Genomic DNA, 57,671 nt, shown 5'->3' with positions numbered 1-57,671 from the left:
CCCGCCGATGCGCTGCAGCGCGTCGCGGATGACCTGCGTCTTCAGCGTGCGCTGGTGATCGAGGTCGATGTGCCCGAAGTCGGCTCCCCCGGGGCGGTTCTCGGGTGCCACGTCGACGTCGGCCTGCGCCCATACGTGCGGGCGACGATGCGGGGATGCCGAGAGCACCTCGAGCACCTCACCGCGCCAGTACGACGCCTTCCCGGTCTCGGTCAGACGCACCCGGACGCGCTCGCCCGGGATCGCGTCCGGGACGAACACGACCCGTCCGCCGCGGTCAGCGCTTTCCTCATCCTGGTGGCGTCCCACGAAGACGCCGCCGTGCGCGACGTCGGTGACGTCCAGTTCGATCTCGTTCGCGGGCATCCTCCGACTCTCCCACATGCGAGATCGACGGCGCCCGGGCTCGATAGCGTGAAGACATGCGCGTCTGCCTCGCCTCCACGTCCCCGGCCCGTCTCATGCTGCTGCGGCAGGCCGGGATCGAGCCGCTCGCCCGCGCGCCGCGCGTCGACGAGGAGGCCGTGATCGCGGAGGTCGAGACGCGCGAGGGCCGCGTCCTCCCGCCGGACGAGCACGTCCTCCTGCTGGCGCGCCGCAAGGCCGCCGACGTCGTGGCGAGCTTGACGCAGGAGGAGGAGGGCTTCGAGGGGATCGTCATCGGCGGCGACTCCATGTTCGAGCTCGACGGTCAGGTGCTCGGAAAGCCGTACACAGCCGATGCGGCCACGGCCCGCTGGCAGGCGATGCGCGGGCGCACCGGCATCCTCCACTCCGGGCACAGCGTGTATCGCGTGCGACCGGGCCGCGCACCTAAGGAGGCGCACGCCGTCGCCGCCGCCTCGGTCACGTTCGCCGACGACGTCACCGACCGCGAGATCGCGGACTACGTCGCCTCGGGTGAACCGCTGCTGGTGGCCGGCGCGTTTACGGTCGACAGCCTCGGCGGAGCGTTCATCACGCGCGTCGACGGCGATCCCTCCACCGTCGTGGGCATGTCACTCTCGACGGTGCGGCGATTGACAGGCGAACTCGGGGTCCCGTGGACGTCGCTGTGGAACCGCCCGACCGCCGGGTGACCGAGCCGTCGTAGACTCCCGCACACGTTTCCGCGGCGATCTTGTGCGAGTGATCCAAAGGCGTCCGTCGGGACCTGGGTAGGCTGGCACCCATGCCTCATATCGCCAAGGTGCTCATCGCGAACCGCGGCGAGATCGCCGTCCGCGTCATCCGCGCCGCCAAGGACTCCGGCAAGGCCTCGGTCGCCGTCTACGCCGACCAGGATCGTGACGCCATGCACGCCCGCCTCGCCGACGAGGCGTACGCCCTCGAGGGGGCGACCAGCGCGGAGACGTATCTCTCGATCGACAAGATCCTCTCGGTCGCGCGGCGCTCCGGTGCCGACGCGGTGCACCCCGGCTACGGATTCCTCGCCGAGAACGCCGACTTCGCCCGCGCGGTGATCGCGGCCGGACTCACGTGGATCGGCCCGTCGCCCGAGGCGATCGAAGCACTCGGCGACAAGGTCACGGCCCGACACGTCGCCGAGAAGGTCGGCGCGCCGCTCGCGCCCGGCACGCCCGGACCGGTCGCGGGGGCCGACGAGGTCATCGCCTTCGCCCAGGAGTACGGTCTCCCCATCGCGATCAAGGCCGCGTACGGCGGCGGCGGTCGCGGCCTGAAGGTCGCTCGCGAGCTCGACGAGGTCGCCGAGCTCTTCGAATCGGCGACGCGCGAGGCGATCACCGCCTTCGGCCGCGGCGAGTGCTTCGTCGAGAAGTACCTCGACAAGCCGCGCCACGTCGAGACCCAGTGCCTCGCGGATGCCGAGGGCAACGTCGTCGTCGTGTCCACGCGCGACTGCTCGTTGCAGCGCCGCCACCAGAAGCTCGTCGAGGAGGCCCCCGCGCCGTTCCTGAGCGACGAGCAGAACCGCATCCTCTACGACGCGTCGAAGGCCATCCTCAAGGAGGTCGGGTACGTCGGCGCGGGCACGTGCGAGTTCCTCATCGGCGCCGACGGGACGATCTCCTTCCTCGAGGTCAACACGCGCCTGCAGGTGGAGCACCCGGTGTCCGAGGAGGTCACCGGCATCGATCTCGTGCGCGAGCAGTTCCGCCTCGCCGAGGGCGGCGTGCTCGACTACGACGATCCCGAGCCGGTCGGACACTCGTTCGAGTTCCGCATCAACGGCGAGGACCCGGGCCGCGGGTTCCTGCCGCAGCCCGGACGCATCCACCAGTTCAAGACGTTCGGCGGCCCCGGCATCCGTCTGGACTCCGGCGTCACGGCGGGCGACAGCGTCTCGGGGGCCTTCGACTCCCTGCTCGGGAAGATCATCGTGTCGGGCCGCGACCGCGCCGAGGCGCTTGAACGCTCCCGCCGCGCTCTCGACGAGTTCGAGGTGGCCGGCATGCCCACCGTGCTGCCCTTCCACCGCAAGGTCGTGCGCGACCCCGCCTTCACCGGCGAGGACGGCACCTTCGGCGTGTTCACCCGCTGGATCGAGACCGAGTTCGACAACGACATCGCCCCCTGGGACGGCGAGCTGGAATCGCCGGAGGCCGGCGAGGCGCGTCACACGGTGGTCGTCGAGGTCGCCGGCAAGCGCCTCGAGGTGAGCCTCCCCGATCGCATCGCCCAGGCGCCCACGAAGGTCGGTCGTCCGGCCGCCGTGCCGCCGTCGCGACGCTCGCACGCGCCGACGGTCAACGCCGGCGCGTCCGGTGATGCCGTCAAGTCGCCCATGCAGGCCACGATCGTCAAGGTCGCCGTCGAGGAGGGGCAGCAGGTCGTCAAGGGCGACCTGGTCGTCGTCCTCGAGGCGATGAAGATGGAGCAGCCGCTGCAGGCGCACAAGGACGGCGTCATCGGGGCGATCAACGCGCAGCCCGGCACGACGGTGCCGGCGGGGCATCAGCTGCTCACAATCTCCTGACGCCGCGTCCTCCTGACACAACGCCCGCCGCGGGTTACCGTGGGGGCATGAGACGCCTCCTCCCCCGCACGACCTCCGTCGTCGTCGCCGTCGGCGCGGGGCTGCTCCTGGCCGCCTGCGCGCCGGCCGCTCCCAGCGTCGACCTCGACGCGGCCCGCGAATGGGTCGAGGGCGTCCAGGCCGACGAGTCCGACGGCCCGGGGGCGGCGGGCACCGCGACCCTCCTCGTGGAGCCCGGCACTCCGGACGAGACGGACGACGACGGCGACCCCGCCGGCAGCATCCGACTCGACTTCGCCTCGGAGGCGAACCTCACCCGCGCCGACGCGGCGTGCTTCGGCGGAGGCAGCATCGACGCCGCCGTCACCGTGTTCACGGTCGACGGCGACGCACAGCAGTCCGACTCGTACAGCGGCGAGATCCCGTGCGACGAGAAGATGCACGAGATCGACCTCGGCGGGAAACCGGGCTCGTCGGTGCTCATCGAAGCGCGCGGCGACACCGCCACCTACGCGTACGTGCGGGTGATGCAGGGGCTCACGATCAGCAACGACTGACGCGCGCGCCCGAGTGGGCGTACCGGCTCAGCCGAAGAAGTCGTCGTCGCGGTTGACGAGGTGCATCGCGCGCGTCGCATCGGTGATCGAGCCCGACAGCGACGGGAACACCGCGAACACGCGCGAGACCTGGTCGACGGTCATGCGCCGCTCGACCGCGATCGCGATCGGATAGATGAGCTCCGACGCGCGCGGGCCGACGATGACGCCGCCGATGACGGTGCCCGAACCCTCCCGCGCGATGATCTTCACGAAGCCGTCCTTGATGCCCATCATCTTCGCGCGCGCGTTGGCGGCGAGCGGCAGCTTGTAGACGTAGCCGTTGATCGCGCCGGACTCGACGTCCTTCTCCTGGCGGCCGACCGTGGCGATCTCGGGTGCCGTGAAGATGTTGGCCGTGATGCGCCGACGCTCCAACGGAATCACGGTGTCGCCCAGCGCATGGAAGATCGCGGTGCGTCCCTGCATCGAGGCGACGGATGCCAGGGGCACGAACGTCGTGCAGTCACCGGCCGCATAGATGTTCGGCACCGAGGTGCGCGCCACCCGGTTCACCCGGATGTGGCCCGAGTCGGTGAGCTGCACACCGGCATCCTCCAGACCGATGCCCGCCGTGTTGGGGATCGACCCGACCGCCATCAGACAGTGGCTCCCCTCGACGGTGCGCCCGTCGGAGAGCGTCACGACGACGCCGTCGCCGACGCGCTCCACCCGATCGGCGCGCGACTTCGAAAGCACCGTCATGCCGCCGCGCTTGAACACCTTCTCCAGCACCGTGGCGGCGTCGCGGTCTTCACCGGGGAGCACCTGGTCGCGACTGGAGATGAGCGTCACCTTCGCGCCGAGGTTCATGTAGGCCGAGGCGAACTCGGCGCCCGTGACGCCCGACCCGACGACGATGAGGTGCTCGGGAAGTGACTTCATGTCGTACAGCTGCGTCCACGTGAGGATGCGCTCACCGTCGGGCTTGGCGCTGTCGAGCTCGCGCGGGGAGGCTCCGACGGACACGACGAGCGTGTCGGCCTCGATGCGGTCGAAGTCGGTGCCGCCCGGACCCGTCGACACGACCACGGCATGCGTGCCGTCGAGGCGCCCGTGCCCCGACACGATCCGGACACCGGCCTCCACGAGGTGGGCGCGCATGTCGTCGGACTGCTGGCGAGCGAGGGAGAGGAGACGCTTGTTGACCGCGGCGAGGTTGATCGCGACCTCGGGCTTGAGCGGCTTGCCCGTGTCGGTCTTCGCGAACAGCTGCACACCCAGGTCGGATGCCTCGGAGATCGCGACGGCGGCATCGGCCGTGGCGATGAGGCTCTTGGACGGCACGACGTCGGTGATGACGGCGGCTCCGCCGACGCCGGCCCGTTCGACGAGAGTCACTTCTGCGCCGAGCTGCGCGGCGGCGAGCGCCGCCTCGTAGCCTCCGGGGCCACCGCCGAGGACGGCGACGGACTGGGTGCGCTCGAAGCTCACGGACGGGAGGCTCAGGGACGACATGGCATCCATTCTCTCAAAGGCGGAGCCGCGTTCCGTCCCTCCCGGCTGTCGCGCCTGGCACCGGGGCGTCGGGGTTCCTAGAGTGGGCTTCATGTCCGACACGATCCACCACCCGCTCGACGACCCCGCCACCGATCCGTTCGAGGTGGCCGCGCAGGCCGCCGCCGACATCGCCCGGCTGACCGGCGTCGAGCGCCACGGCATCGCCCTCACGCTCGGAAGCGGCTGGGGCAAGGCCGCCGACCTCATCGGCGAGACGACCGCGACGCTCCCCGCCACCGAGGTGACGGGGTTCAGCAAACCCGCCCTCGCCGGGCACGTGGGGTCGCTGCGGAGCATCCTCACGCCCTCGGGCAAGCGGGTGCTCGTCATCGGCGCCCGCACGCACTACTACGAGAACCACGGCGTCCGCCGCGTCGTGCACAGTGTGCGCACCGCTGCCGCGACGGGCGCGAAGACGATGGTGCTCACCAACGGCGCCGGCGGCATCAAGGGCTCGTGGAAGCCGGGCACCCCGGTGCTCATCAGCGATCACATCAACCTCACGGGCGACTCCCCGCTCGAGGGCGCGACCTTCATCGACCTCACCGACCTGTACTCGACGCGCCTGCGCGACCTCGCCCGCCGCGTCGATCCGACCCTCGACGAGGGTGTCTACTGCCAGTTCCGCGGCCCGCAGTACGAGACGCCGGCGGAGGTGCAGATGGCGAAGATCATCGGCGGCCACATCGTCGGCATGTCCACGGCGTTGGAGGCCATCGCCGCCCGTCAAGCCGGCATGGAGATCCTCGGGTTCTCGCTCATCACCAACATGGCGGCCGGCATCCAGACCACTCCGCTGAGCCACCAGGAGGTCATCGAGGCCGGCCAGCAGGCCGAGCCGGTGATCTCGGCGCTGCTGGCCCGCGTGATCGGCGAGCTGTGATGACCGCGTCGGCGACGCTGGAGGCGGCGCGGCGCTGGCTCGCGCAAGACCCCGACGAGGTCACCCGCGCCGAGCTCACCGGTGTCATCGATGCGGCGGAGTCCGGTGATGCCGACGCGCTGGCCGACCTCGACGATCGCTTCTCGACGCGCCTCGCCTTCGGCACGGCCGGGCTGCGCGGTCGCCTCGGAGCCGGTTCCAACCGGATGAACCGGGTGCTGGTGACGCAGGCCGCGGCGGGGCTCGCCGCCTACGTCGCCGAGACCTCCGCCGACCCGACGCCCCTGATCGTCGTCGGCTACGACGGTCGCCGCAACAGCGACGTCTTCGCGCGCGACAGCGCGGAGATCTTCGCCGGCGCGGGCCTGCGCGCCGTGCTCCTGCCGCGGCTGCTCCCGACGCCCGTCCTCGCGTTCGCCGTCCGGCACCTCGGTGCCGCGGCGGGCGTCATGGTCACCGCCTCGCACAACCCGCCCGACGACAACGGCTACAAGGTGTACCTGGGCGGCTCCGACGACGGCTCCCAGATCGTCTCCCCCGCCGACGCCCGCATCGCCGCCCACATCCTCGAAGTGGCGGCCCAGGGCGACATCTCCACGCTCCCCCGAGGGGAGTACGAGATCGCGGACGAGTCCGTCGTCGACGCGTACGTCTCGGCGACCGCGACGGTGGCCCCCGCGCCCGCGGGAGCGGCAGGGATGACGTGGGTCTACACGGCGATGCACGGCGTCGGTCACGAGACGCTGGAGAAGATCCTGCTCGCGGCCGGGTATCCGCTGCCGACCGTCGTGACCGAGCAGATCCGACCCGACGGCGCATTCCCGACCGTAGCGTTCCCCAACCCGGAGGAACCCGGGGCGATGGACCTGTCGTACGCGACCGCACGCGAGGTCGGCGCCGAGTTCATCATCGCGAGCGATCCGGATGCCGATCGGCTCGCCGTCGCGCTCCCCGACCCGTCGTCGCCGGACGGCTGGCGCCGCCTCACCGGCAACGAGGTCGGCCTGCTCCTCGGCTGGCGTGCGGCGCGCACGGCATCCGGCGGGTCGCTCGCCTGCTCGCTCGTGTCGTCACCGGGCCTGCAGGTCGTGGCCGAGCACTACGGCCTCGACTTCCACGCTACCCTCACGGGCTTCAAGTGGATCTCGCGCGCACCCGGCATCGTCTACGGCTTCGAGGAGGCGCTGGGCTACCTCGTCAACCCGCAGACCGTGCGCGACAAGGACGGCATCTCGGCGGCCGTCGCCATCCTCGGCATGATCGCCGAGGCGCGCGAGCAGGGGCGGACGCTCGCCGATGTCATGACGCAGTTCGACGAGACCTTCGGCTACTTCGCGTCGGGGCAGGTATCGGTGCGGGTCGACGACCTCGCGCTCATCGGTCGCATCATGGGCGCCCTGCGCGCAGCTCCGCCGACGCGGATCGGCGACATCGCGGTGGATCGCATCGACGACCTGCTGTCGGGAGCCGAGGGACTCCCGCCGGGCGACGTCCTTCGCGTGTGGCTCGCCGATGGATCGCGCGTCATCGTCCGTCCGAGCGGAACGGAGCCGAAGCTGAAGGCCTACCTCGACGTGCGCGGCACCTCGAGGGATGACGCGACCTCACGACTGGCATCGGTGGAGGCGGGCACCCGCGCGCTGATCGCCGCCGCGCAGGCTTGACGATCAGGTTTGACGAGCAGAGCTGACGAGCCACACCGTCGCCGGGCGCGGCGGTGTGGCTAGGCTCGGGTCGTGCTGCTGAGCGAACCCGTGACCCTCGAGAACGACCACGTGCGGCTGGAGCCCCTCGCCCCCGCGCACGTGGACGACCTCACGGCGGCCCGCGAGGGCCTCGCGTACGCCTGGTACACCTCGGTGCCCGCGTCGGTCGGCGGCGAGATCGATCGCCGCCTAGCCGAGAGGGATGCCGGTCGCATGAACCCGTGGGCGGTCGTCGCGGGCGGACGCGCCGTGGGCATGACCACCTTCTGCGAGATCGACCAGGCGAACCGCCACGTGGAGATCGGCTACACGTGGCTCTCGGCGTCCGTGCAGCGCACCGCGGTCAACACCGCCGCCAAACTGCTGCTGCTGACGCACGCGTTCGAGGCGTGCGACGCGATCGCCGTCGAGTTCCGCACCCACTGGCACAACCGGCAGTCTCGCGCCGCGATCGAACGACTCGGGGCTCGTCAAGACGGCGTGCTGCGCAATCATCGTCTCGGCCCCGACGGGAGCCTGCGCGACACCGTCGTCTACTCGATCCTCCCTCACGAGTGGCCGGCGGTGCGGCTCGGCCTGGAGGCGCGGCTGGGGGCGGGCGACGCGGACGCGGCGGCGCGCGACTGACCGTCAGCCGTCGACGACTGCGACCAGCTCGTCGAGGAACGCGCCGAACGTCGTGCCCCGGCGGACGATCCGCTGCACGCTCTCCCGCTCGCTGAACACCTCGACGAGCTGCTCGAACACGGTCTGGAAGGCCGCGCGGTCGGACTCGCTGAAGGCGACCATCGCGACGACCTGCACGCGTCCGTCGCCCCACGGGATCGACGGGTCGGCGATGCCGACGGCGATCGCGGTGCGGGTGGCCGTCATGCCCAGCGCGTGCGGCACCGCGAGCGCGTCGGTGAACGCCGTCGACGACAGGCGCTCCCGCTCGAGCGTGCGCTTTACGTAGCCGTCGTCGATGACGCCCTGCTGCACGAGAAGCCCGCCCAGGCGGGTGATGACCGCTTCCTCGCTCTCGGCGGCGGTGAGGCCGTGCACGAAGGCGTCGGCGTCGAAGTAGCGCTCCAATTCGGCGCGCAGCCGCGCGAGCCGCCGCCCCCGCCGCACGCGCCCCGCCGCGGTCTGCACGCGCTCCACGTCCGCCTCCGTGAGGAACGGCTGGATGCGGACGAAGCGGTCGCCGGTGATCGGCGGATCGATCGTGGTGAGGACGAGATCGGTGTCGATCGATGCCCAGTCGGGATCGACGCGCGTCTCGACCCCGACGACGGTGACCGCCTGCCCGAGCGAGCGGGCGATGCTCGACTGCAGCAGCTCGTGGAGCTCGTAGTATCCGGGGCACACGATGGTCGCCGACAGGAGCACGCCGGCGCGGCGGCTGCGTTCCAGACGACCGCCGACGTGCATCGCGATGTAGGCGATCTCGTCGTCCATGAGCGCGATGCCCAGAAGCCCGCGCAGCCCGTCCGAGATGAACACGGCCACCTCGAAGATCATGGGGTAGGTCGTCTTCAGGGAGCGCGTGAGCGGATTGCGCGACCACGCCTGCTCCCGGGCCCGCTGGCGCAGGTTCTGCACGTGCAGCGCCAGACGCAGGACGAAGTCCTCGTGGTCGATGTCGACCTGGAACTCCGCCGCGGCGCGCGTGACGACATCTCTCACGGCTCGCTCGACCTCGGCATCCAATCGCTCCCGGATGACGTCGGCCGGCTCGGCAGCACCCGGGGCGACCACGCGGCTCTGCACGAGCGCAGCGAGGTGGCGGAGGTCGCCCGTGCCGAACGACACGCCCAGGTGGGCGATGCTCAGGCGGTCGATAAGCGCCTCGATGCGGGCGGCGGGCTCCCCGCCCTCCGTGATGCTCGCCTCGTCGAGCCCGTGGTCGCGGGCGACGCGATCGGCGGCGATGGCGACGTGCATCATCACGTCGCCGATGCCGAACTCGTTGACGAAGTACCCGAGCGCCGTCAGCTCCGCGACGAGCTCCGCCTTGAACGGCCCGAACGCAGCCGCACCGAGCGAGTCCTCCCCGAGCGCCCGACGCAGCGCCTCCAGATCGAACGCGCCGTCTTCGGTCTCTTCATGTGCCAGCCGGCTGATGAGCCGGCGCTGAGCCATCTCGGTGCCGCGCAGCCGCGCACGCGAGGCCGTGCGCTCCAGTACGAGGTCGGTGCCGCCGAGGAGCCCCCGCACGCGGGCGAGGTCGGCGTCGAGCGTCGCAGGGCTGACGTGGAAGTGGTCGGCCGTCTCGAAGACGTCGATGCCGTCGGGGGCGGCGAGCACGGCGCGGATGAGCTGATGCAGCCGGTCGCGGGGCGTGCCCGCCTCGATGCCTCCGGCCCGCTGCGCGGCCGCGGCGTCGACCCCGGCACGGTAGCCCTGCGGGCCGGACTCGATCGCGAGGCCGTCGGGAACCCGCGCGTTGATCGCCGTGACGTAGGAGCGGATGCTGCGCGGAGTCACCCCGACGGCATCCGCCAGTTCCGCCGCCGTCGTCCACTCGGGCGAGCGCACGAGCAGTCCGAGGACGCGATCCTGCCGGGCTCTGCTCACCCGTCCAGTCAACCATGCGCACACCGGACCGGACCGTGCGCTTTCCGCCCCCGCGGAAACAGGCGTGGTTGTCCGCTCTCAGCGCTTTCACAAGAATGGGGCCGAAGGAGGCGGATCGATGAGGATCCTCGTGGTGTGCGGCGCTGGAGCGTCGAGCACGTTCGTGGCACAGCGCGTCCGACATGCGGCACATGACCGCGGTCGAGACATCAGCGCGGTGGCCGGTACCGAGCAATCGCTGCCGATCGACCTGGATGCCGCAGACATCGTGCTCGTCGGTCCCCACCTGCAGCACGCCCTCGAGCGCATCCAGCGCGACGCCGCTCCGCGCGGCACCCGAGTCGTGCTGCTGCCGCCGGACATCTTCACGGACCTCGACGGCTCACGCACCCTCGCGCTGATCGACGAAGCCCTGTCCGCATCGACGGACGCCCCCCGCACGCCCCGAGAGGAACTCGCATGACCGCTGTGTCCCGCACCGTCCGCATCGGCTCGTCCCACGGCCTTCACGCGCGGCCCGCGAAGCTCTTCGCCCAGGCCGTGAAGGACGCCGGCATCCCGGTGACGGTGTCGAAGGGCTCGGGTGCGCCGATCAATGCCGCGAGCATCCTCGGCATCATCGCGCTCGGCGCCGAGAAGGGCGACTACCTGACGCTCACCGCAGAAGGCGAGCGCGCCGAGATCGTGCTCGACACCCTGGCCGAGCTGTTGACGACCGACCACGACGAGTAAAGAACCACTGAGGAGATCCACACCATGAGCGAACTGCGCGGAGTCGGCATCGGACTGGGCGTTGCCCAGGGACCCGTCGCCCGGATGGCAGAACCGCTTCCGGCGCCCGCCGATGAGCCCAGCACCCTCACGCCCGGCGAGGAGATCGCCCGCGTACGCGAAGCGGTCGCCGCCGTCGCCCGCGAGCTGGAGCAGCGCGGCACGCAGGCGGGCGGCCTGGCCCGAGAGGTGCTGGAAGCGCAAGCCATGATGGCCGAGGACCCGACGCTCGACCAGGAGGTCTCGACGCGGGTGGATGCCGGCAAGACCGGCGAGTTCGCCGTGCACGACGCCTTCGCCACCTTCCGCGACATGCTCTCGGCTATGGGCGGCTACCTCGGCGAGCGCGCCGCCGACCTCGACGACGTCGCCCAGCGCGTCATCGCCCGTCTGCGCGGGTTGCCGGCCCCCGGCATCCCCGACCCGGGCCACCCCTTCGTGCTCGTCGCGAAGGACCTCGCGCCGGCCGACACCGCCCTCCTCGACCTCGACAAGGTGCTCGCCCTCGTCACCACCGACGGCGGACCCACCTCGCACACGGCGATCCTCGCCCGCGAGAAGTCGATCGTCGCGATCGTCGGGGCGGCCGACGCGAAAGCGCTCACCGACGGCGAGACGGTCATCGTGGATGCCGCCAAGGGCATCGTCACGACGCAGCCGACATCCGAAGAGCTCGCCCAGGCCCAGAACCGCGCCGACGCGCGTGCCGCCGCGGCATCCGCTCCGCTGACGCCCGGCGCCCTATCGGACGGCACGGCCGTGCCGCTGCTGGCCAACCTCGGCAAGCCCGGCGGGGCGGCGGAGGCCGTCGAGCTCGGCGCGGAGGGTGTCGGACTCTTCCGCACCGAGTTCCTTTTCCTCTCCGCGACGCAGGCCCCGACCGTCGACGAGCAGACGAAGGCCTACACGGAGCTACTGCAGGCGTTCCCGGGCAAGAAGGTCGTCGTGCGCGCCCTCGACGCCGGCGCCGACAAGCCGCTCGCGTTCCTCAACGACGCCCACGAGGAGAACCCCGCCCTGGGCCTGCGCGGCCTGCGTGCGCTCCGAGCGAGCGAGGACATCCTCCGCGAGCAGCTGACCGCTCTCGCGCAGGCGGATGCCGCGACCGACGCCGACCTGTGGGTCATGGCGCCGATGGTCGCGACCGTCGAGGAGACCGAGTACTTCGTCGGACTCGCCAAGGAGTACGGCATCAAGACGGCCGGCGTCATGGTCGAGGTCCCCTCGTCCGCCCTCCTGGCCGGGAAGGTGCTCGAGATCGCCGACTTCGCGTCGATCGGCACGAACGACCTGACGCAGTACACCCTCGCCGCCGACCGCCTGCTGGGCTCGGTGGCGGGCTTCCAGGACCCGTGGCACCCGGCGGTGCTGCAGCTGATCAAGGCGACCGGCGACGGCGGGAAGGCCAACGGCAAGCCCGTCGGCATCTGTGGCGAGGCCGCCGCAGACCCGCTGCTGGCCGTGGTCCTGGTCGGCCTCGGGGCCACCACCCTGTCGATGGCGCCGACGGCCCTGGCCGACGTCCGCGCGACGCTCCTGCAGTACAGCCGTGAGGATGCCGAGCGCATCGCCGCGGCCGCCCTCGCCGCATCCGATGCGGCATCCGCCCGAACCGCGGCACAGGCCGCGGCCGGATCCCCCGCCTGAGCGCGGTCACCCGAAGAAGGAGAAACCTGCAATGACAATGGCGTCCACCCCCACCTCCGGGGTCAGTAAGGCACGAGTCGGAGTCCAGCGCTTCGGCACGTTCCTGTCCGGCATGATCATGCCGAACATCGCGGCCTTCATCGCGTGGGGCTTCATCACGATGCTCTTCATCCCCGACGGGTTCTTCGGTGCTCGCAGCCCGTTCGGCTGGCATTGGTTCCCCGTCGCAGAGATCATCGGCGGCGGCGGTGACTCCGCAGCGATCGGTTGGCAGGGTGCCGCGACGGCACTGGCAGAGGGCGACGCCGGCAACTTCGCCGCGTACATCGGTCTCGTCGGTCCGATGGTCACCTACCTGCTGCCGCTCCTGATCGCCAACACCGCGGGCCGCATGGTCTACGGGGAACGTGGCGGGGTCGTCGCGACGATCGCGACGATGGGTGTCATCGTGGGAACGAACATCCCGATGTTCCTCGGCGCGATGATCATGGGCCCGCTCGCGGCTCTCATCACCAAGTGGATGGACAAGATCTGGGACGGCAAGATCAAGCCGGGCTTCGAGATGCTGGTGAACAACTTCTCCGCCGGAATCCTCGGCATGATCCTGGCCATCGTCGGGTTCTTCGCCTTCGGCCCGATCATGCTCGGCATCAGTGCCTTCCTCGGGGGCGTCGTCGACTGGCTCGTCTCGTTGAGCCTGCTGCCGCTCTTGTCGATCATCGTCGAACCGGCCAAGGTGCTGTTTCTGAACAACGCGATCAATCACGGCGTGTTCACCCCGCTGGCGCTCCAGCAGGTGGAAGAGGCCGGAAAGTCGATCCTGTTCCTCATCGAGGCCAACCCCGGTCCCGGTGTCGGCCTGCTGCTCGCGTTCACGTTCTTCGGTGTCGGACAGGCCAAGGCCTCGGCCCCGGGCGCGGCGATCATCCAGTTCCTGGGTGGCATCCACGAGATCTACTTCCCCTACGCGCTGAGCAAGCCCGCCACGATCCTGGCTCTCATCGCCGGTGGCGCGACGGGTGTCACGACCAACATGCTCTTCAACGGCGGGCTCCAGTTCCCTGCCGCTCCGGGGAGCATCATCGCGGTGACGGCCGCGGCGATCGGCGCGGGCGTGCCCAACCTGCTCGTGGTGTATCTCTCGGTGATCCTCTCGGCGACGGTGACGTTCCTCATCACGGCAGTCATCCTGCGGGCATCCCGCAAGCGCGACCTCGCGGCCGAAGGCGACACGTTCGGCGCCGCGATCGCACAGACCGAGGCCAACAAGGGCAAGTCCTCGGCAGCGATGGACTCGCTGCGCGCGAGCGGCGGCACTGCTGCGGCAGCGGAAGGCGGTGTGCTCACCGACAAGACGGTCAAGAACATCGTCTTCGCGTGCGACGCGGGCATGGGTTCGTCGGCCATGGGCGCGAGCGTGCTGCGCAACAAGATCAAGAAGGCGGGCGTCGAAGACGTCGCGGTCACCAACAAGGCGATCGCGAACCTCGACGGCAGCGAAGACCTGATCATCACGCAGCAGCAGCTCACCGACCGCGCTCGCGGCGTGAACCCCGGCGCGCTCCACGTGTCGGTCGACAACTTCATGAACTCGCCGAAGTACGACGAGGTCGTGAAGCTGGTCGTCGACCAGCACGACGCGTAACCTCGGAAGACCGCTGCGGGGCCGGGCTGCGCGATGCGCCCGGCCTCGCAGCCCCGAAGCTGAGAATCATCGAAGAGAGGTATGTCATGGCACGTGAAGTCCTGAACGTCGGACAGGTCCGCATCCGCAACGGGTCGGCGACCCGTGAAGAGGCGATGAAGGAGGCGGCCGACATCCTGCAGGCGGCCGGTGCGGTGACGGGCGCCTACTTCGATGCGATGAAGCAGCGCGAGGAGACGGTGTCCACCTACATGGGAAACGAGCTCGCGATCCCCCACGGCACGAACGAGACGAAGGACGAGATCCTCGACTCCGCGCTGTCGTTCGTCCGCTACGACGGCGGCGTCGATTGGGACGGCAACCCGGTGTCCTTCGTCGTCGGCATCGCCGGCAAGGGCGACGAGCACCTCGAGATCCTGTCGCAGATCGCCCTGATCTTCTCCGACGAGGACGAGGTCGCCCGTCTGAAGGCGGCGCAGACGCCCGAAGAGCTCTTCGGACTGCTGGCCTCGGTCAACGCCTGATGAAGGCCGTCCACTTCGGCGCCGGCAACATCGGCCGCGGGTTCGTGGGGCTCCTCCTCCACGAGGGCGGGTACGACCTGGTCTTCTCCGACGTCGCCGCACCCCTCGTCGACGCGATCAACGCCGTCGACTCCTACACCGTGCACGAGGTCGGCGACGGCGGCGTCGACAAGGTCGTCACCGGTTTCCGGGCGATCAACAGCGCCACCCAGCCCGACGAGCTCGTGGAGGAGATCTCCACCGCGAACGTCGTGACGACGGCGGTCGGACCGACGATCCTGCGCTTCGTCGCCCCGCCGATCGTCGCGGGGCTCGCCCTGCGCGACCCCTCCGCCCCTCCCCTGCAGATCATGGCGTGCGAGAACGCCATCAACGCGACCGACCTCCTGCGCGAAGAGATCAAGGCGCAGGCCGGCGAAGCCTGGGACGCCCTGGAGGGCCGCGCGGTCTTCGCCAACACGGCCGTCGACCGCATCGTCCCGGCCCAGCCGGCGGATGCCGGGGTCGATGTGACCGTCGAGCCGTTCTTCGAGTGGGCGATCGAGTCGCCCCCCTTCGGCGAGAACCCTCCCGGCATCCCTGGCGCCCACTTCGTCGACGACCTCGCGCCCTACATCGAGCGCAAGCTCTTCACCGTCAACACGGGACACGCCACGACCGCGTACTTCGGCGCCGAGGCGGGGGTCGAGAAGATCTCCGACGCTCTCGCCGACGAGACGATCGCCGCGCGCGTCGCCGCCGCCCTGGAGGAGACCTCGGCACTGCTAGTCGCCAAGCACGGCCTGGATGCCGCCGACCTCGCCGCGTATCGGGCCACCATCCTGCGCCGCTTCGCGAACCCCGCCCTCCCCGACACCGTCGGACGCGTCGGGCGGCAGCCGCTGCGGAAACTCTCCCGCCACGAGCGCTTCGTCGGCCCGGCCGCCGAAGCCGCCGAACGCGGCCTCCCCGTCGACGGCCTCGTCGCCGCGATGGCCGCCGCCCTCCGCTTCGACGACGCCGACGACGAGCAGTCGGTCGAGCTGCAGCGCCGCCTCCGCGAGGAGACGGCGAAGGAGTTCACCGCCTCCGTCACGGGCCTCGAACCCGACCATCCGCTGTCGGCGCGGGTGCGAGAGATCGTCGCGACGCGGCAAGCCGAACTCGCGTGAGCCCTCGCCGGCGCGGTCGCCGCATCCTCGCCTGGGTGGCCGGCAGCATCGGCGCGCTCGTGCTCGCCGCCGTCATCGGCGTCGTCGTGTGGAGTCAGGTCGGGGTCTACCAGGCAGAACCGGCTCCGCTGGCCGACGTGCGCGCCGATCCCGGCATCCGCATCTCCGACGCGGGTCCGGGGATCGTGCTGTCGCCGGCGGACTCCCCCGCGACCGCCGACAACGACGGCGACGTGGGGCTCGTCTTCATCCCGGGGGCGAAGGTCGACCCGTGGGCGTACGCCGCGACGCTGGCCGGCATCGTCCGCGAGGACGGGGTCACCGTCGTGATCACCAAGCCCTGGCTGAACCTCGCGTTCTTCGACGTCCGCCCGCTCTCGTCGTTCACCGATCTCGCACCCGAGGTCGACGCGTGGATCGTCGGCGGACACTCGCTCGGCGGCGTGCGCGCCTGCTCCCTGGCCGGCGACGCCGACGGGCTCGCCCTCTTCGCGTCGTACTGCGCCGCCGACCTCAGCGACAGCGGACTGCCCGTGCTGAGCCTCTCGGGAAGCGAAGACGGCCTCTCGACGCCGGAGAAGATCGCCGACGCGCGCCCGCTCCTGCCCGCGGATGCCACCCTCATCGAGATCGCCGGCGCCAGCCACGCGTCGTTCGGAGCGTACGGCCCACAAGACGGCGACGGTACGGCGACCATCTCGCTGGAGGACATGGTGGGCGAGATCGCGACGCCTTTCGCCGTTTTCGCTGAGCGGGTCGGCTGACGTGGGACTGTCCACCGGCTAACATCGGGCCAGATGCCCGCCTCAGTCCCGATGCGCGGCGGATGCCGGCACGAGGGAGTCTGGATGCGGGAGCGTCGCTACGCCGTCATCGGCGCCGGCCCCTCCGGGCTCGCCGCGGCGCGTGCGCTCCAGCGCGAGGGCATCGCGATCGAGGGGTTCGAGGCATCCCACGGTGTCGGGGGGCTCTGGGACATCGACAACCCGCGCTCGACGGTCTACGAATCCGCCCACCTGATCTCCTCGCGCACGACGACGGAATTCGCCGAGTTCCCGATGTCTGCGACCGTCGACTACCCCGGCCACCGAGAGCTCCTCGCCTACTTCCGTGACTACGCCGATCACTTCGGGCTGACGTCGCTCTTCCGTTTCGACACGCGTGTCACCCGGGTCTCGCGCGGCGACGACGGCGACTGGCACGTGACCGCCGTCGGCCCCGACGGTGAGTCGACCCGGCGGTACACGGGGGTCATCCTCGCCAACGGCACGCTCGCCGAGCCGCAGATCCCCGAGTTCCCCGGAACGTTCACCGGTGAGATCCTCCACACCAGCGCCTACCGGAGCGGACGCCAGCTGACCGGTCGCCGCGTGCTCATCGTCGGCGCCGGGAACTCCGGCTGCGACATCGCGGTGGATGCCGTGCACCACGCGGCATCCGTCGATCTGAGCGTGCGGCGTGGGTACTACTTCGTGCCGCGCTACCTGTTCGGACGCCCCTCCGACACCCTCAACCAGGGACGCCCCCTCCCCCGGCGGATCAAGCAGTTCGTCGACACGCGCGTGCTGCGGGCGTTCACGGGCGACCCCGTGCGGTTCGGTTTCCCGCGGCCCCACTACCGGATCTACGAGTCGCACCCCATCGTGAACACGCTCGTCCTCCAGCACCTCGGTCAGGGCGATCTGCGTGTGCGGGCCGACATCGCGCGACTCGACGGCGACACCGTCCACTTCCGCGACGGCACCGCCGACGACTACGACACGGTGCTGCTCGCCACCGGCTACCGACTCGACTACCCCTTCGTCGACCGGGCCGAGCTGCACTGGAGCGGACCGGCGCCGGGACTGTTCCTCCAGATCTTCCCGCCGACCTTTTCCGGACTGTTCGTCATGGGCATGGTCGAAGCATCGGGACTCGGCTGGCAAGGCCGCTACGAACAGGCCGACCTCATCGCCGCGTACCTGCGCGCCGAGATCGACCATCCCGACCGCGCGTCCGCGTTCCGCCGCCGCGTCACCGCGCCCTGGCCCGACCTGACGGGCGGCTATCGCTACCTGGGCCTCGAGCGGATGGCGTACTACGTCAACAAGGACGTCTACCGACGCACCGTCCGCGACGCGACCCGCGCCCTCCGCGGCGAAGAGCCCACCGGTCGCCGCGGCATCCGCAGGCTCGGACGGCGGAGGACGGCGGCATGAACCCCGACGACATCGCGTTGAACTTCGCGCCGGGCACCCTCACGATCCTCAACATCGTGCTGGCCCTCATCATGCTGGGCGTCGCACTCGACGTCACCCTCGACGACTTCCGCGCCGTCGCCCGACGCCCCCGGCCCATGGTGATCGCCATCATCGCCCAGTTGCTGGTGCTGCCCGCCGTCACGTTCGTGCTGACGCTGGTGCTGCCGGTCACCCCGTCGATGGCACTCGGCATGATCCTCGTCGCCTGCTGCCCGCCCGGCAACATCTCCCAGATCCTCACCCACCGCTCGGGCGGCAACGTCGCCCTTTCGGTGTCGATGACGGCCGTCTCCAACCTGCTCTACATCGTCGCCCTCCCCTTCTCCGTCTCGTTCTGGGGTTCGCTGCGCTCCGACACACGGGAGTTGTTGAACGTCGTCTCGCTCAACGGCTGGCAGATGCTGCTCGAGATCGTGCTCATCATCGGCGTCCCCTTCGCCGTCGGACTCACGCTGCGCCATCGGATGCCGAGGCTCGCCGCCCGGCTGCGTCCCGCCGTCACGTGGTTCTCGCTGCTCGCGCTGCTCGGTTTCATCGCCGCCGCGCTCGCGGGGAACTGGACGTACTTCGTCGCCTTCCTCGGCATCCTCGTGCTGGCCGTCACGATCCACGACGCGGTGGCGCTCGCGATCGGCTACACCACGGCCGCCATCGGTGGCCTCGGCACGCGCGAGCGGAAGGCGATGACGTTCGAGGTCGGCATCCGCAACGCCGGGCTCGGCCTCGGCCTCGTGTTCACCTTCTTCGGCGGACTCGGCGGAATGGCGATCGTCGCCGGGTGGTGGGGCATCTGGGACATCATCGCGGGGCTCGCCGTCGCCGCCCTCTGGGCGCGGCACACGAAGCGCCGCACCGGTTCGGCGCGGGGCGATGCGACGCGTCACGCCGGCACGGTCGAGGCGGCGCCGCCGCACGACGTCGGGGAGGCATCGCCGTGACGCGCGTGCTCATCACCGGCGGGGCCGGGTTCCTGGGGTCGCACGTCGCGACCGCCCTGGCCGCACGCGACGACGTCGAGCTCGTCGTCGCGGCGGACGTGCGCCACCCCGCCGAACCTCGCAGCGGCGTGCGCTTCGAGCACTACGACGTCACCGACCCGGGCACCCTCGTTCCGCTGCTGCAGCAACACCGCATCGACGTCGTGGTGCACCTCGCCGCGATCGTCAACACCGGCGGCGACCGCGCCCACGAGTTCCTCGTCGACGTCCGCGGCACGCAGAACGTGCTGTCCGCGTGCGTCACCGTCGGAGTCGGCAGAATCGTCGTCTCCTCTTCGGGCGCCGCCTACGGCTACCACCCGGACAACCCGGAGTGGCTGCGAGAGGACGACCCCCTTCGAGGCAACGACGAGTTCCCCTACTCGCGACACAAACGGCTGGTCGAGGAGATGCTGGCCGACTACCGCACCACCTATCCGGAACTCGAACAGGTCGTGTTCCGGATCGGCACGATCCTCGGACCGGGCGTGAGCAATCAGATCACGGCCCTGTGGGACGGTCCGCGCATCCTCGCGATCCGCGGCTCCGACTCCCCCTTCGTGTTCGCCTGGGTCGACGATGTCGCCGCGGCGATGGCCCGTGCCGCCACCGACGGCCCGCCCGGCATCTACAACGTCGCCGGCGACGGACGCATGACCGTGTCGGAGATCGCCGATCGCCTCGGGAAGCCGCTGCTCACCGTGCCCGCCGGCCTCCTGGCATCCGCTCTCTGGCTCGGCCACGTCGCCCGGCTCACCGCACATGGTCCGGAGCACATCCGATTCCTGCGCTACCGCCCGGTGCTCGCCAATGAGGCACTCGTCGAGCGCTTCGGCTTCACGCCGACGAAGACCTCTCGTGAGGCGTTCGAGGCCTACCTGGCGACCCACCCCGGCGTCGCCCGCCGCTGAGCCGCGGGCTCGCTGGGGGCTGGCACGGGCCGTGCCGCCGGGTGCGGGCGGGTGCGGGTGCCGCTGGCGGCGCGACGTAACTCCGGAATGGAAGCCTCGCGCCCGGGCAGCGGTTGGGCGGTGGCGCGGATCGAGGGCGCGGAGGTCCAGGCGGCCTCACCCATTCCGGAGTTGTGACCCGATGACACCTCCTCCCCTCCGCCACGAGTACCGAGATTCTCCACCGTCGCCTGAGATTGGGCACTCTGCTGCGTCGCTGACGTCCACGGTGGGCCGATGCGAACCGTATTTCCTCCGCCCGAATTGCCCGTCGCCGTCATCCGACGGTGGCAACTCCTCAACGCCGGAATGACACCGGCGGGGCTGGCTCGGGCAGTGAGGTCGGGTGAGCTTTTGCGGCCTCGCCGGGGGCACTATCTCGAGGCGGACACACATCCTCAGGTCGTGGAGGCTATCCGGTGCGGCGGCAAGCTCGACTGCGTGGCTCTGCTGGCGAGACTCGGTGTCTTCGTGCTCGACACGCACGGCGCCCATGTACAACTCGATCGGGACGCGAGTCGTGTACCTCCGCCTTCACGTGACACCGTGCGCCATTGGCGACCGACGCACGCACCCGCCGATGCGACAACCGTTCCGCTCGTAGAGGCCCTGGCCCAGTCGGTCCGATGCCAGGGAGCCCGTGCCACTGTGGCCACTCTCGATAGCGCGTGGCATCTCCGCCTCGTGGAAGAGTCTGACATCCGCGCAGTCTTCGACCTGCTTCCGCGCCGGTACAGGGTCTTGCTCGACCTTCTCGATCCCCGCAGCGAATCGGGCCCGGAGACTCTCGTGCGTCTCCTGCTACGTGCGCTGGGTTGCAACGTCGAACTTCAGGTACTCATCGAGGGTGTGGGCCGGGTAGACCTGCTCGTTGACGGCTGGCTCATCGTCGAGTGCGACAGCGCGCAGTACCACGGCGGGTGGGCAGCACACGCGAACGACCGACGTCGCGACCTCGCCGCTGCCGTCCGCGGATACGCCACCATTCGGGTGCTGGCGGAAGACGTCTTTCTTCGGCCGGAGTGGCTGGGAGAACAGTTCCGCCGCGTGTTGCGCCACTCGGTCGGCTTTCACAACTCCGGAAGCGCGACCGAAGACGCCCGCGCAACCGCGCCGGCGTCCGAGTTTTTCGCAGGGTGACACGTCCTCGCGATGGACTCTTCAGGAGTTGTGACGGCGAGAAGGCACCCGCGCCGGCGGTCGCAGAACCCTGCGAGCGACTCAGCGGTCGAAGCCGTCGCCGATCAGCTCGATGAGCTCCTCGCGCTCCTCGACCGACAGGAATGCGCCCGCCGCGGCGTTGAGCTGGAACGCTTCGAGATCCTCGAGCGAGTAGTCGAACGTCCCGGCCAGCAGCGCGAGTTCGCGCGTCAGCGACGTGCGGCTCATCGTGCGGTTGTCGACGTTCACCGTCACGGAGAACCCGAGCTGGTAGAGGAGGTCGAACGGGTGGTCCTCCATCGTGGTCCCCCAGCGCGCGATGGCACCGGTCTGGAGGTTCGACGAGGGCGACAGCTCGAGCGGAATCTCCCGGTCGCGCACCCAGTGGGCCAGGTCGCCGAAGGTCACGAAGGTCTCCTCGCCCTTCTGCGAGACGACGTCGAGGTCCTCGGCGATCCGCACGCCGTGGCCGAGGCGCAACGCGCGGCCGTCGATGAGGGCCGAACGGATCGAGTCGAGACCGGCCGCCTCGCCGGCATGGATCGTCACGGGGAAGAACTGGGATGCCAGGTAGTCGAACGCCGCACGGTGGTTCGACGGCGGGAAGCCGTCCTCGGGTCCGGCGATGTCGAACCCGACCGCGCCGCGACCGCGGAAGGCGACGGCCAGCTCTGCGATCTCGAGTGACCGGTCGGTGTGGCGCATGGCGGTGACCAGCTGCCCGACGCGGATGTCATGCCCGTTCGACTCGGCGGCATCCTCGCCCTCTTCGATACCCTCCTGCACGGCCTCGACGACCTCTTCGAGGCTCAGGCCGCCTGACAGGTGCTGTTCGGGAGCCCACCGCACCTCGCCGTAGATCACGCCGTCGGCGGCGAGGTCTTCGACGAACTCCTTCGCGACACGGCGCAGTCCGTCTCGCGTCTGCATGACCGCGATCGTCAGATCGAACGTCTTCAGGTACTCGACGAGCGAACCGGAGTCGCTCTGCTGCTCGAACCAGTCGGCCAGGTCGTCGGCCGCGTCGGCGGGCACGTCGACTCCGGCCGCGTCGGCGAGTTCGATGATCGTCTGCGGGCGCAGCGCGCCGTCGAGGTGGTCGTGGAGCGACACCTTGGGCAGCGAGCGGATCGAGACGCCCTGCAGCTTCGCGTCGCCGTGCTGGTCGATGGCCATGATTCTCCTGGTATGGGTGCGGTTCAGGCGGTGATGCGTTCGAGGACGAGCGGACCGGATGCCGGCGCCTCGGTCCCGATCGACCACGCGCCGTCGACGGCTTCGAGGGCGCGCGCGAAGCGGTCGGGGTCGTCGGCCGACAGCGTGAAAACGGGCTGGCCGGCGCGCACGGCGTCGCCGGGCTTGACGTGGAGGTCGATGCCGGCGGCGTGGATGACGGGGTCCTGCGCGCGGGCGCGGCCGGCGCCGAGACGCCAGGCGGCGACGCCGAACGGCAGCGCCTCCATCCGGTCGATGACGCCGTCGGCATCCGCGACAACGGTGTGGGTCTCGCGCGGCTCGGGCATCGGGGCGTCGGGGTCGCCGTCCTGCGCGACGATCATGCGCCGCCACGCGTCCATCGCGCGCCCGTCGCGGAGGGCCGCCTCGACGTCGGCGTCGGGCTGTCCGGCGAGGGTCAGCATCTCGCGAGCCAGGGCGACCGTGAGTTCGACGATGTCGGCGGGGCCGCCGCCGGCGAGCACCTCCACCGACTCGCGCACTTCGTTCGCGTTGCCGATCGCGAGGCCGAGGGGCGTGTTCATGTCGGTGAGGAGCGCGGTGGTCGCCACGCCCGAGTCGGTGCCGAGGGCGACCATGGTGCGGGCGAGCTCGCGGGCCTTGTCGACATCGCGCATGAAGGCACCGGAGCCGAACTTGACGTCGAGGACGAGCGAGTCGGTGCCCTCCGCGATCTTCTTGGACATGATGCTCGAGGCGATGAGCGGGATCGCCTCGACCGTGCCCGTCACGTCGCGGAGCGCGTAGAGGCGCTTGTCCGCGGGCGCGAGTCCGGAGCCGGCGGCGCAGATGACAGCGCCGACGTCGCGCAGCTGCGCGAACATCTCGTCGTTGGAGAGGGCCGCGCGCCAGCCCGGGATGGCCTCGAGCTTGTCGAGGGTGCCGCCGGTGTGCCCCAGGCCGCGTCCCGACAGCTGCGGGACGGCCACGCCGAAGGATGCCACGAGCGGCGCGAGCGGGAGGGTGATCTTGTCGCCGACCCCGCCGGTGGAGTGCTTGTCGACGGTCGGCTTCCCGAGACCCGCGAAACTCATCCGCTCGCCGGAGGCGATCATGGCATCCGTCATGACGCGGATCTCGTCGCGCGTCATGCCGTTGAGCAGGACGGCCATCGCGAAGGCGGCCATCTGGGCGTCGGCGACGTACTCGCGCGTGTACGCGTCGATCATCCACCGCAGGGCGTCGTCGGGGACGGCGCCGCCGTCGCGCTTGGTGCGGATGACGTCGACGGCGTCGAACGGCTCGACGGCCGAGGAGGCGCTCATCGTGCGGCCTCCAGGTCGCGCGGTCCGAACGCGTCGGGCAGCACCTCGTCGATCGTGCGGATGCCGGAGACCGTCTCCAGGAGCATCCCCGGGAGCGAGAACTCGTAGAGGAGCTGGCGGCAGCGACCGCACGGCATGATCGTCTCGCCGTCGTTGTTGACGCACACGAACGCGACGAGCTGACCGCCGCCGCTCATGTGGAGGTCACCGACCAGCGCGCACTCGGCGCACAGGCCCACTCCGTAGGAGGCGTTCTCGACGTTGCAGCCGGAGACGATCCGCCCGTCGCTGACGAGCGCGGCGGCGCCGACCCGGTAGCGGGAGTAGGGCGCGTACGCGCGTTCCATGGCGTCGGTGGCGACCGCGCGCAGGTGGTCCCAATCGATGTCGGTCACGATGTCATCCCTTGATGTACGGCTTGCCCGCGGCGGCGGGGCCTCGGATCTGTCCCGCGAAGCCGGCGACCGCGAGGATCGTGACGACGTACGGGAGCATGAGCATGAACTCGCTGGGGATCGGGGTCTTCAGGATCGTCAGCAGGTTCTGCAGGTTGGTCGCGAACCCGAAGAGGAGGGCTGCGAGGGTGGCGCGGATCGGGTCCCAACGGCCGAAGATGACGGCGGCGAGGGCGATGAAGCCGAGACCCGCGGTCATCTCCTGGCCGAACTGCGGCACCGACACGAGCGTGAAGTAGGCTCCGCCGATGCCGGCGATCGCGCCCGCGAGCGAGACGTTCCAGAACCGGGTCATGTTGACCTTGATGCCGACGGTGTCGGCGGCCTGCGGGTGCTCGCCGACGGCCCGGAGCCGCAGGCCCCACCGCGTGCGGTAGAGCCCCCACGCGACGAGGGCGACGGTGACGAACATCAGGTAGACGATGAAGGTCTGGTTGAACAGGACAGGGCCGATGATCGGAATGTCGCTCAGGATCGGGATCTCGATGCGAGCGAACCGTTCGGGGCGGTTGAGCTCGGTCTCGTTCGGCACGAGGAGCGCGCCGTAGAGGAAGCCGGTGAGTCCCGTCACGAGGACGTTCAGAACGACACCCACGATGACCTGGTCGACGAGGTACTTGATCGCGAACGCCGCGAGCACGAAAGATACGAGGACACCGCCGATCATGGCGCCGATGAGGCCGACGAACGGGTTGTTCGTGATGCTCGACAGGAGCGCCGCCGAGAACGCGCCGAGGAGCAGCTGACCCTCGATGGCGACGTTGACGACGCCGACACGCTCGCCGATCACCCCGCCGAGGGCGCCGAACACCAGCGGTACCGACAGCGAGACCGCGCCGACCAGCAGACTCGAGACGGGCACGAGGCCACCCGCGGATGCCCACACGAGGAAGGCGAACACCCCGAGCACGCTGAACACGGCGGCCAGCCACAGGGGCACCCGGCGGAACGACCATGCTTCCCACGCCGCCCATCCGGCCAGGAGCGCCAGGATCGCCAGCAGAATCCAGCTCGTCTCCCCCGTGGGGACGGCGATGTCGGGCAGCGCGATCGCTGACGTCGAGTCACCGAGACGGAAGGTGGAGACTCCGCCGCGCGGAACGAAGATGAACAGCGCGGCGAGGAGCACGACGACGATCCCGAACACGATGGGGACCTTGAAGCGGCGCTGCTTGACGACGGCCAGCTGGATCGTGCCGTCCCCGGCTTCGAGCGTGGGAGTGGTGGCGCTCATGCCGTCACCGCCTTCTTCGCCGCCTTGGCTCGCGCCTTGGCCGCCTTCTCTAAATCGGTCTTGGGGAGGAAGAACACGGCGCGCAGCAGCGGCGGTGCAGCGATGAACAGCACGATGAGCGACTGGACGACCAGCACGATGTCGACCGGGATGCCCTGCGCCTGCATCGTGAACGATCCGGCCTCGAGGGCGCCGAAGAGGAGGCCCGCCGCAAACGTACCCCACGCGCGGCTCCGTCCGAGGAGCGCGACGGTGATGGCGTCGAAGCCGATGCCGGCATCGATCGTCGCGCCGAACCCGGTCGTGACGTTGCCCTGGATCTGGTTCATGGCCGCGAGCCCCGCGAGGCCGCCGGCCAACAGCATCGCGTAGATGTAGAGACGCTCGACGTTGATGCCCGCCGCTCGTGCGGCGTGGGGGTTCTCGCCGACCGCGCGCAGTCGCAGCCCGAGGCTGGAGCGCTCGATGAGCCACCAGACGAAGACGGTGGCGAGCACCACGATGACGAAGCCCCAGTCGAGCGCGGGGAACGACGCTCCGAGGAGGTCGGGGAACTGCGCGGAGGCGGGCGTCGGCTTCGACTGCGGCTGGTTGCTGCCCGTCATCTGCAGAAGTCCGGGACTGCGGAGCATCCACAGCAGGAGGTAGAACGCGACGTAGTTGAGCATGATCGTGAGGATCACCTCGTGGGCGCCCGTCTTCGCCTTCAGCAGACCGACCAGACCGCCCCAGAGCGCCCCGCCGACGATACCCGCCAGCAGCGTGATCGGCAGGTGAAGCCACATCGGCAGGTTGAGGTTGAACGCGAAGAACGCGGCGAACAGCGCGCCGATCAGCATCTGACCGCGCGCGCCGATGTTGAACAGCCCCACGCGGAAGGCGAGCGCGACACCGAGTCCGGCGGCGATGAGTGGCGCGGCAGCCCCGAGCGAGTTCGTGAGGGGCTTGATCTGCGCCTCGAAACTGGGGGCTCGGGGGTTGAACACCGCACCGCGGAAGAGGGCTTCGTAGCCGTTGTAAACGGCGTTCCAGATCGCGGCGAACGTGTCGCCGGGACGCGAGAAGAAGTAGCCGGCGGCAGCCTGAACACCCTCGTTCGTCACCGCGATAAGCACTCCGCCGACGATCATGGCGAGCACGATCGCCAACAGCGTCGTCACGGCGCTGCCACGCAGCAGCTCCTTGAGGAGAACGTTCGAGCGTGGCGGAGGCGGCACCTGCTCGCCCGTGAGAGGTCCGCTGGCGGGCGGCAGTTGTGCGTCTGCGGGGAGCGCCGCGTCGGCGGCGCCGGGCGTCGTGCCGCTCATGCGGCCACCTCCGGGTCGGTTGCGCCGGCCATCATGAGGCCGAGGATTTCACGGGGCGTGTCGCCGGGGACGATCCCGACGATGGTGCCGCGGTACATGACGGCTATGCGGTCGGCGAGGGCGGTGACCTCGTCGAGCTCGGTCGAGACGACCACGACGGGGATGCCGGCGTCGCGCGTCTCGATGATCCGCTTGTGGATGAACTCGATGGAGCCGACGTCGACGCCGCGGGTGGGCTGGGCGGCCACGAGGAGCTGCAGGTCGCGGCTCATCTCGCGGGCGATGACGACCTTCTGCTGGTTGCCGCCGGAGAGAGTGCCGGCCGCGGTCTCGGGACCCTGGGTGCGGATGTCGTATTCGGCGATGCGGGCGCGGGCGAACTCGTCGAGCTCCCCACGGCGGATGGTGCCCGCGCGCGAGAACGCGGGGTCGGTCGAGCGGTCGAGGATGAGGTTCTCGGCGACGGAGAACCCGCCCACGAGGCCGTCTTCCTTGCGATCCTCCGGAACGAAACCGACGCCGGCTTCGAGGATGCCGCGGACGCTCTTGCCGACGAGCTCCTCCCCACCGAGACGGATGGACCCCTCGGTGCGTGCGGCGAGGCCGACGATGGCCTCGACGAGTTCGGTCTGACCGTTGCCCTGGACACCGGCCACGGCGAGCACTTCACCGGGACGCACGTCGAAGCTCACATCGTCCACGACGATCGCTCCCGCGGCCGTCAGGACCCGGAGGTCACGCACCTCCAGGCCACCCTCGCGCACCTGCGGTGCACCCTTGTGGACGGTGAGCTCCACCGAGCGCCCGACCATGAGCGAAGCGAGCTCGGCGTTGGTGGCCGTCGGCGACGCTTCGCCGACGACCTTGCCGAGTCGAATGACCGTGATGCGGTCGGCTACTTCGCGGACCTCACGGAGCTTGTGGGTGATGAAGACGATGGAGGTGCCCTCGTCACGGAGCTGTCGCATGATTCCCATCAGCTCGTCGGTCTCCTGCGGCGTCAGCACGGCCGTCGGCTCGTCGAAGACGAGTACCTTGGCGTCGCGCGAGAGCGCCTTGATGATCTCGACCCGCTGCTGCACACCAACGGGGAGGTCGCCGACGAGGGCGTCAGGGTCGATCTGGAACCCGAAGCGGTCCGCCACATCGCGAACATGTTGCCGGGCCTTCTGCAGGTCCAGCCGACCGAGGCCCTTCGTCTCCTCGTGACCGAGCATGACGTTCTCGGCGACGGTGAAGACGGGGATCAGCATGAAGTGCTGGTGCACCATGCCGATGCCGGCGGCCATGGCATCCCCGGGTCCCCGGAAGTGCTGGACCGCATCGTCCAGCAGGATGTCACCCTCGTCGGCGCGGTACAGGCCGTACAGCACGTTCATGAGCGTGGACTTGCCCGCACCGTTCTCGCCGAGGAGCGCGTGGATCTCCCCGGGCTGGACCACGAGATCGATGTGGTCGTTGGCGACGAGGCTGCCGAATCTCTTCGTGATTCCGCGGAGCTCGAGCTTCATATCAGCACCCTATCCGGCACCAGCTCCCCGGCGGGAGGGCGCCATCGACGTTCGGTGAACGGCACTCGGGGCGGGCCGCTGACGCTGGCCCGCCCCGAGTGGTGATGGTTCAGATCACGGGGAGTTCGGCGACTCCACCGTGATGTCACCGGCGATGATCGACGCCTGGAGAGCGGCGATCTCGTCGAGCAGGCCGTCGGGCAGCTGCGACTCGAAGTCGTGGAAGCTCGAGAGCTTGACGCCCTCGTTCTCCAGCGTGCCGACGTACGGCGCCGGGTCGAAGTCGCCGGCAGCGGCGGCCTTGGTGGCGTCGTAGACGGCGACGTCGATCGCCTTCATGATCGAGACGAGGGTGACGGCGGTGACGCTCGTGTCGGCGACGGCGAGGTCGCTGTCCACACCGAGCATGACGGTGTCGTCACCGGAGTCGGCGATGGCTGCCGCGGCGCTCTGGTAGATCGGTCCGCCGACGGGGAGGATGACGTCCACACCCTGGTCGAGCACCGACTGAGCCGTCTGCTTGGCGGTGTCGTTCGCGTCGAAGCCGCCGGTGAAGGCGCCCTCCTGCGAGGTGGTGTCCCAACCGAAGACTTCGACGTTCGCGTCCTTGTCCTCGTTGTACTTCTCGACACCGAGCTGGTAGCCGTCCATGAACACGGCGACCGACGGGATCTGCAGGCCGCCGAAGGTGCCGACCTTGTTCACGCCGGACTGCGCCGACCACGCGGCCGCGGCGTAACCGCCGAGGTACGCAGCCTCGGCCGTGTTGAAGACGAGCGGCTTGATGTTCGGCGCGTCGGGCTGACCGTCGTAGACGGGGTTGCCCTCGTCGTCGACCGTCGTGCCGTCGGCGTAGTCATCGATGATGGCGAAATCGATGTCGGGGTTGGCGTTGGCGGCTTCGACCGTCGCGGCGGCGAGCTTGAAGCCGACGGCGATGATCAGGCTGCAGCCCTCGGAGACGGCGGTCTCCATGTTGGGGCCGTAGTCGTTGTCGTTCTTCGACTCGAACTCGAGCGGGGTCACGCCCAGCTCGTCGGCCGCCTTGTCCATGCCGTTCTTGGCGGACTCGTTGAAGGACTTGTCGTTCCATCCGCCCGCGTCGGAGATCAGGCAGGGCAGGAACCCGTCGACGACCTCGGGTGCCTCGGCACCGGGGGTGGTCGGAGTGGCCTCGGGCGCGGTGCCGCAACCGGCGAGTGCCGCGACGAGAAGCGCGGCGCCCGCGATGCCCGCGAGCTTCTTGGTGGTCGAGATGGTCAAGTGTGCCTCCACGGAAGAGAACCCGCGGACTTCGCGGGTGTGCACGTTGAAGTTACCTAGTGTGTCGACCGATTTGCACGCTGAGCAGGCCGGTTCAGCCGAATGGTTACAAAGACGCAATGAACCCGTCACGCGGGCGGCATCCTGCTCAAAATCCCGAGCCCGGGCGGTGCCGCGCGTCTCTCAGAGCACGTCGCCGCGACCGGTGAGCTTCAGCGCGTCGACGACGCCCTTGACCCGCTGAGCGTGCTCGCTCGTGGTCACCAGAAGCGCGTCGGGGGTGTCGACGACGACGATGTCCTTCACGCCGATGAGGCTGATGACCCGCGTCGTGTGACTGACGACGATGCCGCTGGCGGCATCCGAGAGGATGCGCGCGTTCTCACCGAGGATTGCCAGGTCGTTCTTGCGCCCGCCCGAGTTGAGCTTGGCGAGGCTGGCGAAATCGCCCACGTCGTCCCAATCGAAGTGACCCGGGATCACTGCCAGCCGTCCCCGCTCGGCGGCGGGCTCGGCGACCGCATAGTCGATCGCGATCTTCGGCAGCGTCGGCCACACGCGGTCGACCACCGGGCCGCGACGTTCGCGGTCGTCCCAGGCCTCGGCGAGCTCGAGGAGGCCTGCGTGAAGCTCGGGCTGATTGGCGGCGAGCTCGGCCAGCAGCACGTCGGCGCGAGAGATGAACATGCCCGCGTTCCACAGGTAGTCGCGCGACTGCACGTACTCCTTGGCGGTATCGAGGTCGGGCTTCTCGACGAATCGCTCGACGAGAGCGGCCTCCGGCGCTCCCCCGACGGTGAGCATGTCGGCCTTCTTGATGTACCCGAACCCGACCGACGGCTCGCTCGGCGTGATGCCGATCGTGCAGATGTAGCCCTCGCGGGCGACGGCCACGGCCTGCTGCACCGCCCAGTGGAACACGGGGAGCACGCGGATCACGTGGTCGGCGGCGAACGATCCGATGATGACGTCGGGGTCGCGACGATGCAGGATCGCGGCGGCCAGCCCGATCGCCGCGGCGGAGTCGCGCGGCTCAGACTCGAGGAACACATTGGCATCCGGGATGCCGGGCAGCTGCGACTCCACGGCCGCACGGTGCGCGCGGCCCGTGACGACGGCGATGCGATCGGCGCCGGCGAGCGGTTCGAGGCGATCCCACGTGTCGCGCAGGAGCGAGTGCCCCGAGCCGGTGAGGTCGTGCAGGAACTTGGGTGCGTCGGCGCGCGACAGCGGCCACAGCCGGCTGCCGACGCCGCCCGCGGGGATGACGGCGTAGAAGTCCTCGATGGGGTCCACCATGTGACGAGCGTACCGGGCACCACGGACGGCCCCGGAGATCCGTGACCCCCTCCGAAAGAATGGGGTTTCGTGCGTATCTCTCGATATCGAGAGAACTTAGGCTCCCCTTCCTCGACCCCTCGCGAAACGGCGATCTAGGATGAGATTTGCACCCGTGTGCGACGTCGGGGTCGGAAGCCCCAGGGATGTAGCCGTCCCCGCCGAAGCGAGGTGCCGTTCACACCAAGGGAGGACGACCGTGTCCGCACCAGCACGCGTCATACCGTCGGTAGCCCAGACGACATCCCGGACGCCGCGCGGCACGCTGTACCGCGGCAACGAGGGAATGTGGTCGTGGGTGCTGCATCGCATCACCGGCGTCGCGATCTTCTTCTTCCTGCTCGTGCACGTGCTCGATACGGCGCTCATCCGTGTCGCGCCCGATGCGTACGACGCGGTCATGAGCTCGTACAAGAACCCGATCATGGGCCTCGGCGAGACGGTGCTCGTCGCCGCGATCGTCTACCACGCCTACAACGGCCTCCGCATCATCGCGGTCGACCTGTGGCCGTGGGCGACGCGCCACCAGCGCCAACTCTGGTGGACCGTGCTCGTGCTCTGGGTCATCACCGTGGGGGGCTTCGCGGCCCGCCACCTCCCCATCGTCTTCTCCGAGTTCGCAGGAGGGGGTCACTGATGTCCGCCGACACCCTGGCCGCGCCCCGTAGCAGCGCCGTCCGCAAGAAGGGCGCCAACCTCGAGAAGTGGGGCTGGATCTACATGCGCGTCTCCGGCGTGCTCCTCGTGGTCCTGATCTTCGGTCACCTCTTCGTCAACCTCATGCTCGGCGAGGGCATCCACGGCATCGACTTCGCCTTCGTCGCCGGCAAGTTCGCCACGCCCTTCTGGCAGTGGTGGGACGTCCTCATGCTGTGGCTCGCCCTCATCCACGGCGCCAACGGCATGCGGACGATCGTCAACGACTACGTCACCGGCCCCCGCGTCCGCACGACCCTCGTCTGGGCCCTGTGGATCACCGCCGGCTTCCTCATCCTGCTCGGCACGCTCGTCGTCTTCACGTTCGACCCGTGCATCCCCAACCTCAGCGACGGCAGCGTCCTGACCGAGATCTGCAAGGCATCCTGACTGTGACTACCGCGTACCCGGATGCCGTCGTGAAAGACGGCGTCCACTACCACCAGTTCGACGTCGTCATCGTGGGCGCCGGCGGCGCCGGCATGCGTGCCGCGATCGAGGCCGGCCCCGGCGCGAAGACCGCCGTCATCTCCAAGCTCTACCCGACGCGTTCCCACACGGGAGCCGCTCAGGGCGGCATGGCGGCGGCGCTGGCCAACGTCGAGGAGGACTCCTGGGAGTGGCACACCTTCGACACGGTCAAGGGCGGCGACTACCTCGTCGACCAGGATGCCGCAGAGATCCTCGCCAAGGAGGCCATCGACGCCGTCATCGACCTCGAGAACATGGGCCTCCCCTTCAACCGGACGCCCGAGGGCAAGATCGACCAGCGTCGCTTCGGCGGTCACACCGCCGACCACGGCAAGACTCCTGTCCGTCGCGCGTGCTACGCGGCCGACCGCACGGGCCACATGATCCTGCAGACGCTCTTCCAGAACTGCGTCAAGCTGGGCATCAACTTCTTCAACGAGTTCTACGTCCTCGACCTCATCACGGTCGGCGAGGGCAAGGACACGCAGATCGCCGGCGTCGTGGCCTACGAACTCGCCACCGGCGACCTCCACGTCTTCCAGTCGAAGGCCGTGATCTTCGCTACGGGCGGTTTCGGCAAGATCTTCAAGACCACCTCCAACGCCCACACCCTCACGGGCGACGGCGTCGGCGTGATCTGGCGCAAGAAGCTGCCGCTGGAGGACATGGAGTTCTTCCAGTTCCACCCGACCGGTCTCGCCGGCCTCGGCATCCTGCTGACCGAGGGCGCTCGCGGCGAGGGCGCGATCCTGCGCAACGCGTCGGGCGAACGGTTCATGGAGCGGTATGCACCGACGATCAAGGACCTGGCGCCGCGCGACATCGTGAGCCGGTGCATGGTCCAGGAGGTGGCCGAGGGCCGCGGCGCCGGTCCGCATCGCGACTACGTGCTGCTGGACTGCACGCACCTCGGCGCGGAGGTGCTCGAGACGAAACTCCCCGACATCACCGAATTCGCGCGCACCTACCTCGGTGTCGATCCCGTCGTCGAGCCCGTGCCCGTCATGCCCACCGCCCACTACGCGATGGGCGGCATCCCCACCAACAACGACGCGCAGGTGCTCAGCGACAACACGACGGTCGTCCCGGGCCTCTACGCGGCGGGCGAGTGCGCGTGCGTGTCGGTGCACGGATCGAACCGTCTCGGCACCAATTCGCTCTTGGACATCAACGTCTTCGGCAAGCGGGCCGGGCGCCACGCCGTGCAGTACGCGCAGACGGCCGACTTCGTGCCGCTGCCGGAAGACCCTGCCGCCGAGGTGCGCGAGATGCTCGAGGGGCTCCGGCACAACCCGGGCACCGAGCGCATCGCGGTGCTCCGCAAGACGCTGCAGGACGAGATGGACCGCAAGGCCCAGGTGTTCCGCACCGACGAGTCGCTGGGCGACGTGCTCACTGTGATCGCCGACCTGCGCGAGCGTTTCAAGAACGTCCACGTCGACGACAAGGGCAAGCGCTTCAACACCGACCTCCTCGAGGCCGTCGAGCTCGGGTTCCTCCTCGACATCGCCGAGGTCGTCGTCGTCACCGCGCGCAACCGCAAGGAGAGCCGCGGCGGCCACATGCGCGACGACTTCCCGACGCGCGACGACGAGAACTACATGCAGCACACGATGGCCTACCTGTCGGGCGACCCGCACTCGTCGCACGCCGAGGACCACATCCGCCTGGACTGGAAGCCGGTCGTCTTCACGAAGAACGAGGCCGGCGAACTGCGATACCCCCCGCTGGAGAGGAAGTACTGATGACGCTCGTCGCCGATGCTCCGGAGACCGCGAACGACACCGGCATCCAGTCGTTCCTCGTCACCTTCATCATCCGCCGCTTCGACCCCGAGGTCGACAGCGAGCCGCGCTGGGTGGACTACGACGTCGAGCTCTACTCGACCGACCGCGTGCTCGACGCCCTCCACAAGATCAAATGGGAGGTCGACGGCTCGCTGACGTTCCGCCGCTCGTGCGCGCACGGCATCTGCGGTTCGGATGCCATGCGCATCAACGGCCGCAACCGCCTGGCCTGCAAGACGCTCATCAAGGACCTCGACATCTCGCAGCCGATCTACGTCGAGGCGATCAAGGGCCTGCCGCTGGAGAAGGACCTCGTCGTCGACATGGAGCCCTTCTTCGCGTCGTACCGCGAAGTGCAGCCGTTCCTCATCTCGAACTCGAAGCCAGAGCCGGGCAAGGAGCGCATCCAGTCCATCGTCGACCGCGAGGTCTTCGATGACACCACGAAGTGCATCCTCTGCGCCGCGTGCACGTCGTCGTGCCCGGTCTTCTGGACCGACGGACAGTACTTCGGTCCTGCCGCGATCGTCAACGCGCACCGCTTCATCTTCGACTCGCGCGACGACGCCGGCGATGTGCGACTCGACATCCTCAACGACAAGGAAGGCGTCTGGCGCTGCCGCACGACCTTCAACTGCACCGAGGCCTGCCCCCGCGGCATCGAGGTCACGAAGGCGATCGCCGAGGTCAAGCAAGCGGTGCTGCGCGGTCGCTGAGGCGCCGCGGAGCCCCCGCTACGCTGGTCGCGTGAGCGACGATCGCACCGATCTCTGGCGGGAGCGCTGGGAGCAGTCCGCCATCCGCGAGCGCCTCGACGAGCCCATCGAGCGCGCGACCGAGCTGACCCGGAAGACGCTCGCCTGGTTTCCGATCCGCGTGTGGCGTCACTTCCTGCGCCACAACGGATTCCTCCTGGCGGCGGCGATCAGCTACCAGTCGATCTTCACGATCTTCGCGGTGCTGTACGTCGCCTTCGCCGTCGTCGGGCTGTGGCTGGGCGGTAGCGCGTCCGCCATCGACGGGCTGGTCGGCCTCATCAACTCCTACATCCCAGGACTCATCGGCACCGACGGCACGGGTCTCGTCTCTCAAGAAGCCGTGGCGGAGATCGCCGGCAACGCCTCGGGCGTGCTGGCGGTCACGGGTGCCGTGGCGGTGGGCGTCGCCGTGTGGACCGCGATCGGCTTCGTGACCTTCACCCGGCGCGCCGTGCGCGACATCTTCGGGCTCCCCTTCGACAGCCGCAGCTACCTGCTGCTGAAGGCGCGCGACTTCGTCGCGGCGGCGCTCTTCGGCGGCGCCCTGCTCCTGGGCGCCGGCCTCGGCTGGGTCGCCGGTGGGGCGATCGACCTGCTGTTCCGGATGTTCGGCGGGGACCTGCTGCCCGGCTGGGGCAACGTCGCGAGCCGACTGGCATCCCTCCTCATCGCCCTCGTCATCAATACGGCCGCCCTCGCCGGACTCATCCGGCTGCTCACGGGTACATCGCTGCCCTGGGGGCGCATCTGGCCGGGCGCGCTGTTCGGCGGCGGTGCGCTCATCGTTCTCCAGCTCGGCGCGGGCTTCCTCCTGTACTACACGCCGGCCAACCCGCTCCTGGCGACGTTCTCGGTGTTCATCGGCTTCCTCCTGTGGTTCCGCCTCGTCGGGATCGTGATCCTCGTCGCGGCGTCGTGGGTCGCCGTTTCCGCGCGTGACCGCGACGTCCCCCTCGTGCCGGTGAGCGAGGCCGAACGCCGCGCCGCCGAGCGGGAGGCGCTCCTGGTCGCCGCCCGCGTGCGAGTGCGGGAAGCGCATGTGGCACGCGGCGCGGCACCGTGGTGGCGGCGCTGGGCAGCCGACCGCGACGTGCGCCGGGCGGAGGACGAGCTCGCTCGCATCGAAGCCGACGAGAGCATCTCGACGTCGGGGCCCCTCGCTAGGCTCGACGGGTGACTCGCACGCTCCGCATCGCCTCCGTCAACGTCAACGGCATCCGTGCCGCCGCTCGCAAAGGCATGCTGCCCTGGCTCGAGACGGCCGACGTCGACGTGCTCACCCTCCAGGAGGTCCGCGCCGAAGCCGCCGATCTCGCCGCCGCGCTCCCCGGCTGGCACATCGTCAACGACGAGGCCCTCGCGAAGGGTCGGGCCGGGGTCGCGATCGCGGCGCGCGAGCCGCTCGACATCTGGCGGATCGACCTTGCAGGGGCCGACAGCGAGCTCGACACGCGCGGCCGGTGGGTGGAGGCCGACATCGACATCGACGGCGCCACGATCACCGTCGTCAGCGCCTACGTGTTCACGGGTGAGGCCGACACCGAGAAGCAGGTGGCGAAGTACGCGTTCCTCGATGCGATGGAACGGCGGATGAGCACGATCGGCGACCTCGGCATCATCACCGGCGATCTCAACGTCGGGCATCGAGAGTTCGACATCCGCAACTGGAGAGGCAACGTCAAGAAGGCCGGCTTCCTCCCCCGCGAACGGGCGTACTTCGACCGGTTCACGGGCGCGGTGGGCACGACGGTCACCGGGGTCGACGGGTCGACGGGAGCCGGACTCGGGTGGGTCGACGTCGGGCGACGCTGGGCCGGCGAGGTCGACGGGCCCTTCACATGGTGGTCCAACCGCGGCAAGGCGTTCGACAACGACACCGGCTGGAGGATCGACTACCACCTGGCGACGCCGCAGCTGGCAGAGCGGGTCGTCGACTATCGCGTCGTGCGCGCGCCGTCCTGGGACACCCGCTGGAGCGACCACGCCCCCGTCGTCGCCGACTACCGGTTCTGACGCTCCCCGGGGCGGAGGCCGTGGCATCCGCTCTCCTAGACTGGACGGGTGAGCAAACCCCGCCTGTACTCCGGAATGCAGCCCTCCGCCGACTCCCTCCAGATCGGCAACTACATCGGGGCGCTCATGCAGTGGCGCGACCTGCAGCAGGCGTACGACGCGTTCTTCTCCGTCGTCGACCTGCACGCGCTGACGCAGCCGAACGATCCGGCGGAGCTGCGCGAGAAGACGCGGCGCACCGCGGCGCAGTACATCGCGGCCGGTATCGAACCGTCGAAGTCGACCCTGTACGTGCAGTCGCACGTCTCTGCCCACGCCGAACTGCAGTGGATCCTGTCGACGCTGACCGGCTTCGGCGAGGCCGGGCGGATGACCCAGTTCAAGGACAAGTCGCAGCGGTACGGCACGGATGCCACCAACGTCGGCCTCTTCACGTATCCCGTGCTGATGGCCGCCGACATCCTGCTGTACCAGACCGATATCGTGCCCGTCGGCGATGACCAGAAGCAGCACGTCGAGCTGACGCGCGATCTCGCGGAGCGCTTCAACTCTCGCTACGGCCAGGCCTTCACCGTGCCCACGCCCGTCATCCAGAAGGACACGGCACGCATCTACGACCTTCAGGTGCCGACGGCGAAGATGTCGAAGTCGGCCGAATCGGATGCCGGTGTGCTCTGGCTGCTCGATGAGCCCTCGGCATCCGCCAAGAAGATCATGCGCGCCGTCACCGACTCGGAGGGCTCGGTGCGATACGACCGCGAGAACAAGCCGGGCGTGTCGAACCTGCTCGTGATCTACGCCGCCCTGTCGGGGCGCCAGATCGGATCGATCGAGGACGAGTATGCCGGTCGCGGCTACGGAGATTTCAAGAAGGGGCTGGCGGACGTGGTCGTGAACGAGTTCGGGCCCGTGCGGGAGCGCGCGCTCGAGCTGCTCGCCGACCCGGCCGAACTCGACCGGGTGCTGGCAGCGAACGCGGCGCGCGCCGACGAGGTGGCCGACGCGACCCTCGCCGACGTGTACGACAAGGTGGGTCTCCTCCGCCGCGTCTAACCGCTGCCGCGGGCGGGTCAGATCGGAGGGGTTCTGCCGTTCGGAGGGCGAATCAGCGGGAACGGCTTTCCGAAGCGCTGAAGTCCTCCGGTGCGCCGGGCCGGCCGCCGCGCCGGCGGCGGTTCACGCACGGCGCCGCCGCCCACGCCGTCACATCGCGGACGGATAGGGTCGGGGCATGCAACCGGTCACTCTGTCCACCGCGCGGCTCGTGCTGTCCGTTCCGACGGAAGAGGACATCGACGCGATCTTCGCCGCGTGCCAGGACCCCGACGTGCAGCGCTACACGACCGTTCCGTCGCCCTACCGCCGGGAGCATGCGGAAGGTTTCGTGGAGAAGACTGCCGCCTGGTGGGATGCCGGTTCCGAGGCGACGTGGGCCGTCCGCCGTGACGGCGTGCTCGCGGGGATGGTGGGGCTCCACCGGCTCGGGCGCGGACACGGCGAGCTCGGGTACTGGATGACCGCCGGAGCCCGCGGCCAGGGGCTGCTGACCGAGGCGGCGCGCGCCGTCATCGACTGGGGGTTCTCCCCCGACGGCCTGGGCCTCGCTCGGATCGAGTGGCGCGCCGTCACCGGCAATATCGCGTCGGCGCGCGCCGCCCGCACCCTCGGGTTCCGCTACGAGGGCCTGCTGCGCCAGGCACTCCTCCACAGCACGGGACGCCGCGACGACGCATGGATCGCCGGGCTCCTTCCGGGCGACGACCGTACCCCGCAGGACTGGCCGGTCCTGACGGCCTGACCGCGCCGCCGTGCTCACGACCTGACCGGGAGTCGGCGCGCAGTGGCAGGATGGCGTCATGCCTGAGATGCCGGAGGTGCAAGGTCTCGTCGACTTCCTCGACGGGCGGCTGCGTGGCCGGTCGGTCACGAAGGCGACCGTGGCGAACATCGCCGCCTTGAAGACATACGACCCGCCCATCGACGCACTGAAGGGCGCGACGGTGACCGGAGCGCGCCGTCACGGCAAGTTCATCGACATCGAGACGGATGCCGGAGCCGACGCCGGCGTGCCGCACCTGATCTTCCACCTGGCGAAGGCGGGCTGGCTGCGCTGGTACGACGAGCTGCCGGGGACCGTCATCCGTCCGGGCAAGACGCCCATCGCCCTGCGCGTCGGCTTCGATGACGGCTCCGGTTTCGATCTCACCGAGGCGGGCACGAAGAAGTCACTCGCCGTCTACGCCGCGCGACGTCCGGGCGACGTGCCGGGCATCGCCCGCCTCGGTCCCGACCCGCTCGATCCCGGTTTCACGCGCGAGACCCTCGCCGATCTCCTGGCGGGCCGACGCACGCAGATCAAGGGCGTGCTGCGCGACCAGTCGGTCGTCGCCGGCATCGGCAACGCCTACTCCGACGAGATCCTGCATGCGGCGAAGATGTCGCCGTACGCCCTGGCGGCGACCCTCGCCGACGCCGAGGTGGACCGGCTGTTCGCGGCGATCCACGACACTCTCGCCGATGCGATCGCCACGGCATCCGGCAAGCCGCCGGCGGAGCTGAAAGACGCCAAGCGGCGCGGGATGGCGGTGCACGGCAGACGGGGCGAGGCGTGCCCCGTGTGCGGCGACGAGGTGCGGAGCGTGTTCTTCGCCGACAACAGCCTCGAGTACTGCGCGACGTGTCAGACGGGCGGGAAGATCCTCGCCGACCGCCGCCTGTCGCGGTTGCTCAAGTAGACGTCACTCCGTGGTGCCCATGAGGATGCGGGCATCCTCGTCGACCCAGTCGATCGACTTCGTGACGGCCTTCTTCCACTGCCGGTAGCGGCGGGCACGCTCGTCGGCATCCATCTTCGGCTCGAACCGTGCGCCCTCCTTCCAGTGCGTGCGCAGCTCGTCGCGGTCGCGCCAGACGCCGACGGCCAGCCCGGCGGCGTACGCCGCGCCGAGCGCCGTCGTCTCGACCACTTCGGGCCGCACGACGGGGATGCCGAGGATGTCGGCCTGGAACTGCATGAGGGCGTCGTTGCGGGTCATGCCGCCGTCGACGCGCAGCTCGTCGAGCGTGTGACCCGAGTCCGCCTGCACGGCCTCGATGACGTCGCGGGTCTGGAAGGCCGTCGCCTCCAGCGCGGCGCGGGCGATGTGGCCCTTCGTGACGTAGCGGGTGAGGCCGACGAGAGCGCCGCGCGCGTCGGGGCGCCAGTAGGGGGCGAAGAGCCCGGAGAAGGCGGGGACGAAGTAGGCGCCGCCGTTGTCTTCGACGGTCGCGGCGAGCGACTCGACCTCTTCCGAACTGCGGATGATGCCGAGGTTGTCGCGAAGCCACTGCACGAGAGAGCCGGTGACGGCGATCGACCCTTCCAGCGCGTAGCGGGCGGGCTCGTCGCCGCAGCGGTAGGCGACGGTCGTGATGAGCCCGGCGCGTGAACGCACGAGTTCGGTACCCGTGCCGACGAGGAGGAAGTTGCCCGTGCCGTAGGTGTTCTTCGACTCGCTCGCGTCGAACGCGGTCTGTCCGAACGTCGCGGCCTGCTGATCGCCGAGGATGCCGGCGATGGGGATGCCGGTGAGCTCACCGACGGAGACGTCGCCCACCACCTCCGACGAGGAGCGGATCTCGGGCAGCATGGCGCGCGGCACGCCCCAGACCTCGAGGAGCTCGTCGGACCAGTCGAGGGTACGAAGGTCCATGAGGAGGGTCCGGCTCGCGTTCGTGACGTCGGTGACGTGGATGCCTCCGTCCGCTCCGCCCGTGAGGTTCCACACGACCCAGCTGTCGGGGGTGCCGAAGAGGAGATCGCCGGCTTCGGCCGCCGCACGTGCACCCTCGACGTGGTCGAGGAGCCATGCGAGCTTCGACGCGGAGAAGTAGGTCGCGAGCGGAAGGCCGGTCTGGTCGGCGAACGCGTCGACACCGCGCGCGGAGATGAGCCTGTCGACCGCGGGCTGGGTGCGGGTGTCCTGCCAGACGAGCGCGTTGTGCACCGGTTCGCCCGTGTGCCGGTCCCAGACGACCACCGTCTCGCGCTGGTTGGTGATGCCGAGGGCCGCGATCTGCGAGGCCTCCAGCCCGGCGTCGTCGAGCGCCTGCGCGAGCACCCACTGGACGTTGGTCCAGATCTCCGACGCGTCGTGCTCGACCCTCCCCGCCCGCGGGAAGATCTGCTCGTGCTCGCGTTGCGCCGAGGCCACCGGTGACCCCGAGGCGTCGAACACGATAGCCCGCGTCGACGTCGTTCCCTGGTCGAGCGCGATCACATGGCTGGACATCGTCGTCTCCTCTTCACGGACTTGCCTGCACGGCCCCGACCGGCCCGTTCTCAGCGGGAACGGGTCGAGGCATGCTCTGCCACGCTATCGCGTGGTGCTCTCCACACGGTCGGACGCGTCGGGCTCGGCGGCGGGCTCCGCGGCGCGCACGGCAGCGAGCGCCCGGGCGACCTCGGCCTCGGTCTGCGCATCGTCCCAGCCGAGCACGGGCGCGATGACCGCGGCGACCTCCGCCGCCACCGCCGCGCTGGCGTGACCGACGAACGCGATGCTCGTGCGCCGCTGCAGGACGTCGTCGAGGTGAGCGACGTGCTCGGTGCGGGCGAGATGACGGAGTTCGCCGGTGCTGTACGTCGGAAGGGTGTCGAGGGGCCGGTCGTCGTCGCCGAGCGCGGCGATGACGTCGGCCGCGACGGTGCCGTACCGGTCGAGCAGCCGTGCGGCCCGGTCGATGCCGAGGGCGCGCGCGTGCGGTTCGAGCCACTGGCGCCGCGCCCGCTCGTTCTGCGGGTAGCCCGCACCGCCGCCGATCGGCATCCCCTTGGTGCTCGACCGACGCGGAACGGCGAGCAGGTCCATCACGCGGTCGGCCAGGTGTGCCGCCGACGCGCGGAACGTCGTCCACTTGCCGCCGACGAGGCTCAACACCCCGGGACCGGCGTCGCCGCCGAGCCGCTGCATCTCGATGCGGTAATCGCGCGAGACGAAGCCGGGAGCGAGGTCGCCGTGGCCCGGGAGCGGGCGGACGCCGGAGAAGCGGTGGACGATCTGCGAGCGGTCGACGCGGATGCCGGGAAAGACGTGCCCGATGAGGTCGAAGAAGTAGTCGACTTCCGCTTCGGTGCACACGATCGGGTCGCCCATGTCGTGTTCGAGGTCGGTCGTGCCCACGAGCACGCGGCCCTTCAACGGGTAGATCAGCACGATCCGCCCGTCGGAGTGCTCGAAGAACAGCTCCCGACCGCCCGTGGCCGCGAGCAGTTCCTCGTGGTCGAGGACGATGTGGGATCCCTTCGTGCCGCCCATGTATCGGGTGGGGTCGCCGAGCGCCGCGTTGGTGAGGTCGGTCCACGGTCCCGACGCGTTGACGATGACGGATGCCGTGAACGCGAACTCCTCGCCGTCCTCGCCGCGCAGGAGCACCTTTCCGTCCTCGGCGCCGACGGCCGCGGTGTAGTTCGCCGCGCGTGCCCGTTCGCCTCCCGCGGCGACGCCGTCGCGGAGCACGTCGATCGCCAGCCGCTCGGGGTCGTGGAGCGAGGCATCCCAGTAGGTCGCCGTGTAGCGCACGGTGGGATCGAGCTGGGGAAGCTGCTCGAGCGACCGGCGCCGCCCGTGGAAGGTGTGCCGGGGCACCGTGCCCCGGCCGAGGAGCCCCCCGCCGCGCGAGAAGGAGTCGTAGATCACGAGTCCGATCTTGATCAGCGCCGCCCCGCGCTCGCGCGGCTTGCCCCCGCCGTGACGCAGGAAGCGCAGCGGCGCGGACAGGATGCCGGACAGCGTCGAGTAGATGGGGATCGTCGTCTGCAGCGGCCGCACGTAGTGGGGCGCGATCTTCAGCAGCCCGTTGCGCTCGGTGACCGCCTCGTGGACGAGACGGAACTCGCCGTTCTCGAGGTAGCGGATGCCTCCGTGGATCATGTGGCTCGAGGCCGCCGAGGCACCGGAGACGAAGTCGTCGCGCTCGACGAGGGCGACGTCGACGCCCTGCAGCGCCAGGTCGCGGAAGGTCGCCAGGCCGTTGATTCCGCCGCCGATGATGAGGACGTCGGCGTAGGGACGGCGGGCGAGATCGGCGTGCGGGCGAGGGTGCGAGGTGTCGTGTGAGGTCATGAGTGTTCCCGTATCGAGGCTACGCGGTGGCGGCGACGTCGAGCGCGCGGACGTCGAGGAGGAGGGCGTTGCCCGGCGAGAGCAGCGGGACGGCGAGCGCCCCCGCCGCGAGGACGGCGCCGGGCAGGTCTATGCCGGTCGCGATCCACGGCGGCGGGGCGTCTTCGATGGCGTGCGCGGGCACCCCGAAGTCCACGACCTCGACCCGGTACACGGCCGCGGGATCGAGCCCGGGAAGCGTCAGCGGTGCCGGCAGCGCCGCGTCTGCGCTGTCGAGTGCGGCGTAGCAGTACAGGGCGCGGCGACGATCCGGAGCGACGACGCCGTGCAGGAGCGCGCGGTCGCCCGGAAGGTCGGCGTGCACCGTGCGGCCCGAGTGGAGGAAGTCGCGGTGTGCGCGGTAGTAGTGCGCCCAGCGGGCGATCGCGGCGCGGTCCGCGTCGCTCACGCGGGTGAGATCGCTCTCGATTCCGGCGTGGAGGAACAGGGCCGTCGCGAGACGGAAGGAGAGGGGCGAGACCCGCCCGGTCGTGTGCGCGCGGGCATCTCCCACATGGGCACCGAGGTACTCGGGGGGCAGGAGGAGTCCGGTCCACTGCTGGATGCGCTGGCGCACGAGGGGGTCGTTGGTGTCGCTCGTCCAGAAGCGGTCGGCGTGGCGCACCATTTCGAGGTCGATGCGCGCACCCCCGGAGGCGCACGACTCGAACTCGATGTGCGGGTGGGAGCGACGGAGGTCATCCAGGAGGGAGTACACGGCCCGCACCTGCGCGCCGCTGTCGTCGACGAGGAGGTCGCGGTTGTGGTCCCATTTCACGAACGAGATGGGGTACTCGCGGAGCAGGGCGTCGATCGCGTCGAAGAGGTGCGTGCGCACGTCGGGCTTCGTGAGGTCGAGCACGTGCTGGAAACGCCACGTCGGCGTGGCGGGATCGCTCAGCAGCCAGTCGGGGTGGGCGCGCGCCAGCTCGGAGTCCAGGCTCACCATCTCGGGTTCGAGCCACAGCCCGAACTCCATGCCGAGACCGCGCACATGATCGACGAGCGGCGACAGGCCGTCGGGCCAGGACTGCGCATCGACGGTCCAGTCGCCGAGCGCCCGCGTGTCGTCGGTGCGGCCCGTGAACCACCCGTCGTCGAGCACGAAGCGCTCCGCACCCACGTCGGCGGCCGCACTGGCCAGCTCGGTGAGCCGGGTGAGATCGTGGTCGAAGTAGACCGCCTCCCACGTGTTCACGGTGACCGGGCGGGGTCTCATCGCGCCGCGCGTCTCGCGGACCCAGTCATGCGACCGGGCGGCCACGGCATCCAGCCCTTCGCCCGACCACAGGGCGAACACGTCGGGTGCGGTGTACACCTCGCCCGGGGAGAGGCGGAGGCCGCTCAGGCGCTCGCCGGCGCCGATCACGGCCGCGCCCAGGTCGGAGCGTTCGAACCACAGCCGCTTGTCGCCGCTGAAGGCCAGGTGCACCGCCCACACCTCGCCGCGGGAGAAGCCGAAGCCCGGGGTACCCGCGACCATGAGGAACGGGTCGTCGTGGCCGCCGCGACCGTGGCGGGTCTCGCGCAGCCACACGCCCTGCGCGGGTTGGTGGCGTTGCGGCGTCCGCTCCCCCGACCACCTGCCGGAGAAGTCGAGCACCTCGCGCGCCCGATCCGGCACGGGGAGCACGACGCCCACGTCGGCGAGCGCGAGATCCTCGCTCCCGTCATTGGTGACGGTCGTGGCGATGTGCAGGATGCCGGAGGAGGTCAGCTCCCACCGAGTGTCGATGCGCGCCGCCCCCCACCCCACGGATGTGTCGATCCGCTGGGCGCCGACGGCGGTCGCGCCGAGCAGCGCGGGGCGAGCAGGGCGGCCTTGAGCGCGAGGGACCTGGACCGCCACTGGCGGCCTACCCGTCCACCCGTCGGCGATGTCGGGGAAGACGGAGAGCGAGAACGGGACGTCGATCGAACTCGGCGCGATCGCCGGCACGCGGGCCTCGGCGAACGCGGCGAGCGCGGTCGGGTCGAGCGGGCCGAGGTCGGCGCCCCAGTGGAGGATGCGGGGCACCCGCGTGCCGCGGGCATCGAGCACGACGCTGACGCCCGCGGCACGAAGGTGATGGATCATCTCTCGATTATTCCGCGACCGGAATGGACTGCGCCTTGAGGGCGGCGATCGTGGCCGTCTGCCCCTTCTCCAGCGCGTCCGCGAGGGTCCCCGAGCCGGCGACCGCCGACTTGAAGCCGTCCGACACGTCGGCGTAGGTCTGCGTCATCGTCGGGCCCCACACGAAGTCGGGGTTGACCTGGCCGGCGGCCTCAGCGAAGACGTCGTAGATCTTCTGCCCGCCGTAGAACTCGACGCCCTCCTGCAGCACGGGCAGGTCGAGACCCGCCTTGGTGGCCGGGTAGATCGCCGCGGTGGCGTTGAGCGACGTGAGCGCCTCCTCCGAGGAGTTGAGCCACAGCGCGAACTTCGCGGCCTCGTACAGGTGGTCGGTGCCCTTGAACACCGCGATGGACGAGCCACCCCAGTTGCCGGCGGCCGACTCTCCCGCGTTCCACTGGGGCGACGGGGCGACCGACCAGTTGCCCGCCGTGTCGGGGGCGCCGCTGGCGATCGAGTTCGCTCCCCAGACCGCGGAGTTCCAGGTCCAGACCTCGCCCGAGTTGTAGGCGTTGTTCCACTCGTCGGTCCACGCGGGATAGGTGGAGACCAGATCGTTCGCGATGAGGTCCTGCCAGTAGTCGGCAACGGTGACCGATGCGTCGCTGGTCAGATCGACCGTCCACTGGTCGCCGTCGTTGCCGAACCACTGACCGCCGGCCTGCCACACGAAGCCCGCGAACTGGTTGATGTCGGTCTGCGAGAAGTTGGTGATGTACCCGCCGAGGTCGCGGATCTTCTCGGCCGCAGCCTTGTACTCCTCCCACGTCGTGGGCACGGCGATGCCGTTCTCCTCGAACAGGTCGCTGCGGTAGAACAGCGCCATCGGACCGGAGTCCTGCGGCACGCCGTAGACCTCGTCGTCGGTGCCGAGGCTCACCTGACCCCACGTCCAGTCCACGAACTGGTCCTTGGCGGCCACGATGTCGGCGCAGACGCCGAGGTCTTCCAGCCCGTCCTGGACGCGGAAGTTGGGGATCGCGTCGTACTCGATCTGGCCGAGGTCGGGGGCGTTGCCGGCCTCGAGCTGGTTGAAGAAGTTCTGGTAGGTGCCGGCGTTGCCGGAGGGGCCCGTCTGCACCTCGACCTGGATGTCGGGGTTCGCCTCGTTCCAGATCGCCACGGCATCCTCGATGCCCGGGATCCAGGAGGTGAACGTCAGGGTGACCTTGCCCTCGGACGGCTCGCAGGCGCCGGCAGCGTCGCCGGTGTCTCCTTCGCCTTCGGTGCCGGAGGAGCAGGCCGCCAGCGTGAGCGCCAGCGTGGCGGCGACCGCCAGACCGGCGGCTCTCTTCATGTGTCGCATGATCTCTCTTTCTTGGTGGGACGTGCAGGGTTTCCGGCTGGTACCGACCGGTTCAGGACTTCAGCGCTCCCGCGCCCAGACCTGAGCGCCAGTACCGCTGAAGAAGCAGGAAGGTGATGATGAGCGGGATGATCGACAGCAACGCGCCGATGAGCACGAACGTGCGCAGCTCGGGGAACTGGTTGATCGTCGAGTTCCAGGCGTAGAGGCCGTAGGTCACGGGGAAGAGCTCGTCGCTGCGCAGCATGATCAGCGGCAGGAAGAAGTTGTTCCAGATCCCGACGAACTGGAAGAGGAACACCGTGATGAGCGCGGGCACCATGAGCCGGATGGAGACCGTGAAGAAGGTGCGGATCTCACCGGCCCCGTCGATGCGGCTCGCCTCGAGGAGCTCGTCGGGCACGCTCGCCTCGGCGAAGACTCGCGCAAGGTAGACACCGAACGGACTGACGATGCTCGGGAGGAAGACGGCCCAGAACGTGTTCGTGAGCTGCACCTGGCTGAAGAGGAGGAACAGCGGCAGAGCGAGGGCCGTCGCCGGCACGAGTACGCCGCCGAGCACGACGTTGAAGATGAGCTCCCGCCCGGGGAACCTGTACTTCGCCAGCGCGTAACCGCACATTCCCGCCAGGAGGGTCGCCACGAGGGCTCCCCCGCCCGCATAGCCGAGACTGTTGAGGATCCAGCGCAGGTAGACGCCGCCGTCGTACTCCAGGAGCCCCGACAGGTTCTCGCCGAAGTTCGCGTCGGCGAACCACAGCGGGTTGGTCGAGAAGAGATCGCCGCGGCTCTTGGTCGAGGCCACCAGCAGCCACCACACCGGCACGAGGAAGTACAGCGTGAAGACGACCATGATGAGCATGGCCACGCCGCGGGAGAGCGGGTTCTCCCGCGGACCGCGTGCGCGAGAGGACCTGTCGGAACCTCGCGAGCGCGACGAGCGCGACGTCGCCGTCGCGGGGAGGTCGACCGTGCGGCTCATGCGTCTGCCTTCCGTCGAGTGATGCGCAAGAACGTGAACGACATCGCGAAGGTCGCGAGCGCGAGGACCACGGAGAACGCGGCGGCGAGGCTGACGTTGGGGATCGCGGAGGTCGCGTAGATGGTCATGTTCGGGGTGTAGGTGCTCGTCACCGCCGAGCTGAACGAGCGGAAGACCTGCGGCTCGGCGAGCAGCTGCAGCGTGCCGATGATCGAGAGGATCGCGGTCAGCACGAGCGAGGAGCGGACCATGGGGATCTTGATGGACCACGCGATCCGCAGCTGGCCCGCGCCGTCCAGGCGTGCGGCCTCGTACAGGTCGGTCGGGATCGCCAGGAGCGCGGAGTAGATGATGAGCATGTTGTAGCCCACGAACACCCACGTGACCACATTCGCGATGGCCCACAGCACGAGCTCGGCGGAGAGGAAGTCGACCGACCCGGTGAGCACCGCGAAGGGCGACAGGTTCGGGGAGTACAGGAAGCCCCACATGATCGCGGCGATCACGCCGGGGACGGCGTAAGGCACGAAGAAGGCCAACCGGAAGAACCGCTTGCCGCGCAGGAGCGGGGAATCGAGCAGCAGCGCGAAGACGAGCGCGAGCCCGAGCATGACGGGAACCTGCACGATGCCGAACAGGAGCACCCGCCCGACCGACGACCAGAACGGCTCGCTCTGGAACACCAGCGCGTACTGCGCGAGCCCGCCGAAGACCTCTCGCGCCTCGCCGAACGTCCCCTCGCGCTCGACCACCATGAGCGACTTGGCGACGGCGTACCCGATCGGGATCAGATAGAAGATCACGAACAGCGCGGCGAACGGCACGACGAAGAACGCGATCGCCGACTTGTGGTGGACCTTCCCTCGCCCTCTCGTGCGTCGGGAGCGGTCGGTCGTGATGAGTGCCTCGGTGGCGGTCATCGCACGGCATCCTCTCGGATCACTCGGACGGCACCGGCGGGAACGCGCAGTTCTCCGGATACATCCGTGCCCGTGACCAGATCGTGGCCTCGGGCGGGAACGACCGCGTCGGACGCGGTGTGGTTGATGATGAAGCGGTAGCCGCGGTCCTCGCTCGCGCGTCGGATGATGTCGACGCCGGGGGCGGCTCCCTCGAGACGCTCGACGCCCGCACCGCGCAGCACGTCGTCGACGATGCGGTCGAGGCCCCGCGCGTCGGGGAGGGTCGCGAGATACCAGGCGTCGCCCGACCCGCGCGTGCCGGAGCGGCGCGTGAGGGCCGGTGCGCCGTCGGCGGGTCCGCCGTCGAACCGGTCGCGCACGTCGCAGTCCACGGCGACCACCCGCTCGGTCCACAGGGAGGCGGAGGTGCCCGACGTGAGCGAGACGGCATCGCTCGGCAGCAGCGGGGCGAACTCCTCGACACGGATGCCGAGCAGGTCGGTCCAGACGGCCGGATAGCCACCCGGTCGCACGCGATCGTTCTCGTCGACGATGCCGCTGTAGAAGGTGACGAGCAGGTGTGCGCCGGCGCGCACCGCATCGTCGACCACGGCGGCATGCGCGTCGCGCACGAGGTGCAGACCCGGAACGACGATCAGCCGATACCCGTTGAGCGGCGCCCCCGGGGCGACGACATCGACCGTCGCGCCGGCCTCGCGCAGCGCGCGGTGGGTGGCCCACACCTGGTCAAGGTAGGCGACCGACTCGCTCGGGCGGTTCTCGGCGTCGAAGGCCCACCAGGCCTCCCAGCTGAACAGGAGTGCGACGTCGCCGGAAACCCGGGTGCCGGCCACTTCGCCGAGCCGGCCCAGCACGTCGCCGAGCTCCTGCACCTCGGCCCACAGACGCGACCGGGTGCCGGTGTGCGACACGAGCGCGGAGTGGAACTTCTCCGAGCCTTGCAGCGATGCCCGCCACTGGAAGAAGCACACCGAGTCGGCGCCCCGTGCCACGTGCTCGAGGGAGTCGCGGAGCATCTGTCCGGGGAGCTTGGCCAGATTGTGGGGCTGCCAGTTCACCGATCCCGTGGCGTGCTCCATGAGCATCCACGGCGCACCGCCGGCGAGTCCGCGCGTGAGGTCGGCCGCGAAGGCCAGCTCGCCGTGGGGATCGGCGAGCCGGTGGTCGAGGTAGTGGTCGTTGGCGATGATGTCGACCTCGGGCGCCCACTGCCAGTAGTCCAACTCGCGGATGTGCGCCGTGACCATGAAGTTGGTCGTGACGGGCAGGTCGCTGTGGCGGCGGATCACCTCGCGCTCCGCGGCCAGGTGGTCGCGGAGCTCGTCGGAGCTGAACCGCGAGAAGTCGAGCACCTGCGACGGGTTGCGCGTGGAGAGGGTGCGGCGAGGGGTGCCGATCTCCGCCCAGTCGGTGTAGCGCTGCGACCAGAAGCTCGTCCCCCACGCGCGGTTGAGCTCGGCGATCGTGCCGTAGCGGGCGCGCAGCCAGCGACGGAACGCGGCGGCGCTCTCGTCGCAGTAGCAGTGCGCGTTGTGGCATCCGAGTTCGTTGGACACGTGCCACAGGGCGATCGCGGGATGCCGGCCGTAGCGCTCGGCGACGGCCTCGGCGAGCGCGAGGGCCGCCCGCCGGAAGATCGGCGAGCTCGGGCACCAGGCCTGCCGACCGCCCGGGTAGCGGCGCGTGCCGTCGTCGGCGACGGGCAGGATATCGGGGTGGCGCGTCGTCAGCCACGGCGGCGGCGATGACGTACCGGTGCCGAGGTTCACGCGGATGCCGTTCGCGTGGAGGAGGTCGATGATCTCGTCGAGGTTCGTGAAGTCGAACGAGCCGTCGGGAGCCTGCAGGTCGGACCAGCCGAAGATGTTGATGGCGACGAGCGAGACGCCGATCTGGCGCATGAGCGCGACATCCTCCCGCCAGACCGCGGGGTCCCACTGCTCGGGGTTGTAATCGCACCCGAAGTCGATGCCGCGCGGCACGTACGGCGTCCGCGCTGAGGTGCGCTGGGCGTCGACCAGGGCCAGGTCCACGAGATCTCCTTCGATGTCGTCGACGATGTGTGCACGTGCACAGATTCGGAGGTCGAAGTTCGGCTCTGAGCTTCTGTGAACGTACACAGAATGGCATCCGCGCTCCGCCGTGTCAACCCTCGACAGCGCTACAGTGGGGGGCGTGTCGGCGAAGGGACCGCGACCGCGGCGAGCAACCGTCCACGACGTAGCCGTCGTGGCGGGCGTCTCCCGCGGCACCATCAGCCGCTACGTCAACGGCGACCCCTATGTCTCCGCGTCCGCGCGCGAGGCGATCGAGGCCGCGATCGCAGAGGTCGGCTACGTACCCAACACAGCGGCGCGCCATCTGGTCATGCAGCGCACCGAGTCGATCGCCTTCATCGTCCACGAGCCGCACTCGCTGTTCGTCGACGACCCGAACATCGGCGGCATCCTCCTCGGAGCCAACGCCGCGCTCTCCGACGCCGACCACCAGATGGCGGTGCTCATCGTCGACTCGGAGCGCGACACCGACCGCGTCGCGCGCTACCTCTCGGGGGGCGCCGTCGACGGGGCCATCATCGTCTCGGCCCGCGCCAACGACCCCGTCGGTCGCGTCGTGGAGCGCCTGCGTCTGCCGGCCGCCTTCGTCGGGCATCCGCCGGGAGCCACCTCTGCGGCCTTCGTCGTCATCGACAACCGCGGGTCGGCGCGCATGATCACCGAACGACTGCTCGAGACCGGGCGGCGACGGGTCGGCATGATCGCTGCGGCCCTCGACCGAGACTCCGGGTCGGAACGCCTCGCCGGTTTCCGCGATGCGCTCGGCGACCGGTTCGACCCCGATCTGGTCGAACCCGTCCCGCTCTACTCGTACTCCTCCGGACGCCAGGCGATGACCGCGCTCTTGAGCCGCCATCCCGACATCGACGGCGTGTTCGCGGCATCCGACGCGGTCGCGGCGGGCGCCGTCGAGGCCCTCCGCGCCGCCGGCAGGGTCGTTCCGACCGACGTCGGCGTCGTCGGCTTCGACGACAGTGCGTGGGCCAGCCGCACGCTGCCGCCCCTGTCGACGGTGCGACAGCCGGCCGAGGAGCTCGGACGCACCGCCGCCGCGCTCGTGCTCGGTCAGCTGCGCGGCGAGAGCGCACCCAGCGAGATCCTGCTGGAGTGCGAGGTCATCTGGCGCGAGTCGGCGTGACCGGCTCGGCGGGGCGGGCCTCGTCCGCCGCCGCCGCGCGCAGCCGCCGCCGGTAGGCCGCGGGCGACTGACCGCACAGGCGCCCGAACCGCTCGTAGAACTGGCTCTGCGAGCGGAAGCCCGCCGCGACGCCGACGTCGGGGACGGACAGGTCGGTCGACAGCAGCAGCGCCTGGGCGTGGGCGACGCGGCACTGGGCGAGGTACTCCCCCATCGTGATGCCTGCCGCCCGGCGGAACAGCGCCATGGCGTACTGGGGGTGGAGGTGGACATGGGAGGCCACGTTGGCCACCGTGAGGTCGTCGGCGGAGTGCGCGGAGAGAAAGGCGATCATGGCGCCGGCATGGCTGGAACGATCGCCCCGCGACCGCTCGGTGGACGGGATGCCGTCGACCGACGCGACGACAGCACCTTCCGGCGCGCGCGACGAGATCACCGCGGTGGCCCATCGCAGCACGACGGCCTCGATCTCCAGCAGAGCGATCCGCCGGGGCAGCGCCTCGAGGTCGCTGTCCGCGCGCAGCTCCTCGCGCCACTGCGCGAAGCGTTCCGCCACAGCGCCTCCCCCGTCTGCGGCCGGCAGCGACAGGACCTCCCCCTGTACCAGCCGCTCGACGACCTCCTGCGGCATGCCCCACGCGAGCGCCCGCGAGAGCGGAATCGTCATCCACGCCTGCCATCCCTCACGCGGTGCGGGGAGGAGCCGGTGGGGCCTTGCGGCCCAGAACAGCGAGATGGACCCCGCGGGCATGATGACCGGCCGCCCGTCGACGAGGTACTCGAGGTCGACGTCGGCGAGATTCACCTCGATGTCGTCGTGGCGGTGAGCGCGCGCCATCGGCTGCAGGTCACCGCGCCAGCAGTCCACACCGAAGGTGGCCCGGTCGACATCGTGAACACTCATGATCCCGGAATTCTTGCACGCAGGAGCGGAAGAAATGCGGAATCCCCGTCTCTACCGTGGATGCCATGACGCTCATCGACATCCCGGCCTCCGTCCCCGCACCGCCCGCACGGAGCTACCACCTCACCCCCGACCAGGTCGCGCAATTCGACCGAGACGGGTATCTCGTACTCAAGAACCGCATCCCCGCCGATCTCCTGCAACGCCTCCAGGACGCTGCGGACGTGTGGATCCGTGAAGGACGCGACATCGGCATCGACGATCCGGCGCGCGCGGACTACCAGTTCGCTCAGCGCGGCGGCGCCTCCCGCCTCTTCCGCATCGACTACCTCCACGGCAAGGACCAGCCGGCATCCCTCGAACTACTCGGCAGCCCGGCCGTCCTCGGTATCGCCGAGAGCCTCGCCGGGGTCGACGCCGTGCCCACCTACGAGTCGCTCGTCTTCAAGGATGCCGGCGACGGCGCACCGATCGACTGGCACCAGGATGCCGTGCACCCGCGGACGCGGCGGATCTTCAACGTCGACGTCTACCTCGACGCGTCGCGCGTCGGCGAGGGCGCCCTGCGGGTCGCGCCCGGCTCGCATCGTGCCCCGGTGGACGTGTGTCAGCTGCAGGAGGAGTACGGCTGGGATGCGCCGGGCGTCGTGCAGGTCGAGCTCGACCCGGGCGACGTCCTGGTCCACGACGTCATGATCGTCCACGGCAGCGAGGCCGTGCAGGGCAACCGCCTGCGCCGGACGATCTACTACGAGTTCCGTTCGGCGGAGCAGATCCTCGCCGAAGGTCCGTGGGATGCCGAATGGATCGACCGCCGACTGCGCCTCCTGCCCGTCGCGCTCCGCGAGCACGCGCGCCGCAATCCCGAGGCCGAGGCGTTCGCGTGGAACGTCCCGGCATCCCTCGCTCCGCAGGTGACCGGCGACGACGAGACGGAGCTGCGGATCGCGCACGGCGTGCACTCGCCGGGCTCGTACTGCAGCGCCGGAAGCGTGCCGTTCTCGGGATGAGGGCGCGTCACGGAATGAAACCGGCCCGCGCGCGTTGACTAGACTCGGAAGCACGATGTGCTCCGGGGTCGGTGAGAATCCGAACCGGCGGTGAGAGTCCGCGAGCCCCCGTTCCGGCGGGGGTTGATCCGGTGGAATTCCGGAACCGACGGTGATGCGACAAGGCGAAAGCCCTGCGCTAGTCCGGATGGGAGGAAGCACATCACGACGCGACGCATGCGCGCATCGTGATGGCGTCGACTGCACCCCGGAGTCCGAACGAAGGACACAGGGATGAGCGCCACCGACACCGAGATCGCCGCGATGCGGCGCGCCCTCGCGCTGGCGACCCACGGACCGCGCGGGATCAATCCGCAGGTCGGCGCCGTCATTCTCTCCCCCGCCGGCGACGTGCTGGCGGAAGGGTGGCATCGCGGCGCGGGCACGGCGCACGCCGAGGTCGACGCGCTGTCGAAGCTGGCACCCGGCGCCGCGCGCGGCGCGACGGCCGTCGTCACCCTCGAGCCCTGCAACCACACCGGCCGCACCGGTCCGTGCGCCGTGGCCCTCATCGAGGCGGGCGTGGCGCGCGTCGTCTACGCGGTCGCCGACCCGGGCGAACGATCCTCCGGCGGCGGCGAGCGCCTGCGCGCTGCCGGGGTCGACGTCGAGTCGGGGCTCCTCGTCGACGAGGGGACGGCGCTGCTCGACTCGTGGCTCACCGTGCAGCGCCTCGGCCGTCCGCACGTGACGGTGAAGTGGGCGCAGTCCCTCGACGGACGCGCGGCGGCGGCCGACGGCACGAGCCAGTGGATCACGGGCCCCGACGCACGGGCCGACGTGCATCGCCGGCGCGCCGACGCGGATGCCATCGTCGTCGGCACCGGCACGCTCTTGGCGGACGACCCGGCTCTGACCGCCCGGCGCCCTGACGGGTCGCTCTACGACGCGCAGCCGAGGCCGGTCGTCATCGGAACGCGCGCCGTTCCGCAGGAGGCCGCCGTGCGCCGGCATCCGAAGCCCTTCATCCAGGACGAGGGCGAAGACCTCCCCGACCTGCTCGACCGCTTGCGCGAGCTCGGCATCCACCGCGTCTTCGTCGAGGGCGGGCCCACCCTCGCCAGTTCGTTTCTCCGCGCGGGCCTCGCCGACGAGGTGCTCGCGTACGTCGGCCCGACGCTCCTCGGCGGCGACCACCTGGCTGTCCGCGACGTCGGCGTCACCACGATCGACCAGCAGCAGCGACTCGACGTGGCATCCGTCGAGCATCTCGGCGACGACCTGCTGATCGTCGCCCACCCCCGCCCCCGCTCCGAGGAGGAGACCCCCTGATGTTCACCGGAATCATCGAAGAGCGCGGCACCGTGACCGCCATCGAGGCGTCGGGCGACGGTGTGCGACTCACCGTGCGCGCACCCCTCGCCGTGTCCGACGCGCAGCGCGGCGACTCGATCTCCGTCAGCGGGGTCTGCCTCACCGTCACCGAGCAGGGCGAGGACTGGTTCACCGCCGACGTCATGAAGCAGACCCTCGACATGTCGTCGCTGGGCGGTTTCGGCGTCGGCACCGAGGTCAACCTCGAGCGCGCCCTCGCCGCGCACACCCGCCTGGGCGGTCACATCGTGCAGGGACACGTCGACGGCACGGGCGACGTGATCGAGGTGCGCCCCGGCGCGCAGTGGCGCGTCATCCGCATCGGCCTGCCCGCCGACCTCGCCCCGCTCGTCGTCGACAAGGGCTCCATCTCCGTGCAGGGCGTGTCCCTCACCGTGTCGGCAGCGAGCGCTCCGGATGCCGGCAGCCACTGGTTCGAGATCTCGCTCATCCCCGAGACACTCGAGAAGACGACCCTCGGCGCACTCGCCCCGGGCGACCGGGTGAACCTCGAGACCGACATCCTGGCGCGCCACGTGCAGCGCCTCCTCGCGTTTTCCACCGCACCCACCGCACTGACCACCGCACCGATCGAAGGAGGCTCCCGATGAGCCTTGCCACCATCCCCGAAGCCCTCGACGCCCTGCGCGCGGGCAAGCCCGTCATCGTCGCCGACGATGAGAACCGCGAGAACGAGGGCGACATCATCCTGTCGGCCGAGCTCGCCACGCCCGAGTGGCTCGCGTGGACCATCCGCTGGTCCAGCGGCTTCCTCTGCGCCCCCATGCCCGCCGACTGGGCCGACCGGCTCGACCTGCCGCCGATGGTGGCGGTCAACGAGGACAGCCGGGGCACCGCGTACACGGTCAGCGTCGACGCCGCCGACCGCGTCTCGACCGGTATCAGCGCCGCCGACCGGTCGCACACCCTCAACGTGCTGGCCGACCCGACGTCGACGCCGTCGTCGGTGATCCGCCCGGGCCACGTCCTGCCGCTGCGCGCCGTCGACGGCGGCGTGCGCGAACGCGCCGGCCACACCGAGGCGGCCGTCGAGCTGATGAAGCTCGCGGGCCTCCAGCCCGTCGGGGCGATCGGCGAGGTCGTCGCGGAGGACGGCAGCATGATGCGCCTGCCCGGCCTCCTCGAGCTCGGCGAGCGCGAGGGCGTGCCGGTCATCACGATCGAGCAGCTCATCGCCCACCTCGACGGCACGAGCGAGGGTCACGCCCCCGCCGACCGTGGTGCGCGGCGGCGCGTGAGCCTGCGCGCAGAGGCGAAGGTACCGACCTCGCACGGGTCCTTCCGCTTCCTCGCATACAAGGACCGCATCACCGGCACCGACCACATCGCGGTCGTCTCCGGTGACCTGTCCGAAGACGCCGCGCTCGTCCGCGTGCACTCCGAGTGTCTCACGGGTGAGGCGTTCGGCTCGCTGAAGTGCGAGTGCGGGCCGCAGTTGGATGCCGCACTCGACGCGATCGAGCAGGACGGCGGCGTCGTCATCTACATGCGCGGGCACGAGGGTCGCGGCATCGGCCTCATCAACAAGCTGCGCGCGTACAGCCTGCAGGAGCGCGGCCTCGACACTGTCGACGCCAACCTCGCCCTGGGTCTCCCCGCCGACGCGCGCGACTACGCCGCCGCCGCCGGCATCCTCGCCGACCTCGGCATCGAGCGGGTGCGCCTGCTGACGAACAACACCGACAAGGTCAACCAGCTGCGCGGACTGGGGCTCGACATCGTCGAGCAGGTCCCGCTGCTGGTGGGTGTCGGCCCGAACAATCATCAGTACCTCGCCACGAAGGCCGAGCGGATGGGGCACATCATCGACGGCGCCGAACTCGACAGCGCCCTGACCGCGTCGGCGCAGCTCGCCGGCGCGAAGGAGGACCACGCATGAGCGGACACGGTGCACCTAAGGTCGACCGCGTCGACGGCACGGGACTGCGTGTCGTCGTGATCGCCGGGAGCTGGCACGACGTCATCACCGACGGACTGATCGCGGGAGCGGAGCGCGTGCTCGACGCCGCCGGCGCATCGTGGCGACTCGTCCGCGTGCCGGGCTCGTTCGAGCTCCCGGTCGCGAGCAAGGTCGCGTTGGATGCCGGGGCCGATGCGGTCGTCGCGCTCGGGGTGATCATCCGCGGCGGCACGCCCCACTTCGAGTACGTGTCGTCGGCCGCCACCGACGGGCTCACGCGGGTCGCCATCGAGACCGGCAAGCCGGTCGGCTTCGGCGTCCTGACGTTGGACGACGAGCAGCAGGGTCTCGATCGCGCGGGTCTTCCCGACTCGAAGGAGGACAAGGGCGCGGAGGCGGCCGACGCCGCGCTGCGCACCGCTCTCCTCCTGCGAGAACTCCGCGGCGCCTGACCCCGCGACCGGCACTCAGCCGGCGGGAACGGTCTCCCACCCGCGGACCTCGTGGAACACGGCCGCCTTCGGGTAGCGACCCGCGGGAGGGGCGACCTCGAAGAGGTCGAGCATCAGGAAGAGCGGATACGACGGCGCCTGCGCGATGGCCCGCACTACGACACCTTCGCAGCCGATGACCGTCTGACCCCCGCCCCAGATCACCGTCCAGGTGTGCCGCCTGCTCGCGTCGACGGGCACGCTCACCGGCGCCATGTCGGTCACGAGCCGCTCGTCGCCGTGCGCTTTGACGCCGGCGCGCGCCTGCGTCGTGGGACCGATCGCCTCCGCATCGATCTCGAAGACGCAGATCTCACCCGCCTCGGTCGGGCCGCGATGCTCGGTGCCCACCAGCCACGCGGCGGTCATGCACCCGAGGTCGCGGCTGGCCGAGACCACGATGTCGATGCGTCCTGCCGCCGGTGCGAAGAGGAGGCGGGCGCCGACGGGCGTGCGCACCGAGAGGCCGTCCGGTCGATGCCGATGCGTGCCGACCGCGGAACCGAGCGGCCCCGAGAAGGCACCCGTCTGCAGGTTCGACACCCGCAGCGGCGCGTCTTCGGTGCGCCAGTCGGGCTGGTCTTCCTCGATGCGCAGCTCGACACCGCGGGGTACGACGCGCAGACGCGCCGCCGACCGTTCGGGGGTGGTCCACTGCGGGAGATAGTGCGGTACCCACCGCTCGGCCGAGATGCCGCCCGAGAAGTCGTCCGCGAGGTCGGGGGTGCGGTCGGGCGGGTCGGGG

General features: G+C 70.0%; 52 protein-coding genes and 1 riboswitch (2 of these 53 cut by a window edge). Of the genes, 32 read left to right on the top strand and 20 right to left on the bottom strand.

The genetic code is table 11. From position 1 onward, the window contains the following. A protein-coding gene (locus P0Y48_00785; protein WEK13780.1) for a class I SAM-dependent RNA methyltransferase crosses the window boundary here: on the bottom strand, positions 1–366 show its 5' portion. 972 nt of this gene lie to the left of the window's left edge; only the first 366 of its 1,338 coding nucleotides appear in the window; the start codon lies at positions 364–366; its stop codon lies off the left edge, out of view. A gap of 56 nt (positions 367–422) precedes the next feature. Here P0Y48_00785 and P0Y48_00780 point away from each other — a divergent pair, with 56 nt between their 5' ends. The 3 genes from P0Y48_00780 to P0Y48_00770 all read left to right on the top strand — a co-directional run bounded on the left by P0Y48_00780 (position 423) and on the right by P0Y48_00770 (position 3,495). Then, positions 423–1,079, top strand: a complete 657-nt coding sequence (locus P0Y48_00780; GenBank protein WEK13779.1) for a Maf family protein — start codon at positions 423–425, stop codon at positions 1,077–1,079. Between the two features lie 92 nt (positions 1,080–1,171). Next, complete coding sequence (locus P0Y48_00775; GenBank protein ID WEK13778.1) at positions 1,172–2,938, top strand: biotin carboxylase N-terminal domain-containing protein; 1,767 nt, start codon at positions 1,172–1,174, stop codon at positions 2,936–2,938. Positions 2,939–2,985: 47 nt separating this feature from the next. Then, positions 2,986–3,495, top strand: coding sequence for a hypothetical protein (locus tag P0Y48_00770; protein WEK13777.1), 510 nt, complete (start codon positions 2,986–2,988; stop codon positions 3,493–3,495). Positions 3,496–3,522: 27 nt separating this feature from the next. On the opposite strand, the gene P0Y48_00765 is transcribed toward P0Y48_00770, so the two are convergent. Next, positions 3,523–4,992 carry an NAD(P)H-quinone dehydrogenase gene (locus P0Y48_00765; protein WEK13776.1) on the bottom strand — a complete coding sequence of 490 codons (1,470 nt, stop codon included), beginning with the start codon at positions 4,990–4,992 and terminating at the stop codon, positions 3,523–3,525. Between the two features lie 91 nt (positions 4,993–5,083). Between P0Y48_00765 and P0Y48_00760 the strand changes: the two genes are divergently transcribed. The 3 genes from P0Y48_00760 (at position 5,084) to P0Y48_00750 (ending at position 8,250) form a co-directional block, all read left to right on the top strand. Then, a complete protein-coding gene (locus P0Y48_00760; GenBank protein WEK13775.1) occupies positions 5,084–5,917 on the top strand; it encodes a purine-nucleoside phosphorylase in 834 nt (277 codons plus the stop codon). After that, positions 5,917–7,581: a phospho-sugar mutase gene (locus tag P0Y48_00755; GenBank protein ID WEK13774.1), complete on the top strand. Its 1,665-nt coding sequence runs from the start codon at positions 5,917–5,919 to the stop codon at positions 7,579–7,581. The genes P0Y48_00760 and P0Y48_00755 overlap by 1 nt, the downstream gene beginning before the upstream one ends. A gap of 72 nt (positions 7,582–7,653) precedes the next feature. Continuing rightward, complete coding sequence (locus P0Y48_00750) at positions 7,654–8,250, top strand: GNAT family protein (GenBank protein ID WEK13773.1); 597 nt, start codon at positions 7,654–7,656, stop codon at positions 8,248–8,250. A 3-nt stretch (positions 8,251–8,253) separates the two neighbouring features. On the opposite strand, the gene P0Y48_00745 is transcribed toward P0Y48_00750, so the two are convergent. Next, a complete protein-coding gene (locus P0Y48_00745) occupies positions 8,254–10,182 on the bottom strand; it encodes a PTS sugar transporter subunit IIA (GenBank protein WEK13772.1) in 1,929 nt (642 codons plus the stop codon). A 118-nt stretch (positions 10,183–10,300) separates the two neighbouring features. Between P0Y48_00745 and P0Y48_00740 the strand changes: the two genes are divergently transcribed. The 11 genes from P0Y48_00740 (at position 10,301) to P0Y48_00690 (ending at position 21,227) form a co-directional block, all read left to right on the top strand. Beyond that, a complete protein-coding gene (locus P0Y48_00740; GenBank protein ID WEK13771.1) occupies positions 10,301–10,645 on the top strand; it encodes a PTS sugar transporter in 345 nt (114 codons plus the stop codon). After that, a complete protein-coding gene (locus tag P0Y48_00735) occupies positions 10,642–10,914 on the top strand; it encodes an HPr family phosphocarrier protein (protein ID WEK13770.1) in 273 nt (90 codons plus the stop codon). Before P0Y48_00740 ends, P0Y48_00735 begins: the two co-directional genes overlap by 4 nt. A gap of 24 nt (positions 10,915–10,938) precedes the next feature. Continuing rightward, positions 10,939–12,600 carry a phosphoenolpyruvate--protein phosphotransferase gene (ptsP, locus tag P0Y48_00730; GenBank protein WEK13769.1) on the top strand — a complete coding sequence of 554 codons (1,662 nt, stop codon included), beginning with the start codon at positions 10,939–10,941 and terminating at the stop codon, positions 12,598–12,600. Positions 12,601–12,631: 31 nt separating this feature from the next. Then, a complete protein-coding gene (locus P0Y48_00725) occupies positions 12,632–14,245 on the top strand; it encodes a PTS mannitol transporter subunit IICB (protein WEK13768.1) in 1,614 nt (537 codons plus the stop codon). Positions 14,246–14,331: 86 nt separating this feature from the next. After that, positions 14,332–14,769 carry a PTS sugar transporter subunit IIA gene (locus tag P0Y48_00720; GenBank protein WEK13767.1) on the top strand — a complete coding sequence of 146 codons (438 nt, stop codon included), beginning with the start codon at positions 14,332–14,334 and terminating at the stop codon, positions 14,767–14,769. Beyond that, on the top strand, positions 14,769–15,920 hold the full coding sequence (locus tag P0Y48_00715; GenBank protein ID WEK13766.1) for a mannitol-1-phosphate 5-dehydrogenase: 1,152 nt from the start codon (positions 14,769–14,771) through the stop codon (positions 15,918–15,920). The genes P0Y48_00720 and P0Y48_00715 overlap by 1 nt, the downstream gene beginning before the upstream one ends. Beyond that, on the top strand, positions 15,917–16,684 hold the full coding sequence (locus tag P0Y48_00710; protein ID WEK13765.1) for an alpha/beta hydrolase: 768 nt from the start codon (positions 15,917–15,919) through the stop codon (positions 16,682–16,684). The genes P0Y48_00715 and P0Y48_00710 overlap by 4 nt, the downstream gene beginning before the upstream one ends. 33 nt (positions 16,685–16,717) lie before the next feature. Beyond that, complete coding sequence (locus P0Y48_00705) at positions 16,718–18,118, top strand: NAD(P)/FAD-dependent oxidoreductase (protein ID WEK13764.1); 1,401 nt, start codon at positions 16,718–16,720, stop codon at positions 18,116–18,118. Then, entirely contained in the window at positions 18,115–19,098 is a 984-nt protein-coding gene (locus P0Y48_00700) for a bile acid:sodium symporter family protein (protein ID WEK13763.1), read from the top strand. Before P0Y48_00705 ends, P0Y48_00700 begins: the two co-directional genes overlap by 4 nt. Continuing rightward, positions 19,095–20,048, top strand: a complete 954-nt coding sequence (locus P0Y48_00695; protein ID WEK13762.1) for an NAD-dependent epimerase/dehydratase family protein — start codon at positions 19,095–19,097, stop codon at positions 20,046–20,048. Before P0Y48_00700 ends, P0Y48_00695 begins: the two co-directional genes overlap by 4 nt. A gap of 687 nt (positions 20,049–20,735) precedes the next feature. Next, a complete protein-coding gene (locus P0Y48_00690) occupies positions 20,736–21,227 on the top strand; it encodes a hypothetical protein (protein ID WEK13761.1) in 492 nt (163 codons plus the stop codon). Between the two features lie 81 nt (positions 21,228–21,308). Here P0Y48_00690 and P0Y48_00685 read toward each other — a convergent pair whose 3' ends face one another. From P0Y48_00685 to P0Y48_00650, 8 genes are all read right to left on the bottom strand, one after another. After that, positions 21,309–22,424, bottom strand: a complete 1,116-nt coding sequence (locus P0Y48_00685) for an adenosine deaminase (protein ID WEK13760.1) — start codon at positions 22,422–22,424, stop codon at positions 21,309–21,311. 23 nt (positions 22,425–22,447) lie between these two features. Then, the gene (locus tag P0Y48_00680; protein WEK13759.1) at positions 22,448–23,749 is read right to left on the bottom strand and encodes a thymidine phosphorylase; all 1,302 of its coding nucleotides are present in this window, start codon (positions 23,747–23,749) and stop codon (positions 22,448–22,450) included. After that, positions 23,746–24,144 carry a cytidine deaminase gene (locus P0Y48_00675; protein WEK13758.1) on the bottom strand — a complete coding sequence of 133 codons (399 nt, stop codon included), beginning with the start codon at positions 24,142–24,144 and terminating at the stop codon, positions 23,746–23,748. The genes P0Y48_00680 and P0Y48_00675 overlap by 4 nt, the downstream gene beginning before the upstream one ends. Before the next feature lie 4 nt (positions 24,145–24,148). After that, positions 24,149–25,438 carry an ABC transporter permease gene (locus tag P0Y48_00670; GenBank protein ID WEK13757.1) on the bottom strand — a complete coding sequence of 430 codons (1,290 nt, stop codon included), beginning with the start codon at positions 25,436–25,438 and terminating at the stop codon, positions 24,149–24,151. Next, positions 25,435–26,745: an ABC transporter permease gene (locus tag P0Y48_00665; GenBank protein WEK13756.1), complete on the bottom strand. Its 1,311-nt coding sequence runs from the start codon at positions 26,743–26,745 to the stop codon at positions 25,435–25,437. Before P0Y48_00665 ends, P0Y48_00670 begins: the two co-directional genes overlap by 4 nt. Further along, positions 26,742–28,256: an ABC transporter ATP-binding protein gene (locus P0Y48_00660; GenBank protein WEK13755.1), complete on the bottom strand. Its 1,515-nt coding sequence runs from the start codon at positions 28,254–28,256 to the stop codon at positions 26,742–26,744. The genes P0Y48_00665 and P0Y48_00660 overlap by 4 nt, the downstream gene beginning before the upstream one ends. Positions 28,257–28,370: 114 nt before the next feature. Next, positions 28,371–29,519: a BMP family ABC transporter substrate-binding protein gene (locus P0Y48_00655; protein ID WEK13754.1), complete on the bottom strand. Its 1,149-nt coding sequence runs from the start codon at positions 29,517–29,519 to the stop codon at positions 28,371–28,373. A gap of 183 nt (positions 29,520–29,702) precedes the next feature. After that, on the bottom strand, positions 29,703–30,818 hold the full coding sequence (locus tag P0Y48_00650) for a mannose-1-phosphate guanylyltransferase (GenBank protein ID WEK13753.1): 1,116 nt from the start codon (positions 30,816–30,818) through the stop codon (positions 29,703–29,705). Between the two features lie 238 nt (positions 30,819–31,056). On the opposite strand from P0Y48_00650, the gene sdhC reads away from it, so the two are divergent. From sdhC to P0Y48_00605, 9 genes are all read left to right on the top strand, one after another. Next, a complete protein-coding gene (gene sdhC / locus P0Y48_00645; GenBank protein WEK13752.1) occupies positions 31,057–31,494 on the top strand; it encodes a succinate dehydrogenase, cytochrome b556 subunit in 438 nt (145 codons plus the stop codon). Next, entirely contained in the window at positions 31,494–31,943 is a 450-nt protein-coding gene (locus P0Y48_00640; protein WEK13751.1) for a succinate dehydrogenase hydrophobic membrane anchor subunit, read from the top strand. The genes sdhC and P0Y48_00640 overlap by 1 nt, the downstream gene beginning before the upstream one ends. 2 nt (positions 31,944–31,945) lie before the next feature. Continuing rightward, entirely contained in the window at positions 31,946–33,769 is a 1,824-nt protein-coding gene (gene sdhA, locus P0Y48_00635) for a succinate dehydrogenase flavoprotein subunit (protein WEK13750.1), read from the top strand. Then, positions 33,769–34,527 carry a succinate dehydrogenase iron-sulfur subunit gene (locus P0Y48_00630; protein ID WEK13749.1) on the top strand — a complete coding sequence of 253 codons (759 nt, stop codon included), beginning with the start codon at positions 33,769–33,771 and terminating at the stop codon, positions 34,525–34,527. Before sdhA ends, P0Y48_00630 begins: the two co-directional genes overlap by 1 nt. Positions 34,528–34,558: 31 nt before the next feature. Further along, complete coding sequence (locus P0Y48_00625) at positions 34,559–35,746, top strand: YihY/virulence factor BrkB family protein (GenBank protein WEK13748.1); 1,188 nt, start codon at positions 34,559–34,561, stop codon at positions 35,744–35,746. Beyond that, entirely contained in the window at positions 35,743–36,582 is an 840-nt protein-coding gene (locus P0Y48_00620) for an exodeoxyribonuclease III (protein WEK13747.1), read from the top strand. The genes P0Y48_00625 and P0Y48_00620 overlap by 4 nt, the downstream gene beginning before the upstream one ends. A gap of 75 nt (positions 36,583–36,657) precedes the next feature. Beyond that, positions 36,658–37,635 carry a tryptophan--tRNA ligase gene (gene trpS / locus P0Y48_00615; GenBank protein WEK14971.1) on the top strand — a complete coding sequence of 326 codons (978 nt, stop codon included), beginning with the start codon at positions 36,658–36,660 and terminating at the stop codon, positions 37,633–37,635. A gap of 178 nt (positions 37,636–37,813) precedes the next feature. Further along, a complete protein-coding gene (locus P0Y48_00610) occupies positions 37,814–38,380 on the top strand; it encodes a GNAT family N-acetyltransferase (GenBank protein WEK13746.1) in 567 nt (188 codons plus the stop codon). A 58-nt stretch (positions 38,381–38,438) separates the two neighbouring features. Beyond that, complete coding sequence (locus tag P0Y48_00605; GenBank protein ID WEK13745.1) at positions 38,439–39,317, top strand: Fpg/Nei family DNA glycosylase; 879 nt, start codon at positions 38,439–38,441, stop codon at positions 39,315–39,317. A 3-nt stretch (positions 39,318–39,320) separates the two neighbouring features. Here P0Y48_00605 and glpK read toward each other — a convergent pair whose 3' ends face one another. The 7 genes from glpK to P0Y48_00570 all read right to left on the bottom strand — a co-directional run bounded on the left by glpK (position 39,321) and on the right by P0Y48_00570 (position 50,085). After that, a complete protein-coding gene (glpK, locus tag P0Y48_00600) occupies positions 39,321–40,853 on the bottom strand; it encodes a glycerol kinase GlpK (protein ID WEK13744.1) in 1,533 nt (510 codons plus the stop codon). Positions 40,854–40,937: 84 nt separating this feature from the next. Continuing rightward, entirely contained in the window at positions 40,938–42,686 is a 1,749-nt protein-coding gene (locus P0Y48_00595) for a glycerol-3-phosphate dehydrogenase/oxidase (protein ID WEK13743.1), read from the bottom strand. Between the two features lie 19 nt (positions 42,687–42,705). Beyond that, on the bottom strand, positions 42,706–44,802 hold the full coding sequence (locus P0Y48_00590) for an alpha-galactosidase (GenBank protein WEK13742.1): 2,097 nt from the start codon (positions 44,800–44,802) through the stop codon (positions 42,706–42,708). Between the two features lie 7 nt (positions 44,803–44,809). Further along, a complete protein-coding gene (locus P0Y48_00585; protein ID WEK13741.1) occupies positions 44,810–46,147 on the bottom strand; it encodes a sugar ABC transporter substrate-binding protein in 1,338 nt (445 codons plus the stop codon). A gap of 52 nt (positions 46,148–46,199) precedes the next feature. Further along, entirely contained in the window at positions 46,200–47,129 is a 930-nt protein-coding gene (locus tag P0Y48_00580; protein ID WEK13740.1) for a carbohydrate ABC transporter permease, read from the bottom strand. Beyond that, complete coding sequence (locus P0Y48_00575) at positions 47,126–48,049, bottom strand: sugar ABC transporter permease (protein WEK13739.1); 924 nt, start codon at positions 48,047–48,049, stop codon at positions 47,126–47,128. Before P0Y48_00575 ends, P0Y48_00580 begins: the two co-directional genes overlap by 4 nt. Then, entirely contained in the window at positions 48,046–50,085 is a 2,040-nt protein-coding gene (locus P0Y48_00570) for a beta-galactosidase (GenBank protein ID WEK13738.1), read from the bottom strand. Before P0Y48_00570 ends, P0Y48_00575 begins: the two co-directional genes overlap by 4 nt. Before the next feature lie 142 nt (positions 50,086–50,227). Between P0Y48_00570 and P0Y48_00565 the strand changes: the two genes are divergently transcribed. Then, positions 50,228–51,247 carry a LacI family DNA-binding transcriptional regulator gene (locus P0Y48_00565; GenBank protein ID WEK13737.1) on the top strand — a complete coding sequence of 340 codons (1,020 nt, stop codon included), beginning with the start codon at positions 50,228–50,230 and terminating at the stop codon, positions 51,245–51,247. Here the strand turns inward: P0Y48_00565 and P0Y48_00560 are convergent. After that, the gene (locus P0Y48_00560; GenBank protein ID WEK13736.1) at positions 51,225–52,151 is read right to left on the bottom strand and encodes a helix-turn-helix domain-containing protein; all 927 of its coding nucleotides are present in this window, start codon (positions 52,149–52,151) and stop codon (positions 51,225–51,227) included. The genes P0Y48_00565 and P0Y48_00560 overlap by 23 nt on opposite strands. Before the next feature lie 65 nt (positions 52,152–52,216). Here P0Y48_00560 and P0Y48_00555 point away from each other — a divergent pair, with 65 nt between their 5' ends. The 5 genes from P0Y48_00555 to ribH all read left to right on the top strand — a co-directional run bounded on the left by P0Y48_00555 (position 52,217) and on the right by ribH (position 56,887). Then, positions 52,217–53,161 (top strand): phytanoyl-CoA dioxygenase family protein, encoded by a 945-nt coding sequence (locus P0Y48_00555; GenBank protein ID WEK13735.1) that lies wholly within the window; start codon positions 52,217–52,219, stop codon positions 53,159–53,161. 55 nt (positions 53,162–53,216) lie between these two features. Continuing rightward, positions 53,217–53,364, top strand: a riboswitch (FMN riboswitch). A 70-nt stretch (positions 53,365–53,434) separates the two neighbouring features. Then, complete coding sequence (gene ribD, locus P0Y48_00550; GenBank protein WEK13734.1) at positions 53,435–54,472, top strand: bifunctional diaminohydroxyphosphoribosylaminopyrimidine deaminase/5-amino-6-(5-phosphoribosylamino)uracil reductase RibD; 1,038 nt, start codon at positions 53,435–53,437, stop codon at positions 54,470–54,472. Beyond that, positions 54,472–55,125 (top strand): riboflavin synthase, encoded by a 654-nt coding sequence (locus tag P0Y48_00545; GenBank protein ID WEK13733.1) that lies wholly within the window; start codon positions 54,472–54,474, stop codon positions 55,123–55,125. Before ribD ends, P0Y48_00545 begins: the two co-directional genes overlap by 1 nt. Further along, a complete protein-coding gene (gene ribA, locus P0Y48_00540; protein WEK13732.1) occupies positions 55,122–56,414 on the top strand; it encodes a GTP cyclohydrolase II in 1,293 nt (430 codons plus the stop codon). The genes P0Y48_00545 and ribA overlap by 4 nt, the downstream gene beginning before the upstream one ends. Further along, on the top strand, positions 56,411–56,887 hold the full coding sequence (ribH, locus tag P0Y48_00535) for a 6,7-dimethyl-8-ribityllumazine synthase (protein ID WEK13731.1): 477 nt from the start codon (positions 56,411–56,413) through the stop codon (positions 56,885–56,887). The genes ribA and ribH overlap by 4 nt, the downstream gene beginning before the upstream one ends. A 15-nt stretch (positions 56,888–56,902) precedes the next feature. Here ribH and P0Y48_00530 read toward each other — a convergent pair whose 3' ends face one another. Then, on the bottom strand, positions 56,903–57,671 hold the 3' portion of the coding sequence (locus tag P0Y48_00530) for a hypothetical protein (protein ID WEK13730.1). The gene runs 23 nt beyond the window's last position; only the last 769 of its 792 coding nucleotides appear in the window; its start codon lies off the right edge, out of view; its stop codon occupies positions 56,903–56,905.

It is taken from the genome of Candidatus Microbacterium phytovorans, assembly GCA_029202445.1.
GTDB lineage: Bacteria > Actinomycetota > Actinomycetes > Actinomycetales > Microbacteriaceae > Microbacterium > Microbacterium phytovorans.
The sequence above is the reverse complement of the archived record's forward strand: the minus strand, read 5'-3'. Positions and strand labels throughout refer to the sequence as shown.

Excerpts from the sequence above, each read along its gene's own strand:
- P0Y48_00780 (WEK13779.1), top strand. The coding sequence starts at position 423 with ATGCGCGTCTGCCTCGCCTCCACGTCCCCGGCCCGTCTCATGCTGCTG.
- P0Y48_00775 (WEK13778.1), top strand. The coding sequence starts at position 1,172 with ATGCCTCATATCGCCAAGGTGCTCATCGCGAACCGCGGCGAGATCGCC.
- P0Y48_00770 (WEK13777.1), top strand. The coding sequence starts at position 2,986 with ATGAGACGCCTCCTCCCCCGCACGACCTCCGTCGTCGTCGCCGTCGGC.
- P0Y48_00765 (WEK13776.1), bottom strand. The coding sequence starts at position 4,992 with ATGTCGTCCCTGAGCCTCCCGTCCGTGAGCTTCGAGCGCACCCAGTCC.
- P0Y48_00760 (WEK13775.1), top strand. The coding sequence starts at position 5,084 with ATGTCCGACACGATCCACCACCCGCTCGACGACCCCGCCACCGATCCG.
- P0Y48_00755 (WEK13774.1), top strand. The coding sequence starts at position 5,917 with ATGACCGCGTCGGCGACGCTGGAGGCGGCGCGGCGCTGGCTCGCGCAA.
- P0Y48_00740 (WEK13771.1), top strand. The coding sequence starts at position 10,301 with ATGAGGATCCTCGTGGTGTGCGGCGCTGGAGCGTCGAGCACGTTCGTG.
- P0Y48_00735 (WEK13770.1), top strand. The coding sequence starts at position 10,642 with ATGACCGCTGTGTCCCGCACCGTCCGCATCGGCTCGTCCCACGGCCTT.
- ptsP (WEK13769.1), top strand. The coding sequence starts at position 10,939 with ATGAGCGAACTGCGCGGAGTCGGCATCGGACTGGGCGTTGCCCAGGGA.
- P0Y48_00725 (WEK13768.1), top strand. The coding sequence starts at position 12,632 with ATGACAATGGCGTCCACCCCCACCTCCGGGGTCAGTAAGGCACGAGTC.
- P0Y48_00720 (WEK13767.1), top strand. The coding sequence starts at position 14,332 with ATGGCACGTGAAGTCCTGAACGTCGGACAGGTCCGCATCCGCAACGGG.
- P0Y48_00715 (WEK13766.1), top strand. The coding sequence starts at position 14,769 with ATGAAGGCCGTCCACTTCGGCGCCGGCAACATCGGCCGCGGGTTCGTG.
- P0Y48_00705 (WEK13764.1), top strand. The coding sequence starts at position 16,718 with ATGCCCGCCTCAGTCCCGATGCGCGGCGGATGCCGGCACGAGGGAGTC.
- P0Y48_00700 (WEK13763.1), top strand. The coding sequence starts at position 18,115 with ATGAACCCCGACGACATCGCGTTGAACTTCGCGCCGGGCACCCTCACG.
- P0Y48_00685 (WEK13760.1), bottom strand. The coding sequence starts at position 22,424 with ATGGCCATCGACCAGCACGGCGACGCGAAGCTGCAGGGCGTCTCGATC.
- P0Y48_00680 (WEK13759.1), bottom strand. The coding sequence starts at position 23,749 with ATGAGCGCCTCCTCGGCCGTCGAGCCGTTCGACGCCGTCGACGTCATC.
- P0Y48_00670 (WEK13757.1), bottom strand. The coding sequence starts at position 25,438 with ATGAGCGCCACCACTCCCACGCTCGAAGCCGGGGACGGCACGATCCAG.
- P0Y48_00665 (WEK13756.1), bottom strand. The coding sequence starts at position 26,745 with ATGAGCGGCACGACGCCCGGCGCCGCCGACGCGGCGCTCCCCGCAGAC.
- P0Y48_00660 (WEK13755.1), bottom strand. The coding sequence starts at position 28,256 with ATGAAGCTCGAGCTCCGCGGAATCACGAAGAGATTCGGCAGCCTCGTC.
- P0Y48_00650 (WEK13753.1), bottom strand. The coding sequence starts at position 30,818 with ATGGTGGACCCCATCGAGGACTTCTACGCCGTCATCCCCGCGGGCGGC.
- P0Y48_00640 (WEK13751.1), top strand. The coding sequence starts at position 31,494 with ATGTCCGCCGACACCCTGGCCGCGCCCCGTAGCAGCGCCGTCCGCAAG.
- P0Y48_00630 (WEK13749.1), top strand. The coding sequence starts at position 33,769 with ATGACGCTCGTCGCCGATGCTCCGGAGACCGCGAACGACACCGGCATC.
- trpS (WEK14971.1), top strand. The coding sequence starts at position 36,658 with ATGCAGCCCTCCGCCGACTCCCTCCAGATCGGCAACTACATCGGGGCG.
- P0Y48_00610 (WEK13746.1), top strand. The coding sequence starts at position 37,814 with ATGCAACCGGTCACTCTGTCCACCGCGCGGCTCGTGCTGTCCGTTCCG.
- P0Y48_00605 (WEK13745.1), top strand. The coding sequence starts at position 38,439 with ATGCCTGAGATGCCGGAGGTGCAAGGTCTCGTCGACTTCCTCGACGGG.
- glpK (WEK13744.1), bottom strand. The coding sequence starts at position 40,853 with ATGTCCAGCCATGTGATCGCGCTCGACCAGGGAACGACGTCGACGCGG.
- P0Y48_00595 (WEK13743.1), bottom strand. The coding sequence starts at position 42,686 with ATGACCTCACACGACACCTCGCACCCTCGCCCGCACGCCGATCTCGCC.
- P0Y48_00590 (WEK13742.1), bottom strand. The coding sequence starts at position 44,802 with ATGATCCATCACCTTCGTGCCGCGGGCGTCAGCGTCGTGCTCGATGCC.
- P0Y48_00585 (WEK13741.1), bottom strand. The coding sequence starts at position 46,147 with ATGCGACACATGAAGAGAGCCGCCGGTCTGGCGGTCGCCGCCACGCTG.
- P0Y48_00580 (WEK13740.1), bottom strand. The coding sequence starts at position 47,129 with ATGAGCCGCACGGTCGACCTCCCCGCGACGGCGACGTCGCGCTCGTCG.
- P0Y48_00575 (WEK13739.1), bottom strand. The coding sequence starts at position 48,049 with ATGACCGCCACCGAGGCACTCATCACGACCGACCGCTCCCGACGCACG.
- P0Y48_00560 (WEK13736.1), bottom strand. The coding sequence starts at position 52,151 with ATGAGTGTTCACGATGTCGACCGGGCCACCTTCGGTGTGGACTGCTGG.
- P0Y48_00555 (WEK13735.1), top strand. The coding sequence starts at position 52,217 with ATGACGCTCATCGACATCCCGGCCTCCGTCCCCGCACCGCCCGCACGG.
- ribD (WEK13734.1), top strand. The coding sequence starts at position 53,435 with ATGAGCGCCACCGACACCGAGATCGCCGCGATGCGGCGCGCCCTCGCG.
- P0Y48_00545 (WEK13733.1), top strand. The coding sequence starts at position 54,472 with ATGTTCACCGGAATCATCGAAGAGCGCGGCACCGTGACCGCCATCGAG.
- ribA (WEK13732.1), top strand. The coding sequence starts at position 55,122 with ATGAGCCTTGCCACCATCCCCGAAGCCCTCGACGCCCTGCGCGCGGGC.
- ribH (WEK13731.1), top strand. The coding sequence starts at position 56,411 with ATGAGCGGACACGGTGCACCTAAGGTCGACCGCGTCGACGGCACGGGA.